Annotated in this window: 54 protein-coding genes and 3 pseudogenes (2 of these 57 only partly in view); 44 read left to right on the top strand and 13 right to left on the bottom strand. The window is 42.9% G+C overall.

Translation table 11 applies throughout. The features are described 5' to 3' along the window. On the bottom strand, window positions 1–592 hold the 5' portion of the coding sequence (locus tag NSQ29_RS15805; RefSeq protein ID WP_341125538.1) for a hypothetical protein. The gene continues 185 nt to the left of window position 1, outside the view; only the first 592 of its 777 coding nucleotides appear in the window; its start codon is at window positions 590–592; its stop codon lies beyond the left edge, outside the window. 198 nt (window positions 593–790) lie between these two features. On the opposite strand from NSQ29_RS15805, the gene NSQ29_RS15800 reads away from it, so the two are divergent. Next, the gene (locus NSQ29_RS15800; protein ID WP_341125537.1) at window positions 791–1648 is read left to right on the top strand and encodes an SDR family oxidoreductase; all 858 of its coding nucleotides are present in this window, start codon (window positions 791–793) and stop codon (window positions 1646–1648) included. A gap of 368 nt (window positions 1649–2016) precedes the next feature. Continuing rightward, window positions 2017–2412 carry a DUF4265 domain-containing protein gene (locus NSQ29_RS15795; RefSeq protein WP_042187136.1) on the top strand — a complete coding sequence of 132 codons (396 nt, stop codon included), beginning with the start codon at window positions 2017–2019 and terminating at the stop codon, window positions 2410–2412. A gap of 139 nt (window positions 2413–2551) precedes the next feature. Here NSQ29_RS15795 and NSQ29_RS15790 read toward each other — a convergent pair whose 3' ends face one another. Next, complete coding sequence (locus NSQ29_RS15790; RefSeq protein WP_341125536.1) at window positions 2552–3529, bottom strand: alpha/beta hydrolase; 978 nt, start codon at window positions 3527–3529, stop codon at window positions 2552–2554. Between the two features lie 169 nt (window positions 3530–3698). Between NSQ29_RS15790 and lepB the strand changes: the two genes are divergently transcribed. From lepB to NSQ29_RS15775, 3 genes are all read left to right on the top strand, one after another. Then, on the top strand, window positions 3699–4196 hold the full coding sequence (gene lepB / locus NSQ29_RS15785) for a signal peptidase I (protein ID WP_042187138.1): 498 nt from the start codon (window positions 3699–3701) through the stop codon (window positions 4194–4196). Between the two features lie 126 nt (window positions 4197–4322). Further along, window positions 4323–5360 carry an HD-GYP domain-containing protein gene (locus tag NSQ29_RS15780; protein WP_042187147.1) on the top strand — a complete coding sequence of 346 codons (1038 nt, stop codon included), beginning with the start codon at window positions 4323–4325 and terminating at the stop codon, window positions 5358–5360. A 263-nt stretch (window positions 5361–5623) separates the two neighbouring features. Further along, a complete protein-coding gene (locus NSQ29_RS15775) occupies window positions 5624–6484 on the top strand; it encodes an alpha/beta fold hydrolase (RefSeq protein WP_341125535.1) in 861 nt (286 codons plus the stop codon). A 73-nt stretch (window positions 6485–6557) separates the two neighbouring features. On the opposite strand, the gene NSQ29_RS15770 is transcribed toward NSQ29_RS15775, so the two are convergent. Next, window positions 6558–6875 carry a MazG nucleotide pyrophosphohydrolase domain-containing protein gene (locus NSQ29_RS15770; RefSeq protein ID WP_094870124.1) on the bottom strand — a complete coding sequence of 106 codons (318 nt, stop codon included), beginning with the start codon at window positions 6873–6875 and terminating at the stop codon, window positions 6558–6560. Window positions 6876–6972: 97 nt separating this feature from the next. Here NSQ29_RS15770 and NSQ29_RS15765 point away from each other — a divergent pair, with 97 nt between their 5' ends. The 6 genes from NSQ29_RS15765 to NSQ29_RS15740 all read left to right on the top strand — a co-directional run bounded on the left by NSQ29_RS15765 (window position 6973) and on the right by NSQ29_RS15740 (window position 12282). Next, a complete protein-coding gene (locus tag NSQ29_RS15765) occupies window positions 6973–7551 on the top strand; it encodes an LOG family protein (RefSeq protein ID WP_339247212.1) in 579 nt (192 codons plus the stop codon). A 103-nt stretch (window positions 7552–7654) separates the two neighbouring features. After that, window positions 7655–8038, top strand: coding sequence for a hypothetical protein (locus tag NSQ29_RS15760; RefSeq protein WP_341125534.1), 384 nt, complete (start codon window positions 7655–7657; stop codon window positions 8036–8038). 86 nt (window positions 8039–8124) lie between these two features. Then, on the top strand, window positions 8125–8874 hold the full coding sequence (locus NSQ29_RS15755) for a GTP pyrophosphokinase (RefSeq protein WP_042187155.1): 750 nt from the start codon (window positions 8125–8127) through the stop codon (window positions 8872–8874). Between the two features lie 154 nt (window positions 8875–9028). Next, on the top strand, window positions 9029–10654 hold the full coding sequence (locus NSQ29_RS15750) for a glycoside hydrolase family 9 protein (protein WP_341125533.1): 1626 nt from the start codon (window positions 9029–9031) through the stop codon (window positions 10652–10654). Between the two features lie 123 nt (window positions 10655–10777). Then, window positions 10778–11527, top strand: a complete 750-nt coding sequence (locus NSQ29_RS15745) for an ABC transporter ATP-binding protein (RefSeq protein ID WP_339802734.1) — start codon at window positions 10778–10780, stop codon at window positions 11525–11527. Beyond that, window positions 11524–12282: an ABC transporter permease gene (locus NSQ29_RS15740; protein WP_341125532.1), complete on the top strand. Its 759-nt coding sequence runs from the start codon at window positions 11524–11526 to the stop codon at window positions 12280–12282. The genes NSQ29_RS15745 and NSQ29_RS15740 overlap by 4 nt, the downstream gene beginning before the upstream one ends. 7 nt (window positions 12283–12289) lie before the next feature. Here the strand turns inward: NSQ29_RS15740 and NSQ29_RS31550 are convergent. Then, a pseudogene (locus NSQ29_RS31550) lies at window positions 12290–12337 on the bottom strand (excalibur calcium-binding domain-containing protein); the annotation flags it as partial. An 82-nt stretch (window positions 12338–12419) separates the two neighbouring features. Here NSQ29_RS31550 and NSQ29_RS15735 point away from each other — a divergent pair. Continuing rightward, window positions 12420–12914 (top strand): hypothetical protein, encoded by a 495-nt coding sequence (locus tag NSQ29_RS15735; protein WP_341125531.1) that lies wholly within the window; start codon window positions 12420–12422, stop codon window positions 12912–12914. 100 nt (window positions 12915–13014) lie between these two features. Here NSQ29_RS15735 and NSQ29_RS15730 read toward each other — a convergent pair whose 3' ends face one another. Then, window positions 13015–13872 (bottom strand): alpha/beta hydrolase, encoded by an 858-nt coding sequence (locus NSQ29_RS15730; protein WP_341125530.1) that lies wholly within the window; start codon window positions 13870–13872, stop codon window positions 13015–13017. 172 nt (window positions 13873–14044) lie between these two features. Between NSQ29_RS15730 and NSQ29_RS15725 the strand changes: the two are divergent. After that, a pseudogene (locus NSQ29_RS15725) lies at window positions 14045–14632 on the top strand (cupin domain-containing protein); the annotation flags it as partial. Between the two features lie 283 nt (window positions 14633–14915). Here the strand turns inward: NSQ29_RS15725 and NSQ29_RS15720 are convergent. After that, window positions 14916–15911, bottom strand: a complete 996-nt coding sequence (locus NSQ29_RS15720) for an acrylyl-CoA reductase family protein (protein WP_341125528.1) — start codon at window positions 15909–15911, stop codon at window positions 14916–14918. 225 nt (window positions 15912–16136) lie between these two features. On the opposite strand from NSQ29_RS15720, the gene NSQ29_RS15715 reads away from it, so the two are divergent. From NSQ29_RS15715 to NSQ29_RS15690, 6 genes are all read left to right on the top strand, one after another. Further along, entirely contained in the window at window positions 16137–16637 is a 501-nt protein-coding gene (locus tag NSQ29_RS15715) for a GNAT family N-acetyltransferase (RefSeq protein WP_076283019.1), read from the top strand. An 84-nt stretch (window positions 16638–16721) separates the two neighbouring features. Next, entirely contained in the window at window positions 16722–18140 is a 1419-nt protein-coding gene (locus tag NSQ29_RS15710) for an NAD-dependent malic enzyme (protein WP_076298432.1), read from the top strand. A gap of 396 nt (window positions 18141–18536) precedes the next feature. Next, the gene (locus NSQ29_RS15705) at window positions 18537–19619 is read left to right on the top strand and encodes a HAMP domain-containing sensor histidine kinase (RefSeq protein WP_341126776.1); all 1083 of its coding nucleotides are present in this window, start codon (window positions 18537–18539) and stop codon (window positions 19617–19619) included. Next, window positions 19612–20058: a hypothetical protein gene (locus tag NSQ29_RS15700; protein ID WP_339270481.1), complete on the top strand. Its 447-nt coding sequence runs from the start codon at window positions 19612–19614 to the stop codon at window positions 20056–20058. The genes NSQ29_RS15705 and NSQ29_RS15700 overlap by 8 nt, the downstream gene beginning before the upstream one ends. A 51-nt stretch (window positions 20059–20109) precedes the next feature. Beyond that, the gene (locus NSQ29_RS15695; RefSeq protein ID WP_042187171.1) at window positions 20110–20553 is read left to right on the top strand and encodes a GNAT family N-acetyltransferase; all 444 of its coding nucleotides are present in this window, start codon (window positions 20110–20112) and stop codon (window positions 20551–20553) included. Between the two features lie 14 nt (window positions 20554–20567). Next, complete coding sequence (locus NSQ29_RS15690; RefSeq protein WP_341126775.1) at window positions 20568–21038, top strand: DinB family protein; 471 nt, start codon at window positions 20568–20570, stop codon at window positions 21036–21038. 28 nt (window positions 21039–21066) lie between these two features. Here NSQ29_RS15690 and NSQ29_RS15685 read toward each other — a convergent pair whose 3' ends face one another. Then, window positions 21067–22761, bottom strand: coding sequence for an ABC transporter substrate-binding protein (locus tag NSQ29_RS15685; protein ID WP_341125527.1), 1695 nt, complete (start codon window positions 22759–22761; stop codon window positions 21067–21069). A gap of 112 nt (window positions 22762–22873) precedes the next feature. Between NSQ29_RS15685 and NSQ29_RS15680 the strand changes: the two genes are divergently transcribed. The 10 genes from NSQ29_RS15680 to NSQ29_RS15635 all read left to right on the top strand — a co-directional run bounded on the left by NSQ29_RS15680 (window position 22874) and on the right by NSQ29_RS15635 (window position 36415). Beyond that, window positions 22874–24373 (top strand): DUF4153 domain-containing protein, encoded by a 1500-nt coding sequence (locus tag NSQ29_RS15680; RefSeq protein WP_341125526.1) that lies wholly within the window; start codon window positions 22874–22876, stop codon window positions 24371–24373. Between the two features lie 24 nt (window positions 24374–24397). Continuing rightward, window positions 24398–24922, top strand: a complete 525-nt coding sequence (locus NSQ29_RS15675) for a hypothetical protein (RefSeq protein ID WP_341125525.1) — start codon at window positions 24398–24400, stop codon at window positions 24920–24922. A gap of 198 nt (window positions 24923–25120) precedes the next feature. Beyond that, window positions 25121–25819 carry a Crp/Fnr family transcriptional regulator gene (locus tag NSQ29_RS15670; RefSeq protein ID WP_341060467.1) on the top strand — a complete coding sequence of 233 codons (699 nt, stop codon included), beginning with the start codon at window positions 25121–25123 and terminating at the stop codon, window positions 25817–25819. Window positions 25820–25983: 164 nt separating this feature from the next. Then, window positions 25984–27678, top strand: coding sequence for a methyl-accepting chemotaxis protein (locus tag NSQ29_RS15665; RefSeq protein WP_341125524.1), 1695 nt, complete (start codon window positions 25984–25986; stop codon window positions 27676–27678). A gap of 361 nt (window positions 27679–28039) precedes the next feature. Next, a complete protein-coding gene (locus tag NSQ29_RS15660; RefSeq protein ID WP_341125523.1) occupies window positions 28040–31936 on the top strand; it encodes a discoidin domain-containing protein in 3897 nt (1298 codons plus the stop codon). A 154-nt stretch (window positions 31937–32090) separates the two neighbouring features. Beyond that, the gene (gene cysK / locus NSQ29_RS15655) at window positions 32091–33011 is read left to right on the top strand and encodes a cysteine synthase A (RefSeq protein WP_339270495.1); all 921 of its coding nucleotides are present in this window, start codon (window positions 32091–32093) and stop codon (window positions 33009–33011) included. Window positions 33012–33031: 20 nt separating this feature from the next. Further along, complete coding sequence (locus NSQ29_RS15650) at window positions 33032–33991, top strand: hypothetical protein (protein WP_341125522.1); 960 nt, start codon at window positions 33032–33034, stop codon at window positions 33989–33991. A 245-nt stretch (window positions 33992–34236) separates the two neighbouring features. Continuing rightward, window positions 34237–35055, top strand: a complete 819-nt coding sequence (locus tag NSQ29_RS15645; protein WP_341125521.1) for a sensor histidine kinase — start codon at window positions 34237–34239, stop codon at window positions 35053–35055. Then, on the top strand, window positions 35052–35717 hold the full coding sequence (locus NSQ29_RS15640) for a response regulator (RefSeq protein ID WP_042187189.1): 666 nt from the start codon (window positions 35052–35054) through the stop codon (window positions 35715–35717). Before NSQ29_RS15645 ends, NSQ29_RS15640 begins: the two co-directional genes overlap by 4 nt. Before the next feature lie 50 nt (window positions 35718–35767). Continuing rightward, the gene (locus tag NSQ29_RS15635) at window positions 35768–36415 is read left to right on the top strand and encodes a DUF1775 domain-containing protein (protein ID WP_341125520.1); all 648 of its coding nucleotides are present in this window, start codon (window positions 35768–35770) and stop codon (window positions 36413–36415) included. Window positions 36416–36631: 216 nt separating this feature from the next. Here NSQ29_RS15635 and NSQ29_RS15630 read toward each other — a convergent pair whose 3' ends face one another. Genes NSQ29_RS15630 through NSQ29_RS15620 form a run of 3 tightly spaced genes read right to left on the bottom strand, consistent with a single transcriptional unit; the run spans window position 36632 to window position 40034 of the window. After that, window positions 36632–38560, bottom strand: a complete 1929-nt coding sequence (locus tag NSQ29_RS15630; protein WP_341125519.1) for a CotH kinase family protein — start codon at window positions 38558–38560, stop codon at window positions 36632–36634. Window positions 38561–38589: 29 nt separating this feature from the next. Next, window positions 38590–39297 (bottom strand): DUF4956 domain-containing protein, encoded by a 708-nt coding sequence (locus NSQ29_RS15625; protein ID WP_341126774.1) that lies wholly within the window; start codon window positions 39295–39297, stop codon window positions 38590–38592. Window positions 39298–39320: 23 nt separating this feature from the next. Then, entirely contained in the window at window positions 39321–40034 is a 714-nt protein-coding gene (locus tag NSQ29_RS15620; RefSeq protein ID WP_341125518.1) for a polyphosphate polymerase domain-containing protein, read from the bottom strand. 231 nt (window positions 40035–40265) lie between these two features. Here NSQ29_RS15620 and NSQ29_RS15615 point away from each other — a divergent pair, with 231 nt between their 5' ends. The 3 genes and pseudogenes from NSQ29_RS15615 to NSQ29_RS15605 all read left to right on the top strand — a co-directional run bounded on the left by NSQ29_RS15615 (window position 40266) and on the right by NSQ29_RS15605 (window position 45781). Further along, a complete protein-coding gene (locus NSQ29_RS15615) occupies window positions 40266–41507 on the top strand; it encodes a purple acid phosphatase family protein (protein ID WP_341125517.1) in 1242 nt (413 codons plus the stop codon). A 365-nt stretch (window positions 41508–41872) separates the two neighbouring features. After that, window positions 41873–45025: pseudogene (locus tag NSQ29_RS15610) on the top strand (X2-like carbohydrate binding domain-containing protein); the annotation flags it as partial. Next, window positions 45005–45781 (top strand): X2-like carbohydrate binding domain-containing protein, encoded by a 777-nt coding sequence (locus NSQ29_RS15605; RefSeq protein WP_341126773.1) that lies wholly within the window; start codon window positions 45005–45007, stop codon window positions 45779–45781. The pseudogene NSQ29_RS15610 and the gene NSQ29_RS15605, both read left to right, overlap by 21 nt. Window positions 45782–46124: 343 nt before the next feature. Here the strand turns inward: NSQ29_RS15605 and NSQ29_RS15600 are convergent, their stop codons facing one another. After that, a complete protein-coding gene (locus NSQ29_RS15600; protein WP_341125516.1) occupies window positions 46125–46865 on the bottom strand; it encodes an SDR family NAD(P)-dependent oxidoreductase in 741 nt (246 codons plus the stop codon). Window positions 46866–46996: 131 nt separating this feature from the next. Here NSQ29_RS15600 and NSQ29_RS15595 point away from each other — a divergent pair, with 131 nt between their 5' ends. Genes NSQ29_RS15595 through NSQ29_RS15585 form a run of 3 tightly spaced genes read left to right on the top strand, consistent with a single transcriptional unit; the run spans window position 46997 to window position 48987 of the window. Continuing rightward, window positions 46997–47890: a LysR family transcriptional regulator gene (locus tag NSQ29_RS15595; protein ID WP_341125515.1), complete on the top strand. Its 894-nt coding sequence runs from the start codon at window positions 46997–46999 to the stop codon at window positions 47888–47890. Window positions 47891–47940: 50 nt separating this feature from the next. After that, window positions 47941–48240 (top strand): hypothetical protein, encoded by a 300-nt coding sequence (locus NSQ29_RS15590; RefSeq protein ID WP_341125514.1) that lies wholly within the window; start codon window positions 47941–47943, stop codon window positions 48238–48240. Window positions 48241–48282: 42 nt separating this feature from the next. Continuing rightward, window positions 48283–48987 (top strand): SAM-dependent methyltransferase, encoded by a 705-nt coding sequence (locus NSQ29_RS15585; RefSeq protein WP_341125513.1) that lies wholly within the window; start codon window positions 48283–48285, stop codon window positions 48985–48987. Window positions 48988–49091: 104 nt separating this feature from the next. Here NSQ29_RS15585 and NSQ29_RS15580 read toward each other — a convergent pair whose 3' ends face one another. After that, complete coding sequence (locus NSQ29_RS15580) at window positions 49092–50306, bottom strand: MFS transporter (RefSeq protein WP_341125512.1); 1215 nt, start codon at window positions 50304–50306, stop codon at window positions 49092–49094. 173 nt (window positions 50307–50479) lie between these two features. On the opposite strand from NSQ29_RS15580, the gene NSQ29_RS15575 reads away from it, so the two are divergent. The 6 genes from NSQ29_RS15575 to NSQ29_RS15550 all read left to right on the top strand — a co-directional run bounded on the left by NSQ29_RS15575 (window position 50480) and on the right by NSQ29_RS15550 (window position 54787). After that, a complete protein-coding gene (locus NSQ29_RS15575; RefSeq protein WP_339270514.1) occupies window positions 50480–50926 on the top strand; it encodes a GyrI-like domain-containing protein in 447 nt (148 codons plus the stop codon). Next, on the top strand, window positions 50923–51885 hold the full coding sequence (locus tag NSQ29_RS15570) for a phosphotransferase enzyme family protein (protein WP_341125511.1): 963 nt from the start codon (window positions 50923–50925) through the stop codon (window positions 51883–51885). The genes NSQ29_RS15575 and NSQ29_RS15570 overlap by 4 nt, the downstream gene beginning before the upstream one ends. A 60-nt stretch (window positions 51886–51945) precedes the next feature. Continuing rightward, entirely contained in the window at window positions 51946–52431 is a 486-nt protein-coding gene (locus tag NSQ29_RS15565; RefSeq protein ID WP_341125510.1) for a DUF3888 domain-containing protein, read from the top strand. Window positions 52432–52610: 179 nt separating this feature from the next. Next, window positions 52611–52946 (top strand): hypothetical protein, encoded by a 336-nt coding sequence (locus NSQ29_RS15560; RefSeq protein ID WP_231573432.1) that lies wholly within the window; start codon window positions 52611–52613, stop codon window positions 52944–52946. A gap of 21 nt (window positions 52947–52967) precedes the next feature. After that, a complete protein-coding gene (gene dnaN / locus NSQ29_RS15555; RefSeq protein WP_339270522.1) occupies window positions 52968–54095 on the top strand; it encodes a DNA polymerase III subunit beta in 1128 nt (375 codons plus the stop codon). 71 nt (window positions 54096–54166) lie between these two features. Continuing rightward, window positions 54167–54787, top strand: coding sequence for a hypothetical protein (locus NSQ29_RS15550; RefSeq protein ID WP_341125509.1), 621 nt, complete (start codon window positions 54167–54169; stop codon window positions 54785–54787). A gap of 107 nt (window positions 54788–54894) precedes the next feature. Here NSQ29_RS15550 and NSQ29_RS15545 read toward each other — a convergent pair whose 3' ends face one another. Then, window positions 54895–55512, bottom strand: coding sequence for a nitroreductase family protein (locus tag NSQ29_RS15545; RefSeq protein ID WP_339270525.1), 618 nt, complete (start codon window positions 55510–55512; stop codon window positions 54895–54897). 262 nt (window positions 55513–55774) lie between these two features. On the opposite strand from NSQ29_RS15545, the gene NSQ29_RS15540 reads away from it, so the two are divergent. The 3 genes from NSQ29_RS15540 to NSQ29_RS15530 all read left to right on the top strand — a co-directional run. Then, window positions 55775–56617: a DUF2785 domain-containing protein gene (locus NSQ29_RS15540; RefSeq protein WP_445739194.1), complete on the top strand. Its 843-nt coding sequence runs from the start codon at window positions 55775–55777 to the stop codon at window positions 56615–56617. A 208-nt stretch (window positions 56618–56825) separates the two neighbouring features. Beyond that, window positions 56826–57269 (top strand): DUF1641 domain-containing protein, encoded by a 444-nt coding sequence (locus NSQ29_RS15535; RefSeq protein WP_042187214.1) that lies wholly within the window; start codon window positions 56826–56828, stop codon window positions 57267–57269. A gap of 39 nt (window positions 57270–57308) precedes the next feature. Continuing rightward, on the top strand, window positions 57309–57671 hold the beginning of the coding sequence (locus NSQ29_RS15530) for an NAD(P)/FAD-dependent oxidoreductase (protein WP_042187216.1). The gene runs 816 nt beyond the window's last position; 363 of the gene's 1179 nt are visible here — the first part of the coding sequence; it begins with the start codon at window positions 57309–57311; its stop codon lies beyond the right edge, outside the window.

Here is a 57671-nt window from a genome sequence, read left to right as displayed (position 1 = left end):
ATTTCTGTGCTACAGCGATATTCTTGTTCTCGGCGGTGATATGCTTCTTCAGAGCTGTGATTGGTGCCAGAGCATCTTTGATAGGCTTGATTTTGGCAGCTGTTTGCTTGCGGGCAGTTGCCAAAGCGTCTGTCTTGGCCTTAATTTCAGTTCGAGCGAGTGTTACCGCAGCTTTGAGCTTATTGCGTCTTAGATCCAGGAGAGTGGCTGTCTTAAAGTCCTTAGCTTTCTTGGCTGCGGTAGACTGCTTACTGAGTGTGCTGTATTGGTCCAGTAGAGGAGCATGTTTCTTTTGAGCCGACGTTGCTTCAGATGATAAACGACTCAGCAGAACCTTATCTGTTGACTCTATGACAGAGTGAATAGATTTCAGTGTTTCATTGTTCTGCTTACGTAGCATTTGAATTTTTGAGCTATCGGCCTTGAGGGCTACTTGAAGCGAGGTATAATTACCATGGAGACCGTTAATGTCATCTAAGGCTGAATCCCAGTCTGTGCCTGCAGAAGCTAATGTAAGGTTGATGTTGAGGAGAGCTACTACTAGGATTAATTGGACAAACCTCTTTAAATAACTAAAATTGTGAATAAACATTCATTTCAGCTCCTTAATTAGTCTATGTGCGCAAAAAAAAGCACCTCCAAGATAGGCATGAAAGCCTATCTTGCGAGGTGCTTCTCCCGCAGAAATATAAATGATACACTTACTATAACTTGAAATTAATGGATAGTCAATCCGAAAAAGAACATTTGTTTGCTTTTTTGAAATAATGAAACATAAGGAGAGTCAAAGATGAATTCACATCTAGATCGAATGCATGATCGAGTGGCCTTAATAACCGGAACCTCTAGTGGATTTGGACTGCTCACAGCCCTTAAACTAGCAGGACAGGGATTCAAAGTTGTAGCAACCATGCGCGATTTGAGTCGTAAAGGCGACCTTGAACAGCAGGCAGAGCAAACAGGACTCTTGAAGCAGCTTCATTTTATGACCATGGATGTTACCGATAGTGATTCTATACAGGCGACTATAACCTCAGTACGCGAAACATTCGGAAGAATTGATGTTTTGGTAAATAATGCAGGCTTTGCTATAGGCGGCTTCATAGAAGAGATATCTATGGAAGAATGGCGTCAGCAAATGGAGACGAATTTTTTCGGATTAGTCGCGGTGACAAAAGCTGTGCTGCCAGTTATGCGAGAACAGAAAAGTGGTACGATTATTAACGTGGGGAGTATAAGCGGGTTGTCCGGGTTTCCGGGGTATGCTCCATATGCAGCTTCCAAATTTGCAGTAGAAGGATTCAGTGAAAGTCTACGTCATGAAATGTCTCCTTATGGAATACGTGTAGTATTAATTGAACCTGGCTCCTTCCGTACTCCGATTTGGGGAAAAGGAATGGCACAAATTCGTCAAGTCGAGGATTCTCCTTATAGAGACCGTCTGGACGCTGTGCTACGATATTCCAAGCATACCGCTGAAACTGCACCTGATCCAAAGCAAGTGGCAGATCTCATCGGTCGTATTACTGAAATGAAGTCACCAAGGCTTCGGTATCCTATCGGCAAAGGCACCCGGATCTTGATCTTAGGCAAAACGCTGCTCCCGTGGAAATGGCTGGAGAGAATTATTGCGAAAGAATTGAGGTGATGGAATGGAGCAATCCATAAACTTAACAATCATTAAACTCATTGGATATGTATCCAGTTTGATGACCGTTTTTTTATGGTTTATATTTATATTCATTAATCCGTATGCTGAGGTTACGAATCAATCCAGTATTATAATAAGTATGGTAATGCTGGTGTTGCCTGCCGGATTACTTGCGATAGGTGTCTCTTTAAACAGAAGCCTTCTCATGCTTCTCGCCTTTATTTGGAGTTTTCCATACAGTTTATATATGTTTTTAACGCCGGGAATCTTCAGGTTGTTCGGGATTACAAGCTTAATGTATTTATTGTGTTTTGTGTTATTTAGAATCATCAAGATCAGATTTTGAATAGAATTGAGGTGTGCTGATGCTAGATTCGTCAGGACTACATATTTGCTTCGATCCAGCAGGCCGTGAAATTGAAATCCTTGATGTTACTCCAGTCGGTAAAGATAAATACCGCATCGAAGAGACGCCGATCTTTAATCCAAGTGTTACAATGGGTGATATTATACGGGTGAAAGAAGAGCTAGGGATCTATTACTATCAGGAAACTGTACAGAAATCTCATTTCAAAAGGTACGCTTGGCTCCTCAGTAAAGAGGCTGTTGATTCAGCAGCCATTTCTGCTTTTAAACAACGGATCACAGAGAATGATGGGAAATGTGAACAGATCTTTGGCGGTTTGTTGGTCATTCATATTCCTAAGAATACTTTGATGGACGTAGATGGGGAAATGAATCGCATTATTGAGCGGTTTTAAAAGTGTGGGTACGTAAATATTAACGAGTATGAATAAGAAAAAAATGCTGCGGCATGAAATGCAAGGAAGCTTGCACATGATGCAGCAGCATGGAGAATAGGTGAAACGGTTTAGACAATCTGAGCGATACAATCTATCCTTATTTTATTTCTTTCATAAATGTCTTAAAATTTTCGGCGATTTCTTTTGATTTGGTATGGTGCAGATAATGTCCTGCATCAAGTTTTACCAATTTTCCTTGTACGGAATTTTTGACTTGCTCTTCATGCAATGATATCCAATCTTTTAAGAGAGTATCATCCCCTTGAACAAAGAGCAAAAGGGGGAGATCCTTTGGAAAAGTTGAATTTAGAGCCCCTTTATAATTAGAAGACATATTTTCCACTTCATTTAAGTTAGTGTAATTATAAGTGTTTCTAAGCGTAAGCAATCTCAATTGTTCTTTAGTTTCATCATCAAACGGCAATTCAGCATAGGGATTTCCACTTGATTTAAATAACAATCTGCCCAAGCCTGATTCTCTAAGTAGTTTTAATTTTCCTGTTGGTATTTTAACACCTATTCTGTCTTCCGTTGCAATACTATTATCAATCCCGACAAATGCACTCACTTCGTTTGGATATTTGTTCACATAATTCAAACTGTACATACCGGAAATAGAGTGTGCCATTAGAATATAACGGTCAATATTAAGCTGCTTTACAGCTTCATGAATTTCACTCACAATGTTTTCTGTGGTTCGCTCTTTTTCAGTTCTATCACTTAATCCATAACCGAAAGGCTCAATCACAACAACTTTGTAAAATGGTGATAGTTCATCTATTAACAGCTTAAAATCAAGTCCCGGTGCCACCGTTCCATAACCAGGTAAGAGCACGACTGTCTCTTCACCATTTCCTTGAATCAAAACGTTCATATTTTTACCATCGACGCTTACAGACTGACCATAGGGTTTTATTTTAGCTTGGTCCGATTTATTGAGAAAAATATTAGCGACAAAAACAGTCACTAGAAAAAGCACTATTGCAGTAGCTAAAGCCCCTAAGGAAATAAGAATAATTTTAAGCGGTTTATTCATCCTTTTTTTTATAACCTCTTCTTCTGGTTTCACTTGCATCTTCTCCTGTTCTAATCGCTTTATTCTAGCTATCTTAACGAGTTGCTAAAGGAAGCTTACCCGATGAAGATGAACTATACATGACGACAATATGAACTGAATATGAACGAGCGAAAAAAGCTTCTGCACCGATCAAAGAGTTTATAAAATGAATATGAGGTGAGCAATTATGTTGAAATTTATCAAACAATATTTGCCTAGTGTTGCTATCGCAGTGGTCCTATCTTTGTTTGTAAGAACTTATGTTGCTGAAGCCATGAGGGTTCCTACTGGCTCTATGATTCCTACAATTGAAATTAATGACCGTCTAATCGTTGAAAAAATGTTATGGATGACGACACTCGATCATGGAGATATCGTCGTGTTTACGCCTCCGGTAGCAGGTGATGAGAATAAAAGATATGTAAAGCGGTTGATAGGGTTGCCAGGTGATACCATTGAAATTAAAGACGGAGCCCTTTACAGAAATGGAACGGAGATCAATGAACCCTATCTTAATGAGCGGATGAATTATACTTTTGGACCCGTTACGGTTCCGTCGGATCATTACTTTTTTCTCGGAGATAACCGGAATATAAGCTATGATGCTCATCTCTGGGCTACTCCTTTTGTAGCGAAGGATCAGTTGATTGGAAAAGTGATAGCGGACTTTAGTATTCCTTTTTAGGTGATGTTGCGGGGGTCTTTTGAACTAATTGAGAGTGTTAATGAGACTTTAACCATATTGTGACTTTGGAATAATTTAGCTATCCTTAAGGTAAAATATACCTATTGATAGGAAGGGTGCAGAATTTTGAAAGCTCATGTCACGGATCTCAAACATGGCGATTGTCTTATGTTGGACACTTTTAATAGTGTTGGTTTACACGTGCTCCCAAAAGGGACAATTGTTTACCAAGAAGAAATCACCCTCCTGATGAGACATCGTATCGATTATGTCGATATTGAACCTCGCAGCATTGCGATGGATAATGAGGGAACGAATCTGGAGCAAAGCCTAAATGGAAACTTTGATCTAGCGATCCAAAACTATGAATCTATTTTTCTAGAAGCACTCAGCAAGGGCAGTTTCACGCAGTCAGATGTTGATCTTACGTTGCAGCCCTTGCTGGAAAAAATGGATGAACATAAGGATGTAGTTTCCTTATTGCTGTTGCTTGAACGAGAAGACGTTGGTACATACAATCATTCATTACAGGTCGGACTGCTATCATTTTACATAGCGACTTGGTTAGGTTATACGAAAGAAGAACGCTACGAGATTAGCCGGGCAGGTTATTTACACGACATAGGAAAAAGTCAGATCGACCCATCTATCTTAAATAAGACGGGGATCTTAACCCCTGAGGAAACTGAAGAACTAAAGCGTCACACTTCGTATGGATACGATATTATTCTTAAATCTATGAATGACGAGAAGACCGCTCTGGTGGCGCTTCAGCATCATGAATTCGAGGATGGGACTGGTTATCCTAATATGCTTCGTAAAGCGGACCTGCACCCGTATACACTGATTGTGGCTGTTGCTAATGCCTATGTTGGGATGACCTCTGCAAGAGTGAATCAACCCAAACAAGGGCTGATTACCGTTCTGCGCAAGGTGCATGAGCTGGGCTTTGGCAAGCTGAATGGAAATGCGGTACAAGCTTTGATTGGACATTTACTGCCGAACTTCGTAGGTAAAAGTGTTCAGCTTAGTAACGGAGAGCAAGGTACGATTATTATGAACAACCCTTTGGATATTTTTAAACCGTTAGTGAAAGTAGATGAAACTACGTTTAGGGATTTATCCAAGGAGCGAAATTTGACCGTTGAGGAAGTATTTATTTAACGAATAGTTTTGTCTGGATAAATGGAAAGGCTATCTCCTGATTCAAAATCAGAGGATAGTCTTTTTATGTTATAATCGAAATTGGGTTAACAACCCATTAATATGAAGTAGGAGAGTGCTTATCGTGATTATCAAGTTCATTCGTTTGCGTTAATTCGAGGTACAATTCAATGATACCAACATCCATTTATTTCAAAATGTGACGGGTCTTATTTAAGTGTGCATCTTTGATTACCAAATTCGAATGAAATGAGGAATAAACAATGAGCGAAAAGTTATTTAAAGTAAACGGTATTGATATATGTTCGGATAGTTTTGGAGACCCCAGCAATCCTGCAGTATTACTAATTATGGGTGCCACTTGTTCAATGGTTTATTGGGATGAGGAGTTTTGTAAACGATTAGCAGATACAGGACGATATGTTATAAGGTATGATAACCGGGATGTGGGACGTTCTGTTGTATATGAGCCTGGGAGTTCTAATTATACGGTAATTGATATGGCCGATGATGCTGCTGGGTTACTTGACGCTTATAATATAGAACAGGCAAATATCGTTGGGATGTCCTTAGGTGGAATGATTGCACAAGTCCTTGCTATACGTCATCCCCAAAAAGTTCTAACCTTAACATTGATCGCATCTAGCATTTTTGAATCTGATGATAATGACCGGAACTTACCTCCAATGGATGAGAGGATCCTCGCTTTTCATGCCAATGGAGCTAGTCTGGATTGGTCAGATGAAGAAGCGGTCGCAGATTACTTGGTTTCCGGTTCCAGCATACTCTGTGGATCAAAACATAAATTCGATGAGAAAAGAGCGTATAAACAAGTTAGGATGGAAATAAAACGTGCTAACAACTTGCTCAGCATGTTTAATCATTCGCTTCTTACAGGAGTGGATGACTACGAAGGGAAGGCGAAAAATACCATGGTTTCTACCTTAGTTATCCACGGTACAGAAGACAGCGTACTTCCATTGGAGCATGGTCTGGCGCTTGCCGATGAAATTCCTAATGCGTCGCTACTAACCCTAGAAGGAACGGGTCACGAAGTTCACCCAGATGATTGGGAAACAATAATTAATGCTATTTCGAATCATACATTAGGCAGTAATAGTTAACGAGGCTTAAATAGTTAGATAAAGAAGGGTTACAATACGGTGATGCCGATTGTAGCCCTTTTTCTACTTCTCCTTAGGAATTAAAGCGTTTAACTAATTTTTCCTTATGTGCAGTAAATGCCTCTTCTAAAGTGATACCATACAAATCGGCTAACAAGGCTATATTGCCTAGCACATCACCAATTTCCTCAATCAAGTCGTGTTTCAGTTGCTCTGGTGGAGGGGTAGATTCATCTGGCCGATCTCTTCCGATTTCATAGGATCGTACTGCCCGTGCAACCTCACCTGTCTCTTCCATAAGAAATCCAACCCGTATAAAAGGACCATAATCGGTCCAGCCTCTTTGTCCATAATAACTTTTAATCCATTTCTGCACTTCATTGATCTCCATATTATGTAGCTCTCCTTAATCTTTTATATGATTTATTCTCCAACATATAGTATATTAGATGTCGGATATTATCAATATATAGTTTGGAGATGAGGATTTGAAATCAATTTGTGTTTTTGCAGGATCGAATTTAGGGGTGCATGAGGAATATAAAGTCAAAGCTGTTGAACTTGGAAACTACATGGCTATGAACGATTATCGCTTAATTTACGGGGGGTCAAAAATTGGATTAATGGGTGAAGTCGCCAATGCTGTTTTGAACGGTGGAGGTGAGGTGATCGGAGTTATGCCTAGGGGATTGTTTAATGGAGAGATGGTACATAGAGAATTAACGCAGCTGATAGAAGTGGACGATATGCATGGACGTAAAGCAAAAATGGGGGAGTTGGCGGATGGTTTTATTGCTTTACCCGGCGGTTTTGGGACTTATGAAGAGCTATTTGAGGTTTTGTGCTGGTCACAAATCGGTATACATAAGAAACCGGTAGGGGTTTTAAATATCAGGAATTATTTTGATCCTCTGATGAATCTAATTCAACACAGCATTAACGAGGGATTTTCTAACGCTTCGCATCTTAGTTTGTTAAATATAGATCAAGAACCCTTGGAACTATTAAAAAAATTAGAAAGCTATGTCCCTCAAACGTTGGAGCAAAAGTGGAAACAGCTTAACTAAAGAACAGTTACTGTAACAGATGAAAGGGCTGCCGAGAAGGAGCTCTTTTTCTGCTAATCATTGGTTGTAGTAGAATATGGGTATGCTTCAAGGAGGTGTGCGAATGAACGTAAAAAAGAATGTACTATTCATTTTGTGTTTAGTTGTAATTGTAGCTATTATTGGATGGATCACTATAGAAGTTGGGCATTCCAAATGGAATTTTGAACGTCAGTTAAATGCGGAACTACAGGGACTCCAAACCATAAATCAAGTAAATTATAATTCCGATGCTGATGCAGTGAAAGAAATAAGCCTAATGAAGCATCCTTTGAACATAAAGGTCCTTTCTACAACTCCTGAATTAGCACCAAGACCTGATTATTTTCGCGATGTAATGGTTGAAATTAATGATAAGCCTTTTAAAGTACGAATGGCTTGTTATACTAAACCCTTGTCTAATACCCCATTTGAAATATGGGATTTGAATCAAATTAACTTTGAATAACCTCACATTCGCTCGCTGAATTTGAATTTCACTAGTGGATTGGCTATGATAAATATAGAGAAAAGCTACAAGAGGAGAAATGGATAATGACCCCCGAGAATCAAATCGAACAATTTAAGAAGCTTAAGCACGAGATCACCCGATTTATGTTGATTTATAAATTTGCACTTGATGAGATGGAGACGAAGATTGAGATCCTCAAACAGGAGTTTCAGTCTCTTCACGATTACAGTCCTATTGAACATACCAAATCGAGAATCAAGTCTCCCGAAAGTATTATGAACAAAATGCTCCGCAAAAATGGAGAATTATCTCTAGATTCTGTGAGAAATTGTATTAAAGACATTGCAGGTCTACGAATTACCTGTTCTTTTATCTCAGATATTTATCATGTAAGTGAAATGCTTCAGAAGCAGGACGACTTAACGGTTCTTGAAGTGAAGGATTATATTAAGAATCCCAAGCCTAATGGTTATCAAAGTTTGCATTTGCTGATTCAGGTACCTGTATTTATGTCAGATCGTCAGGAGTTAGTGTGCGTTGAGGTACAAATTCGTACCATTGCTATGGATTTCTGGGCAAGTCTCGAACATAAAATTTTCTATAAATATAATAAGTCAGTACCAGAGAGTATGACGCGTGAATTGAAAAATGCAGCGGATGCCGCTCATGCACTTGATCTGCAAATGGAGCGACTGCATCGGGACATTAAGGAAATCAAAGACGACGATGAAGATGATGATCTTAGTTCCTTTGAGGAGCTTCGCCGTATAGTGATTCACAATCAGCAATTCACACTTCCAGCTAACTTTATTAAGCTGCTTGGAGACAAATAATCTGATTATATCACCTAGAGTTACCGTTTCTGGTTAACTCTAGGTTTTTTATTGTAGTAATCATTGCCACGTACAACTAGAATAGAGTATTCTCAACTTGAAAGAGAGACTTGTAATCATTGGCTTCATCAAATTGATATGAAGGAGAATGAAGATGAGTGAGCGTAGACTCCGAACCATTACTGTAAATCAAATCGGATATCCGGTGGGTGGAGAAAAGATTGCAGTGTTTACTGGTGCTGGACATGGCTTTCAGGTTGTTGATGTTGATCATGGAAATGTTGTATTCGAAGGGCAGACAGGTACTCCCAGATTTGATGAGGCAAGCGGAGTAACTGTACATACAGGTGATTTTTCTGAGGTTCATGCAGTGGGCAGATACCGGATTGAGCAAGGTGAGGGGATAGCTTCGGCATCATTTATAATCTCAGATAAACCTTATCACGAGCTTCAACAGGGCTTGCTGAAGGCCTTTTATTATTATCGTTGCGGGGTTGAGTTAACTGAAGAGTATGCTGGAGATTGGAAGCATAAGGCATGTCATACAGCAGAGGGAATTGTATATGGTGAAACGGAGCGTCGTCTAGATTGTTCTGGAGGCTGGCATGATGCAGGTGATTATGGTAAATATAGCGGCCCTGGAGCCAAGGCCATCGCTGATCTATTACTAGCCTATGAGTTATATCCATCTGCTTTTGTAAGCGCTATCCCGATTCCTGAAAGTGGGGGGATAACTCCAGATATACTGCTGGAATGCAAAGTGGAGCTGGATTGGTTATTCAAAATGCAAGACTATAGAACAGGTGGAGTGTATCATAAGCTGACTACGCTGAGCTTTCCAGATTTGGATGTGATGCCAGAGGCTGATACAGCAGATCTATATTTCTCACCGGTGTCAGCAACCGCCACTGGAGATTTTGCTGGAGTCATGGCCATGGCAGCGCGGATGTATGAGCCCTTTGACTCAGCCTATGCGAAGAAATGTCTGGATGCCGCAACACTAGCTTGGAAATGGCTTGTTCAACATCCAGATGCACCAGGGTTTATAAATCCGCCAGAAATTAGCACCGGTGAATATGGAGATGGGAACGACAAGGATGAGCGGTATTGGGCAGCTGCGGAGCTCTATCGTACGACGGGGAAAGAAGAATACCATCAAGCTGTTCTGCAACTGGTGCAGTTGTCTTTTTCAAAATACAGTCTAGGCTGGGCAGATATGGGGGGATACGGCACACTTGCATATCTGTTAAATGGTGAAGATCTAGCAGACCGTGCTTTGTATGCTTCCTTAAGAGAAGGACTTCTAGCTGAAGCGGAACGGTTAGTGGAACAGAGTCGTGAGGATGGTTATAGGATCTCCTTAAAAGAGGACGACTATATTTGGGGGAGCAATATGCTCGTAATGAACAATGCTATGTTGCTAGTTGTGGCTGAATATTTTAGTGGCGATACGAGCTTTGCGGACTGTGCGTTAGATCATTTACACTATCTGATGGGTCGCAACGTACTGGATATCAGTTATGTTACCGGATTTGGCGATCATCCCGTGATGCATCCGCATCATCGTCCATCTGTTGGTGACCATGTGGTTGATCCTGTGCCGGGTCTTGTATCTGGGGGGCCAGATCGTGGGCTTCATGATGAATATGTAGTAGAACATTTACAAGGAAAACCAGCCGCTCGGTGCTTTGCCGATCATGAACTTAGTTATTCTACGAATGAGGTAACGATCTACTGGAATTCACCTGCGGTGTTCGTTACAGCTCGTTTTAATCAATAAATTAATTAATATATGGGAAAGGCATGTCTCATGGGGGAGATGCCTTTCTCTTTTTTATGCAGCTAAAATGCTATAATACGAAATGGTATGATATTTTTTCGATTGGCAATAGGAGGTAAGGCATTGAGCAGTATTTTTGAAATTCAAAGACTTGCAAAATTGAACTGGAAAAGCAGCGAACAAGCTTCGAAATATCTATTCTCGGACATCTCCGCTGAAATATCTGAATCGGACCGAATCGCTCTGATCGGTGCCTCGGGTCAAGGTAAAAGCACACTACTTAGAATAATGGCTCTGCTGGATGCCCCAGATGAAGGGGATATGCTTGTCAAGGGCACTTCATTCAAAAATATGGATTCAAGGCTGTGGAGAATGAAAATCGGGTTCGTGGCTCAACAAGCGGTTATGTTGCCTGGCAGTGTGGAGGATAACCTAAGAACCGTCAGCAAGCTGCATGACAGACCATATGACCATAAATTAGTGCAGCGGCTATTGGAACAACTAGGGCTGGAACAATTGGATTTGAGTAAAAAAGCAGCAGATTGCTCTGGCGGTGAAAAGCAGCGGATATCCCTGATTCGGTCATTACTTCTGCGACCTAATGTTCTACTGCTCGATGAAATCACTGCATCACTAGACATTGACAGCACTCAAAGGGTAGAGGATCTACTAGAACAGTGGCATAAAGAAGAAGGGACTTCAATGATTTGGGTGACCCATGACCTTAAGCAGGCTAGCCGAATAAGCACTACTACATGGTTTATGGGGAATGGTAAGCTGGAACAACACTTGAGTGAATCTTTTTTTGCTGAGTCTGCGGAAGACTTGGCAAAAAGATTTATTCGACCGTTAGAAGGAGCGTCATTCTTATGAGTTATACTGCACTGAGTTTCACGCTTCTGTTTGTGTTAGGGACTATGTTGGTCTCGGTATGGCAAAAGCTCGGACTAGAAAAAGATATTATTGTAGGCACTATAAGGTCGGCGATTCAATTGCTTGCGGTTGGATATGTACTGCAATTTATTTTTAAAACCGATCAGATGATCTATGTTATTTTGATAATAATCTTCATGATAAGTGTAGCCGCATGGAATGCAGCGAAAAGAGGAAAAGGTCTACGTGGATTAGTCTGGAGAATTGGACTTGCGATCGCTACTATGGAGCTCCTTATGATGGGGATTCTGCTCGGCTTACATATTATTGAGGCGACCCCACAATATATCATTCCCATTAGTGGCATGACCATTGGTAGCGCTATGGTTGTCTCGGGTTTGTTAATTAACCATATCAAGCACGAAATACAGCAGAGCAAAGGGGAAATCGAGACCCTGTTGTCACTCGGTGCAACGGTTCCACAAGCGATCCATGAAGTTAGAAAAAGATCTGTGAAATTCAGCATGATCCCTACCATCGACGGAATGAAGACAGTAGGACTTGTCCAGCTTCCAGGTATGATGACGGGTATGATTATAGCAGGCGCTGATCCGGTAATCGCTGTTCGCTACCAGATTCTGATTGTGTTCTCATTCACCGCTTCTGCGGCCATAACAAGTATACTGCTAAGTGTACTGAGCTACCGACTCTTTTTCACGCCTGATCAACGGCTTAAACAATCGGTAGAACGATAATAGATTTCTATTTCTCACAAGCGATTCCGTTATTGTCACGGTCGCTTTTTTTGTTGGCATTTTGGTTACATAAAAGTTAGCGATAACGGGGAATAATTAGAATTCAATTCACATGAGGTGAAAAAGCTTTCTATGAGGTGATTCTGATTAGTAAAAAGAAATTGGCGGTTACCCTGATCGCAGGCGTATTGCTTCTGCCAGGAATCGCAATAGGTGCACCTGATAACGAAACGGTGATTCAGTCTAATGGAAAGCTGCTCTCAGCCATGCCTTTGCCAGCTCCCGAGTCTAAACGAATCATATTGCCTTCTGCGTTTCAAGCGGCTGAGCTATACGGGTTCGGTTTGCAGCACCGGAATGCTTCAATTCAATATTCGATTTTTTCCAAGGAACTTAAAAAGGTTATGTATCCGCAGTTTGTTGAACTGAACTGGGTAACTGGTGTATCCAGCCCATGGATCACAAAGTACGAGGTTACTAAAGAAACAGTAATTAACCAAAATTCAGAGGTCATAGAAATGCGCATAGATTCCGCGACTTCAAATGGTCCGGAACCACCCATGCTACTGACGATCTCACTTGTTAAAGATCATAATAGCTGGGTGATTACCGGAGTGAAGCCGAATCCTTAAATGACATGCGGAGAATTGTAAAAAGAGCAAGCGTAGTAGGGAACATTCCCGTACGCTTGCTCTTTTTTACTGACTGAATGAAATATCCGCTATTACGCGACTAATCTCTACCCGCCTTGACCATCAATTCCGCCATCATTTTTGGCTCGGTTCGGACAGTGGTCATATGATCACCTTTGCCCTCGATGAAGCGGAAAACGCCCAAATGACTGGATTGAGTCGGGTGAAACCCATATGGACCTTGTGGGATAGCCGTGTCTTCCGTCAGATAAAGATAACTTTTAGGGATTTGGAGACTGTAGAATTTCTTGAGATCCAGCTTTTCAAACAGTGGGGTAGCTGGTTCAGGTGGAGCTTGTTTATAAAAGGCTTGTGCTTGCGCAAGACTGGCAGTGTTGACGAAGGTATCCCGGAAGAGCGGGAAAGGGAGCGTGATGGTGTTATTACCGGAAGCGTCTCTTAGCTGTTCAAAGGATTTAAGTGACTCAGCAGGAAATTGATCTGCCACACTTTGCCCGTCAAGCGGCGCGAAGGCATCAAAGAACACGATCCGTTTGATCCGATCAGGTACTTGCTGGGAAACTGTTTGAATGACTGATCCGCCAAAGCTATGTCCGAGCAGAATAAAATCCTTCAAGTCTTTTTGTTTGATATAGTCGACAACGGACTTTGTGATTTGCTCATGTGTTACATTATTATTCTTATCCGTGCCATGTCCTGCATATTCCGGTGTGTAGACGGTGTGCCCTAACTTACGAAGCTCAGCGGCTGTTTCATCCCAAAAACCTGAAGTAGCCCAAGACCCATGAATCAGAACAAAGGTTAATGGAGTCTGTTTAGTAGAGGATTTGTGGTTAGCGGCTGCAACCGTGGAGTGTTGATTCAAAGGCTGAAACCCCATAATGGTGAAGATAGAGATACATAACGCTAATACTATTTTAATGTGAATCGATTTCATACTTTGCCTCCTGTATAGTGTGAGAATTTAACATTATAAAGGATGCCCCGATTGACAGAGAAAGATGAATTTTTATTGGAGTCAGTGAATCTCCGGCACCTAGGCATAGGCAAACGCATATGTTGTTCTAGGAAATCAAAAATTTACGGGAACAGAAGGGTAGGAATAAACAGTGACTTCATACATGGATTATACGTCCCCTAATACACAATTTACTTTTGATGTGAACACTAATACTCTCTTTAAAAAGGATGCCAACAACTACATTAATTTACTGTCGGTTAAGCAGTTGAACACACTGGAGAATACCTCACTCCTTGATATTTTTCTTAGCAAATCGAATGTGGTGGAGCCTCATTATCATCAAAATGCGGCAGAGCTTGTCTATTGTATCTGCGGTTCAGCAGTAGTGTCTATACTCAATCCGTTTACAAATGAACTTCTTCATTTCCCAATATGTCCAGGTCAAGTGGCGAATGTGCCGCAAGGCTGGTGGCATTATGAAGTAGCTACTGTCGATAATACACATCTGCTTGCCATTTTTGACGCACCTATTCCTGAGGTTATCTTAGGCTCGGATATTTTGAGCAAAACTCCGGCAAATGTATTGGCCCATACTTACTGTTTGAATGAAGCATTGGTAAAGGAAGCGTTAGCTCCTATTAAACCTGGCACCTTTATCGGCCCACCTGCCGACTGCTGTGAGGAAGATAAAGTAAAGGGAGTCAATAATATGGCCCCGAATATGGCTCCTAATATGAATATGCATGCAAATATGAAACCTAACATGCATCCAAACATGCAGCCATATGCTCATATACAAGCTCAGCCCATTCCTATATCTTCACAAATGCCTCCAGCGACGCAAGCATTTAATTATCAGCCTTACCCAATGCAAGGATACTACACTCAAGGCTATGAACAGCACTATCGCCAACAGCCTTATGTACAACAACAGCCGAATTATCAATATTCAAATAATCAAGAGTAACAACAAAAAACCTCCTGAGATTAAATCTCCCGGGAGGTTTTCTTGTTAGGGCTTAAGATAAACGGACAAGCACTCTGCCTCGTGTGTTTCCTTGCAGAATATCTTCCAATGCTTGTGGCAGTTCATTCAAGGTTACTTCACGATCTACAAGGTTCTCAAGCTGTGCAGGCTTCAAATCAGTCGCCATCCGTGTCCACACCTTTTCGCGTAGCTCAGCAGGACACTCTACGGAATCAATACCGAGCAGGTTAACCCCCCGAAGAATAAAGGGAAGGACGGTAGTTGGAACAGAAGTGCCACCGGTCAGGCCGCTTGCAGCAACAGAACCTCTGTAGGAGATTTTACTCAAAATCGACGCAAGTGAGTTTCCGCCAACGGAATCTACAGCACCTTGCCATAGTTGCTTTTCTAATGGTTTGCTAGATCCGCCCGTAACCTCTTCGCGTGAAATGACTTCTTCCGCGCCAAGAGTTTTCAAATATTCGTTAGCTTCTGTATTACCTGTGCTGGCCACTACGCTATAGCCTTTTGTGCTTAGCATAGCGATAGCCGATCCACCCACACCACCGGTCGCTCCCGTTACGAGTACTTTGCCTTTGTCTGGTGCTAAGTCATTGTCTTCCAGAGCTTGAATGGACAAGGCTGCAGTTAGTCCAGCTGTACCATAAATCATAGCTTCTCTTAGTGTAAGTCCTTCCGGAAGTGGGGTGATCCAAGCGGCAGGAATTCGTGTATATTCGCTATATCCTCCAAAGTGAGATACACCCATACCATACCCTGTAGCGATAACTTGTTGTCCTTCATGAAACCGCTCGTCTGTAGAAGACACCACAGTACCGGATAAGTCGATGCCTGGAATAAAAGGGTATGATCTTACAATTTTTCCGTTAGGGATACTGGCTAATCCATCTTTATAATTCACACTGGAGTATGCAACCTTAATTACAACTTCTCCTGCGGGTAGTTCTTCTAAGGCAACCGGCTTAACAGCGACGGAGAATAATGATTCTGTTTTGTCGACAACTAATGCTTGAAATGATTCTGTCATAAGTGTAAGCTCCTTCAACTACGTTATAGGTAAGACATGTATATAATATTTATTCTGATCAGTCAACTCGTCATTGTCTATGATATAACGCAAGTTAGACGTAGTGTAGGACTCTTTGGTTGTGTATTGTAACATTATAATCGAACTATCCATGTTATTTGTACAGTGGACGTGTTAAGTTCAGACTGCTGGTATACAACTTGTTTTTAAGGGAGAATTGTTGAAATGTCTATTATAAAGTTAATTCGTGAACATGAGATCGAACCGTATTTGGAACTCTTAGCTGAGGTTGAACATATCCATCTGGATAGAAACAATCCTAACCATGAGCAGTGGCTGAGACGTCGCATACAATCACATTTTCAGCGGGGGGCGTTGTTTTATGCCTATCATGAGAATGAACAAGACGATGCTTTTGGTATTGTTGCCGTTCTGCATGAGGAGGCACCGATTGGCATTCCCGCGCTTGGAGCAAGAGCCGAAGTCCTAGATATTGGAGTATGTAAAGATCATCGCAGAAAAGGAATAGGAGGTATTTTACTACAGCATGTAGAAGAAGTTGTTAAGAGCAGGGGAGCTTACTGTTTACTTATGCTGACCTATGCAGAAGATTATGATGTGATTGCTTTTTACGGTAAAAACGGCTTTGTGCCCGTCGCTACAATCCCTGATGTATTTGGTCCGGGTGCCGAAGGGAATACTATCTTAAGAAAAATACTAAGGTGATCTATTCAATAGGAAGAAAGTTTGTTTAAATGGTATAGTATAGTGTATTTGAAATCTTAGGGTTGAAGAAAGAGAGGCTAATTCATGGCTATTGCAACAACGATGATTGTCAGGCTCGAAATTCGGAAATCGGTTGCTTCTTTTGGTGATGTTGCTTCAGGAATTGCCACTGCAGGTGGAGATATCGTTGCTATTGACGTGATTCGTGCAGGTAAGGATGTAACAACTCGAGATATAACAATAAACGTGCAAGATGCCTCGAATGGAGAAATGATGTCTATACTATCGAAGATGCCAGGAGTCAAAGTAATTAATGTATCAGATCGAACTTTTCTAGCTCATCTTGGCGGAAAAATTGAAATCACACCTAAAATGCCTATCAAAAATCGGGAGGATTTATCGCTGGTGTATACACCGGGAGTTGCCCGAGTGTGTACGGCGATTGCCGAAGATCCGAACAAAGCCTATTCTTTGACGATGAAGCGGAATACAGTAGCCGTCGTTACAGACGGAACGGCTGTGCTTGGACTAGGGGATATTGGACCGGAAGCGGCTATGCCTGTTATGGAAGGTAAGGCTATGCTGTTTAAGCAATTAGCGAACATCGATGCTTTTCCACTATGCTTAAATACTAAAGATTCTGATGAAATCATTAATATCGTAAAAGCAGTATCTCCTGGATTTGGGGGAATCAACTTAGAAGATATCAGTTCTCCGCGCTGTTTTGAAATTGAACGTCGGCTTGCTGAAGAGCTGGATATTCCGGTATTTCATGATGATCAGCACGGTACATCTGTTGTAGTTTTGGCAGGTCTTTTGAATGCGCTTAAAGTAGTAAATAAATCTATCGAAGATGTTCGAATAGTCGTTGTGGGTATAGGTGCGGCTGGTGTGTCCATCTGTAATATGCTTCTGGCGGCAGGAGCTCGCAAAATCTACGCGGTAGATCGTGAAGGTGTTCTTAGAAAAGATCTTCAGTATGATAATCAGGAATGGCGGAAGCTTGCAGATGCAACTAACCCGGAAGGTATCGAAGGTGGACTGACGGAGGTTATGCAGGGAGCAGATGTCTTTATTGGGGTGTCACGTGGTGGGATTCTATCTGTTGATCATCTCAAGAGTATGGCCAGCGATAACATTGTGTTTGCGATGGCTAATCCGACACCGGAGATTGAGCCAGAATTAGCCGAGCCTTTTGTTCGCGTATTAGCGACAGGTAGAAGTGACTATCCGAATCAGATCAACAATGTGCTGTGTTTTCCGGGTATTTTCCGTGGCGCACTGGATTGCAGAGCAAAAACAGTGAATCTTGAAATGAAGCTAGCCGCGGCAAAAGCGATTGCTTCAGTCGTTCATCCGGATGAAGTTAATGAGCAATACGTAATCCCGAGTATTTTTAACGAAAAAGTGGTAGAGTTAGTGCGTCTGGCAGTGATCCATGCAGCTATTGCAACGGATGTAGCCCGCCGGATCCCTAAGGATATTGATAAGGATATGGAATAAAAGCGATACTATAAATGGACTGCTCTGCTTAGTGAGAGAGCAGTCTATTTTTTTATAGATTGACACATAACTGAGAGGCGTATCATAATTAGGGCTAAAAGTATTTATTCCCATTTTAGTAAAGTGGCTGATATAATTACAATAATGTATGAGATGTAGAAAGGGCATCCAAGTGGGTGCCCTTAAATTTTGCCTCTAGAGAGGGTAGTATCCAAAAAAGGGTTAAATTAATATAGAAGTGGTGAATTCATGAAAGAGTTTTACAGTCAGGTGAATCGAAAAATCTATTACATTGTAATGTTATTAAACATTACCCTTATGATATCTGGATTAATACTGTCTACAACAGAGTTGAAAGGGATTAATTTTGGATACATTGTACAATTTTTGTGCGTGATGATTCTATCCATTAGTTTATGGATCTATCCTAAGTATGAGACATATACCTTTAGAAAGATCATCATTCTTTTTGGATTTGCTTACTTCTATACGCTTTTCTTTTTATATCCTCAAACTTGGACCACCTATATTTTGATTTGCCTTATTCCTGCACTTTCTATTCTATTTTTTGATTTAAAATTGTTCTACTTTTCCTTTATTATAAATGGGATATTGATGGTAATTACTTTTAGTTATGTCATCTTTATTGATAAAGGTGAATTATATACTTATTTACATCATGACATTTTAGGCAACATTATAAATATAATAGCTGTTCAAGCACTATTGTTTTTCATTTTCCATTTATCATTTAAACGGATGAAAAAGCAGCAACTGTATTATGAACAATTACAGCAATCCGAGCGGTTAAAGATGGTAGGACAATTAACAGCTGCTGTTGCACATGAAATACGAAATCCTATAACCGTGGTTAGAGGTTTTTTGCAATTGTTCAAAGAGGACGATTCATTTGATGATTCTAAAAAAAGTAAGTTCAACTTAATGATTGATGAATTAAACACAGTAGAACAGATTATCTCTCAATTTCTAACCCTATCCAAACCAAATGGAGATCAAAGACTAGAGAAAGTGGATGTGAAGGATGTCCTTCAAAGTGTAACGGGTCTGCTTCATTCCTATGCCATGCTATCTGATAACCAAATCGATATAAAGGTAGAGGAAGATTGTTTTATTTCCATTAATAAAATTGAGTTTAAGCAGTTACTCATTAATATTATAAAAAATGCGCTGGAAGCCTCAGATGTAGGGAAATCCGTCTCAGTCATAGCAAATAGAAATAATAATTTTATCGAGATCATGATCACCGATGAAGGAAGTGGGATGTCCGAGGCTGAGGTTAAGTCGCTGGGCACGCCTTTTTATTCATTAAAAAGTAATGGAACCGGTTTAGGGTTAATGATTTGCTTTAATATTGTAGAAAAATATGGTGGGGAAATTTATTATAATAGCTCTGAAGGTAAGGGGACAACAGTTACTATTCGCTTTTTATCAGAATCGGGAGGGATCTATAATGATTAAGAAGCTATCCGCACTGATGCTGTCTGGAATAATCATAGTTCTTCTTGCTGCCTGCAATACAACTACCTATAAACACAATTACACATTTACAGGTGAAGGAAAAGTATGGTCGGCTGAGTATGTTCAAAAGGCAACAGAGAAGTTCATCGATAAAAAGGGTGAGAGACCAGATTATGAAACCTCGCAGCAATCTACATTTGAGCTTAAATATAAAGGTGAGCAAACGGATCTTGATAAGATTAATTCATTTAAATATAGCTTCAAGGGAACATCAGGTGGAGGAAGTAAAACCTTAGAAGATGTCGAGGGAGTAAGAAAAAGTGAGCTGAAGTCCGAAAGAGGTGGAAGCGGGGCGTTTGAACACGAGGACTCGATTATTAAGGTTGTTGTAGAGTGGGATGGGCAGAAGGATGAATTTGAACTGAAGGTTCGTAAATAGTGGAGCATGTGGAGAAAGATTCTTAAATTAAAGAAAGCAGGTTGAACATTTATGGTCGTTATTAAAGAAATAGAATTGGAGTCTCTCCATGAACTTGGTGATTTATATCAGGAGCTGATGGATCAACCATCGGATCTTAATAAACTAGAAGAAGTATTTAAAGTAATTAAGGCAGATCGTCGGTACATATTGTTGGGCGCTTTTGTGGACGGGGAGTTGATGGGGTCTTTGATGGGGATTGTCTGTCATGACCTGGTAGGAGATTGCAAACCGTTTATGGTAATTGAGAATGTAGTAGTTTCATCGCGGGCCCGTCGTCAAGGTGTGGGTAAAAAACTAATGCTTGCCATTGAAGAAATGGCTCACGAGAGAGACTGCTTTTATATCATTTTAGTCTCTGGAGAGAAGCGTAAGGAAGCGCATATTTTTTATGAATCGTTAGGGTATAGAGATGAGAAGGTGGAAGGGTACCGGAAACATCTAAGTTCCCATTAAAAGGAGGCCTTGATCTGCAAACATTCTTTCAATATAACTGGATAGTTCGTGAACAATGGTACGAGTGGTGTGAGAGTATTTCTGAAGAAGAGCTACTTGGGGCACGTACTGGTGGTGTAGGCAGCATATTGAAGACTCTGTTTCATATTGTTGATGTAGAGTGGAGCTGGATTCAAGTGTTGCAAGGTAAACCGGATTTTCAGGAGGATTTCGAACATTACAAGTCTTTGCAGCAGGTAAGAGAACTAGATGCGAAATTCCGGCCCGATGTAGAGCCCTTTGTACTTTCTTGGCATGCGGGTTTGGAGCGGAATATTTTTGAGGATCACCTGGCGGATGGCCGGATCGTGACGGATACTTGGGGTGAAGTGATGCGCCATGTGATCGCTCATGAAATTCATCATGTCGGACAGTTGTCCGTTTGGGCAAGGGAAATCGGGAAGGATCCAGTTTCTGCCAATTTGATTGGAAAAGGGCTCCGATGATTCGGGAATCGACTGGACATTGCTTATATCATGAAGTGCTGTCGCTGGAAAGCAGCGGCGGGAACCACAAATGACGAAGATCAACCCAGCCCTGACTATTGAAGCTAACTCCTCGAACCGAGGGGAGATAAGCAGTTTGGGTGGGTTTTTCATACAAGATGTGCAGATGATGTTCCTCAAGAAGACGGTTCTCGATCATACTAAAGCTCTCGGATCTAGCCTCAGGGTTAGGTTCTCGTGCAATGGTATAGAGCCAGCCTTCAATATCCGCACGAGTATGCGGTTCTATATGCTGGGAAAGCGTGAGATATAGATCAAATAAACGAAGCTGTTCATCCTCGTCACGAAATAATGAAAAAACAATCAGGTCGGCCTCCAGTCGAATCGGGCCCTTGAACTCCTCTGGAGACACGGAAACAACTGTACACGGATAACCTTGACGCTCTAGTTTAGCAGCAATACATTCAGCATCGTTAGCATATTGCGGAATGGTGGTTATTTGCAAGGTGACCTCATAGTCTTCCATCGACTTAAGCGTTACAGACGCTGACTCTTCTTTTAAACAGGATACGATCTTTGCCCGAATAAGGGGGTCGCTAAGCGGTCCTTTTTTTTGTGTGTTGCAGGTAACAAATTTACGGATGTAGGACTCTGAATGAATCCGACTCCAAGAAGAAGAATTGTTGGATGAAGGATTCTGAATCACATGAAAAGCCGAGCCAGTATCTGAGGAATCGGACGCAGTATCCCACGGAACATACATTATTTCGACTCGATCTAAATGAGCTCTTCCTAGAAAATAATAAGGAAAAACCTCCAGCACACAAGTGTCCTCATTCATGTCCACAACCTTAAATGGTCCTGTCCCCACAGGTCTGCGGCCAAAGCTAGGTTCGTCCATTCCTTCTAAATCACGCGGAACAATTGCCGCTCTACTCGTACACAAGAAAGGGAGGAATAGCTCATTGGGCTGTTTAAGTGTAATTTGAACGGTGGATGGGTTTAGTGCGGTAACTTGCTGGATTTCTTTGAAAATATAGCTATAGAGTGTCCGCTTTGAGGTTTGTATCAGCCGTCCCAAGGAATAGACTACATCTTTTGCCGTCAGTACTTTTCCATGATGGAACAGCACTTCTTTGCGAAGAAAAAAAGTCCAAATCGTACGGCTCTCATCCACTTCCCAGGCATGAGCTAGACTAGGCACAATCTTATCCCGTTCCCCGCTGCGTCTCACTAATCCGTCGAAGACATGACTGGAAACAAAAGACTCTGCCAATAGATTCATATGAAGCGGGTCGAAGGTATGTAGCTGCTGGGTGATGGGAAGCCGCAGGGTATCAATCTGTTTGTCACTACGGATTTCGGAATGATGACCAAAATAGGTCAGCAGCCAGCCTTGTAAAGTATCCTGCAGCGAGGAAGAGCTGGCATGGGTTTTGATGCCATCAATAGCTTTGTGAACATCTTTACGGCTGATAGCCTGCATCATGGATTGAAGCGCAATTTCTTCGGAAGGGACAAGGAACTGTAATAAGGAACGACTTCCACGTCCGCGCTTCGGCGTCCATTGGACCCATTCCAGCTGCATCATTTTATTCACAATATGCATGGCATTGCGGTGTGTACATCCGAAGGTCAAGGCTAGCTCATCCATCGTAACTGAGATTTCTGTGACTCCCCCAAACTGTGAGTGCAGCTTTAAATATTGGCTATGCAGCTTCATGGTTTAAGTCCCTTTCAGAAAATAGGAAATTATTAAAAAATTCTTTCTCTTTTTTTTCTTATTTTATCACTTAGAATAAGGATAAGAAAGTAAGAATATGGGGGTGTTTACCATGACCGATGAAACGGAGCTTAAGCTTAATCGATCACTTGCCGCTTTAATTGTTGCCTTCTTACTGGCGATTGTTCATCAGTTGTTGTTCTACGGAAAGTTGCCAGGTGTTTCTTATCCTATCTTCGTTTGTCTGTTTTATGTGTATATGCTTTATTACGCTAAGGCTAAAATGCGCAAACTGACCAAACTCAGTTATTTCTGGTTTGGAGCGATTTTTCTACTCTCGATGACCTATGTGTTGTTTCATAATCTTTTCTACTTTGGGTTGAACCTATTAGTAATCCCTGTGCTGATTTTATTACATATGACTTATTTGCTAAGTGATAAACGCCCCTCTTGGAGTCAATTCAGAATACTTTGGGATACACTAGAGCATTTGCTTCCCCAGAACTTTCGCCACTGGGGTACTGTGTTCAAGGACGTCAAAAGTAGCAGTGATAGTAAGGTGAAGGATGGACACAAGCAAGTGCTGGGGAAAGTGTTTACAGGACTTGCGATCTCTTTACCGATACTGCTTGTTGTGATTACCCTGCTGGCCTCGGCCGATGGTGTGTTTCATCATGTGCTAATATGGCTGCCAAATATGCTGGATCGAATTTCATTTGGTGAAATTATTGTGCGGACGTTATGGGTACTCCTGATAGGCATGGGATTGTTCGGCTTAGTATGGGGCTTTGTAGATTCGAAGGTCTATGACTGGAATGTGCAACCAAGGGAGTATGGACCTGTGCAGGCGCCTGTGACCTTTAAGGTTGATCCAGTAATTATGACGACAATTCTTATAGCTATTAACACGGTATATGTTCTATTCGTAATCGTCCAATTTTCTTACTTGTTTGGAGCTTGGGAAGGGATGTTACCAGAAGGTAGTTCCTATGCTGATTACGCACGTAGTGGATTCTTCGAGTTAATTATGGTGACCGCGATTAATTTCGTGATTCTAATGCTGGCATTGGGATCAGAAGGAAAGAGGGGCGGACTGCTCCAAAAAGTCATTAATATTATGCTGTATATCTTAGTTGGCTGTTCAACTGTCATGTTGTATTCTGCCTATACTAGACTAACCCTATATGAAGAGGCGTATGGATATACTACGATTCGTTTCCTAGTTCATGCATTTATGATACTTATGGGTTTGCTGTTGATTCTTGCAGCTGTACGGATTGTAGTGCCCCGTTTGCCGTTGGCTAAATGTTATATTGTGCTAGGTCTGACCTCTTATGTTGTTATGAACTATATAGGTATGGATGTCATTATAGCTAATAAGAATATGGAGCGTTATGAGGTGAGTGGTAAGCTGGATGCAGATTATTTGGTTGGTCTGTCACCGGAAGTCATCCCCTCTCTGATTAAGTTCAGTCGTAAGGAAGACGGGATGCTAGATCAATTTTTGAAAAACAAATGGTGGGACGGTGCTCAGCGAGAGCGGAAGTGGCAGTCCTTTAATTTCCCGGAATATCAGGCGCAGCGTGAGCTCGAGAAGTATTTTGCACAGTAAAGGTTAGAAGAAGGTGTGAGGAAAGTGAGAAAAAAGCCATTTAGTAACGGCTGGTTATTTATCATCATTTTTATTACGGTAGGTTTAAGTTATGGGATCTATCATATTTATTTATACAATGCCCCAAGACAAAGTCATTACTCTCGTGTATCCAGCAGCAATTTAGAGCAGGAACGTCTGGGAGACATCCAGCTGCTTCAGAGTCTCGAATCGCTCATCCAGGCACCTAAACCACGTGACGATATTGAACGGTATCAATATTATCATTTGGACAACGAAACAACAGTAGCCACAGCGCGTGGTGACGATAAAATCATTCTAATTAGCGTCTATTCCGATCTGAAGATAAGTACTGCCAGAGGTATTCACGTGGGGTCTTCTACAGATGATGTGATTGAAGCTTATGGCTCTTCTTATTATAAAAGAGGGGAACAAGGGGCTGATATTATCGGGTATGTGGATAAAATCAATCATCGGAATTTAGAATTTTGGTTACAAGATCAGAAAGTGAATATGATCCGATATAGTGTGGACTCTGTTGTGATGTAAGATGTTTTGGGATATCCTTACAAGCATAAACGCCTTCGGCTTCCTTATAAGGTCGGTAAGCGGTTAAGCGAGAAATATAAGAAATATAGTATTGTGTGAAACTTATACTTTCTTATATTATTAAAAAGGACATATGTCCTTTTTTTGTGGGTTATTCTAAATTACACTTATTTGAGTAAACAATAGAGGGGGCACCACATGCAAACGATAAATGACCGTGAAGCTGTCCGTGCCTTGGCAGTGAAGAACGGTCTGGACGGAATTTTTAGCCCGCTAGTCACGTATAAAATGGAATTGAGACGTTATACGGATGAAGAGAAGCTGTGTTTGGTTGGCGATCAGTTGGATGGGATGTTCATATTGGTTGAGGGCAAGCTCAAAATTCAGACACTGCTGCCGAACGGCAAATCTATGCTGGTGCGGTTTACAAATCCGATATCAGTGATTGGGGATGTGGAGCTGCTTCATCGCTTTCCTGTCAAGAATCAAGTGGAGTCTGTGGGTGAGAGCTTGATTCTTTTTGCCGGGAGAAGATTACTGCTGAGAGAGCTTGAGGAAAATACAGCTTTGTTACGTTTTCTCGTAGGGGAACTTAGTCACAAATTGCATACGCTCGGTCAAGCCTCCGCACTTAACCTGTTGTATCCGGTCGAGAATCGATTTGCCAGCTATTTGATGTCTTTATTCGCCGATAAAAACGGTGACCGACGTGTGGAGGAGATTCGGACCTCAAGCCTTATAGAGACAGCAGAGTTGCTAGGTACAAGTTATCGGCATCTTAACCGGATCGTGCGTCGTTTTATTGATGAAGGAATTATTGCAAGAAATCGTGGACGTTTAAGCGTACTGGATGAAGGGAAGCTGGCGGAGCTGGCAAACGGAAATTTATACGAATAAAAAGATCTCTAAAGACCATTAGTTCCAGCCTTGGGCCGGACGTAGAGGTCTTTTTGTTTTTTTAAGCGAACATTCAGTTCAATTTCAGAGAAGCTTAAGGGAACGATAGTAGGATAAAAGTACCAAATCGGGACCTACTATACATATAGAGATGAGGAACAACGATGTTCAGAAATATCCGTGGGAAAATTGTATTGGGATTTACTGCTGTGATTGTAGTTTTTCTAGTGGCTATAGCAGGAAACACATGGTTTCAGGGAAAGGCTACGATGCTGACGGATCAGGTCAATCGCAACTGGAACAAGCTGTCGCTTGTTCAGGGATTAACGGATAAAATTCGTACGGCAGATGAGCTCGGGGCTCGTTATGTGATGAGCAACACAGATGCTGAGCGAAAATCATATCTTTCTAAGTACGAAGAGACGCTCCCATTGATTGAGAATGCCATCAAGGAGCTGGAGAGTGTTAGATTAAGTGAAGAAGAACTAAAGGGTGTAACGGAGCTGAAGGGGAAATGGAATGATTATTTGATCGTTTTGAAGGAAGCCTTCGCCTTAGCTAAGGACGGGAACTTCCCGGAAGCGCAGAAGAAGTTTACCAATTTATCTTTAGATGCAATGATTGAATCTCAGATTGTATTCCAGAGCATGCTCATGGAGGAAATACAGAATGGGCAGAGTCAAGCAGAAGCCCATCGTAATAACGCTATGATTACTAGCTTTGGTGTGACCGGATTATCGGTTGTTCTTGCCCTAATTCTTGCACTATTAATATCTGGACGAATTATTAAACCACTTCATGATGTGAACACACAGCTGAAGGAGATTGCAGATGGAGATGCCGATCTTACTCGCAAGCTAAACGTCCGGTCAAAAGATGAGATTGGTGAACTGGCGTTTAATTTTAATAAAATGACAGAAAATTTGGGCTCGATGATTGAACAAGTGAAGTTATCGGCGAATAGTCTCGCGAATTCCTCTACAAATCTTACCTCGGATAGTGGAGTGACAGCAGGTGCGACAGAACGAATATCGGATATTATGGGTGAAGTAGCTTCGGGAACTGCTAAACAGATGAATGATCTACAGACCAATACAATATCATTCTCAGAAATATCGATAGGAATCGGTCAAATTGCCTCCAGTGTTCAGGATATTTCTGAAGCCTCGCATCGTTCTGCGTCGTTTGCTATTGCCGGAGATGAATCACTTCTGGCGGCTGGTCAGCAGATGGAATCCATTAATCGATCTATACATTCTTTGTCACAGCAAGTCCAAGGCTTTGTGAATCGATCACAGGAAATTGGCGGTGTTGTAGGAGTTATAAAAGGGATCGCTTCGCAAACGAATATGCTAGCGTTAAATGCGACTATTGAGGCAGCCCGCGCGGGTGAGCAAGGGAGAGGCTTCGCTGTAGTTGCCGACCAGGTTCGTAAGCTGGCAGAGCAATCCGCAGAATCCGCTAATCAAATTGCGGAAATGGCGAGCGGGATTCAAAGTGAAGCAGATAATGCGATGAAAGTTATGATGAGTAGTATGAGTGAAGTAAGGGGAGGCACGGAGATTATTCAGCAGGCTGGACGTTCCTTTGGTGAGATTCGGTTATCTATAGATTCACTAGCCGAGCAGGTTCAGGAAGTATCCGGAGCTGTGGAAGAGATCACAGCGGCTACGGAAGAGATTGTGGAATCGCTTCGAAGTGTTACGACAATTGCAGAAACGACTGCAGCGAGTACACAACATGTGTCGGCAGCCTCACAAGAGCAAAGGGCTTCGGTGGAACAAATTGCTTCCTCTGCAAGTGAATTAAACTTAATGGCTCATGGACTACAGGGGCTGGTAGCTAGATTTAATGTATAAGGCGAGCTTCGGAGAGTTGAGGGGGAATCCCAGTGCTCTCTGGAGCTTTCTTTTTTTATTTGGTTGAACGTAATATCCCACATACTAAGCATAGAAATTGCCATCGACGTCCACCTTCCTATAACTTATATTATTACCATTATTAGTTAGTTTGTGGTCAACCTCTGGGTATAGATCAGTGACTTATTGAAGTCAGAGTCAAGGATACGGGAGGACAGGCAGCTAATAATAAAACGATTGTTAAGTCTCGTTGAAAACTATCAGGTCCATTTTAGGAGGCGAATGTCTATAACAATACTATTTTGAAAGCGTATTCTTATTGGCTGCATAGCTTCACAAAACTTTGGGAGGTGGTTCTCTAATGATAGCAGCTTCTAAAAAAATTACGGGTAAGTCGGCAGTAATGTATTTTTTGATTGTAATATTGTTTGTAGGTCAATTAGCGTTGTACCCCTCGGTGAGTTTAGCTGCGGGGAATTTAGCCCAAGGTAAAAGCATTACTTCAAGCTCATTTGGCGATGTTTATGTAGCAACTAATGCCAATGACAGCAATCAAGGAACGTATTGGGAGAGTGTAAGTAACGCATTCCCGCAATGGATCAAAGTGGACTTAGGCGACGTAAGCAGTGTCAATCAGGTTGTTCTAAAACTGCCGACGAACTGGGAAACAAGAACCCAAACGTTGTCGGTGGAGGGAAGCTCTGATGATTCTACTTACACTAATTTAGCAGCCTCTGCCAATTACACCTTTAATCCAGCAAGCGGATCTAATACTGTGACCATTAATTTTACAGCTGCGAGTGCTAGATATGTTAAATTGAATTTCACGGCAAATACAGGATGGCCAGCAGCACAGTTATCGGAATTTGAGATTTATGGCAGCACAACGACACTTCCAACAACAGGATATGAAGCGGAGAATGCTGCTTTATCCGGTGGAGCAAAAGTCAATACAGATCATACCGGTTATACCGGAACCGGATTTGTAGATGGCTATTTGACACAAGGAGCAACGACTGCCTTTAGTGTTAATGTTGCCTCTGCTGGAAACTATGATGCCGCATTAAAATATGCAAATGCTTCAGGCAGCACAAAAACGGTAAGTATTTATGTAAATGGGACGAAATTAAAGCAATCTTCTCTTTTAAATCTGGCCAACTGGAATACATGGTCCACAAAGGTTGAAACGCTAGCCTTGAGTGCTGGTGCTAATACGATTACTTATAAATATGATGCAGGTGATACTGGAAACGTGAATCTGGACAACCTGATCCTTACTCCATCTTCAGCACCGACAGCAACACCATCACCAACGGCAACGCCAACGCCAACGGCCACACCGACACCAACGCCAACACCGACAGTAACCCCAACACCAACGGCAACGCCGACACCAACCCCAACACCGACAGTAACACCGACACCAACGGTAACCCCAACAGTAACCCCAACACCTGGGACGGGTTCAAATTTGGCTTTGAACAAAAGTATAACTGCGTCGTCCTCAGTCTTTACCTTTGTGCAGACGAATGCGAATGACGGTGATGTAACTACTTATTGGGAGGGGGCAGGGGGAAGTTATCCGAACACATTAACTGTTAATTTGGGCAGTAATGCTGATGTTACATCGGTTGTTCTCAAGCTGAATCCTGCATCGGCGTGGTCCACACGTACTCAGACCATTCAAGTGCTTGGGCATAATCAGAATACAACGGCTTTTACGAGTCTTGTACCTGCGACCGTGTATACCTTTAATCCGGCAACCGGTAATACAGTGACGATTCCGGTCACGGCTACGGCTAGTGAATTGCAGCTAAAGATCACTACCAACTCTGGTTCAAGTGCTGGTCAAATTGCTGAATTTCAGGTAATTGGTACACCATCTTCGAATCCAGATTTGACGGTGACTGCTCTTACATGGACTCCAACCTCTCCAATTGAGACGGATGCCATTACACTTAATGCAACAGTTAAGAATATAGGATCTCTAGCATCTGCTGCAACTAATGTGAATTTTTATTTGGGCACTACCCTTGTAGGTACTAGTCCAGTAGGTACTCTAGCTGCTGGCGCATCAACGAGCGTATCTCTTAACCTGGGCGCAAAAGATGCAGCAACCTACTCATTAAGTGCAAAGGTCGATGAGAATAATACAGTAATTGAATCAAATGAAGGGAATAATAGTTTTACGAGTCCGGCTTCCCTTATTATTGCTCCAGTGTCCAGTTCTGATCTGGTTGCTTCCTCCGTCAGTTGGACACCTGGCAATCCAGCAGGCGGCAACACTGTAAGCTTCTCAGTTGCCATTAAGAATCAAGGTACAGCAGCTTCCGCGAGTGGTGCGCATAACATAACTCTGACGGTTTTAGATGCTACTACGAATGCGGTGGTTAAGACTCTAACAGGCTCCTATAACGGCGTGATCGCAAGTGGGGTGACCACAGCGCCTGTAGCTCTTGGTAATTGGACTGCAGGAAATGGCAAATATACTGTGAAGAGTGAAATTGCAGTAGATGCTAATGAGCTGCCTGTAAAACGGGCTAATAATATTCAGACGCAGTCACTGTTCATCGGTCGAGGTGCGAACATGCCTTACGACATGTATGAGGCTGAGGATGGAGTTATTGGCGGTGGGGCCGTGAAGCTTTCAGCCAACCGGACCATCGGCGATCCTGCAGGTGAGGCTTCAGGCAGAAGAGCAGTCACTCTGAACACCACAGGTAGCTATGTTGAATTCACGACAAAAGCCAGCACGAACACTCTGGTTACTCGTTTCTCGATTCCAGATTCAGCGAGTGGTGACGGCACAAATGCTACGCTTAACATTTATGTTAATGGTGTCTTTAGCAAAGCTATTAACTTAACCTCTAAATATGCATGGTTGTACGGTTCTGAGACAAGTCCTGGAAATTCGCCAAGCGCAGGTTCTCCACGGCATATTTATGATGAAGCTAACATTATGTTTGATAGTACCATTCCGGCAGGAAGTACGATCCGTTTACAAAAGGACACCGCTAACACTTCTCAATACGCCATCGACTTCATCAGTCTGGAGCAGGTTTCACCGATTGCTAATCCAGATCCGGCTAAATACACTGTTCCTGCAGGCTTTACGCATCAGGATGTTCAAAATGCGCTTGATAAAGTGCGGATGGACACCACAGGAAATCTCGTAGGTGTATATTTGCCACCAGGAAACTATCAGACCTCTAACAAGTTTCAGGTCTACGGCAAGGCAGTGAAGGTTATCGGTGCGGGTCCTTGGTATACAAGGTTCATTGCTCCAACTAACCAAGAGAATACCGATGTCGGATTCCGAGCCAGTGATACTGCGAATGGATCTACCTTTGCGAATTTCGCTTATTTCGGAAACTATACTTCTCGTATCGACGGTCCTGGTAAAGTATTTGATTTCTCCAATGTGGCGAACATTACGATCGACAACATCTGGACTGAACATCAGGTCTGTATGTACTGGGGAGCCAATACCGATAACATGGTGATTAAAAACTCCCGTATCCGTAACACCTTCGCTGACGGCATCAATATGACTAATGGAAGCACGAATAACCTGGTGTCTAATATTGAAGCACGGGCAACAGGTGATGATAGCTTTGCATTGTTCTCGGCGATTGATTCTGGTGGTGCAGATATGAAGGATAACATCTATGAGAACCTCACTTCAATCTTGACTTGGCGTGCTGCTGGTGTAGCTGTCTATGGTGGATACGCAAATACCTTCCGTAATATTTATATTGCGGATACACTTTGCTACTCCGGGATTACAATCAGCTCTTTAGACTTTGGATATCCGATGAATGGCTTCGGAGCTTCACCGACTACGAATTTTGAGAATATTTCTATTGTTCGTGCAGGTGGGCATTTCTGGGGCGCGCAGACTTTCCCGGCGATCTGGGTATTCTCGGCCTCCAAGGTCTTTCAAGGTATCCGAGTCAATGATGTGGATATCATTGATCCGACCTATCATGGCATCATGTTCCAGACCAACTATGTAGGTTCCACTCCACAATTCCCTGTAACAGATACCATCTTTAATAATGTTACAATTACCGGTGCGCAAAAGAGCGGCGATGCTTTTGATAGTAAATCCGGAGTGGGTATCTGGGTGAATGAAGCTGCTGAGGCTGGTCAAGGTCCAGCCAGAGGCTCAGCAACCTTTAACAATCTGAAGATTACGAACACGGTAACAAATATTAAGAATAATACATCTACTTTTACCATTAACGTAAATCCGTAAATTGTAGATCAGTAGTCAGTTATAATGAAGCCGCCTACCCATAAATTTGGGAGGCGGCTTTTTAACTTAGGGAGCTTGCAAGCTCCAGAATCGACAGGAGGTGCCACTCAAGTTACAATGAAGGGTATGTAAAGTAATGAAGGAGGCGCTATATATGACACCACTAGTTGTTAACAATATAACTGAGCTGATTGGGAATACACCGGTTGTGCGACTAAATCGGTTGACCACCCCCCAAGATGCAGAACTATATGTAAAGCTGGAACGCTTCAATCCCAGTGGCAGTGTAAAGGATAGAGCAGCTTATAATCTGATCCTGCAAGCAGAACTAGCCGGGCTGCTGAAGCCCGGAGGGACCATTATAGAGCCGACAAGCGGAAATACAGGCATTGGATTGGCTATGAATGCCGCTGCAAAAGGCTATAAAGCGATTCTTGTCATGCCTGACAATATGACGAAGGAACGAATCAACATTCTAAAGGCTTATGGCGCTGAAGTTGTTCTGACTCCTGCAGCGGAGCGGATGCCGGGAGCTATAACAAAAGCAATCGAGCTGGGGAAAGAAGTGGCAAACAGCTTTATTCCACAGCAATTTGAGAACAAAGCGAACCCTGACATTCACCGTACTACGACAGCTCTTGAAATTATGGAGCAAATGGAAGGGAAGCTGGACGTGTTCGTTGCTTCTTCGGGAACAGGTGGTACGATAACTGGAACTGGGGAAGTGTTGCGTGAGCAGCTTCCAGATATTCGTATTCTAGTTGTTGAGCCGCAGGGCTCACCAGTATTATCCGGTGGAAAGCCTGGACCGCATAAGCTGGTTGGAACCAGTCCGGGCTTTATACCCGCCATTCTGAATACAAAGGTCTACGATGAAATTGTTCAAGTTTCGGATGAAGATGCACTGAATACCGTGAGAATGCTGGCAGCACAGGAAGGAATTCTGCTTGGCCCATCAGGTGGAGCCGCAGTATGGACAGCATTGCAGGAAGCACGGCGCCTCGGGGCCGGCAAGCGAGTGCTATGTATTGCACCTGATGCGGGGGAACGTTACCTGAGCATGGGAATATTCTAACTTCGTTTGGAGGAAAAAGAATGAATAAGCTTATGGCAAGTTTCTTTATTGTTCTTATGTTGGTGGGTTGTTCCAGCAACAACTCTTTGACCAGTGATGGCGATCATGTTGAGTCTACACCGGAAAAAAGTGCGGAAACTGTACTGCCTTCACCAACGCTTCCTCCAAGCGCAGAGCCATTACCAACTCCAAGCAAGCAGAAGACTGAAGCATATCTAGATACTGAGAAGCTGAAGACGAATTTTGGCTTTGCGGATGCAGAGGGGCGGAATATTCTAGTCACTGGGCATGACAAAGGGCTTGATCAGGAGATGGCACAATTAAATGGGGCTATTGGTGATCAGGGGAATGTGTTAAAGGTTAAATTTAATAAATGGCAGGATGGAACAGAGAACAGCAATGGCCGGGAGATGGCACATAATTTTGTAAATCTGGCGGGTTATCTTTTTACGGTGGAAGAAGCAAGTGCGACCCCGGATGAAACCTACTATTTGACGGATCAAACAGACTTTAAGGTTGATGCGCTTTTGCATATTGAATCTCTAGAGGGTCAAGAAGCTTTATCTACTGTGGAGGAAAGTGTTCGACAGCGTATTGTAGATACGAAAAAACGTGAAATTCAGAAAATATGGAAGCTGGCAGACTTATCTACAGATCGGCAGCTGTATCTCGTTCAATTCGTAAGGCTGGATCAGGATATGTTATTTAGTCTCGTTTGGAAAGAAAAAGATGAATTTACCTTCATGGACTATCCAGCGGTGATTCAAGGAGATGAATATTCGGTCTGGCGGGTGGATGATGGCGGAGAGGTTATGCCTGAAATGTTCTCCATCCTTTTTGCTGCTGATACCTCAGAGGGCCCATTACTCGGCCTGAATTGGTGGGGCTCAGAGGGAGTAAATACGTTTTTTCTGAAAAAGGAGGGAGATTCGTTTAAAGAAATGGATATCCAATATGGACGTTATACTTCACCACTTTAGGTAGGATTTCGCAGTAAAAGTAGAAATGATTGGGTGCATCGTGAGATGTATCTTTTTTTTGCTACAATATAAGAAAGCCTGCTTATGATATTATAAATGTCAGCAATCACCTTTTAAAATACTTAAATTTGTAACATTAATGGGTCTATATAGCCCGATCGAGTCATGTCGCTTAGATGAGACGGTGATATTGTTAAGCATAAGATGTGCAGGAGGGGACGGCAACGTATAAACAAATAAAGTATATGATCCTGTTATTGCCAACGCTAATGGTGGGGATCTGGGAGATTGTGCGTCACCAGTTTCTAATGCCTTATATTTCTATGGATTTGGGGAACTATTTGACGCCAGTCCTGGTGTTTTTAGTCAGTCTTGTGTTGCTCGTCCCTTTGTTCTCTCTTATGGAGCGGAATCAGCGGGAGCTGGAGCAGGAACGTGCGCTTAAAGATGCAATGAAGGCTCGGGAAGGACTTGCCAAAGAACTGCATGATGGAATGGCGCAATCTTTATTTCTCTTATCTGTCAAAATCGACCGGCTAGAAGCAAGCCGCAAGAATGGTGAGGTCAGTGAGGAAAATGTGGATCAGATCAAAAAGACGGTCCATGAGGTGAACCGTTATGTGCGGCAGGCCATTGCCAATCTGAAGATTCCGGTCTCAGAGCAGAGTTCTTTTTCATTGGAACAGTCGGTAAAAGATCAGCTAGCCCAGATGGCGAACGAGATTATGATCGAAGCCTCTCTCGATTGGAGCCTGCAAGATGATGCGCTCTCCCCTTCGGAAAAATCAGAATTGTTATCCTGTATTCGCGAAGCGATCATTAATGTTCGTAAGCATACACGAGCTGGACTGGTTTCAATTACTGGCGATGGCGATGAGAAGAATTGGAGGGTAGTTGTTACAGACAATGGAGAAGGATTTCAGTATGATCCATTTGAAGTGAGTGGCAGCTACGGACTTCAGATCATGAAGGAACGTGTCGAGGGGATGGGCTGGAAGCTTAGGCTGACTTCTGGTGACACAGGCACCCAGGTTGAAATTACGAAAGGGGAAGTCAGTCCATGAGCCGATACCGGGTTTTAGTTGTAGATGACCATGCACATGCACGTGAGGCGATGTGCGAGATTTTGTCCATGGATGATAGTTTTGAGGTCATTGGAGTAGTGGAGAGTGGTGCTGAAGCGATCGCTTTCACAGCCCAGTGGATGCCTGATCTCATCCTAATCGATATTCAGATGCCGGAAATGGACGGGCTGGAGACGACTCGCCGGATCAAGCAGGAATATCCTTATGTCAAAATCGTTATCGTTACCGTATCGGACGAAATTTCCCACCTCCTCGAAGCGCTAAAGCAAGGAGCACAGGGGTATTTGCTAAAGAATCTGGCACCTTCCACCTGGATTCAATATTTGCAGGCCATTGTTAATGAAGAAGCACCGCTTAGTCGGGAGCTGGCTTTTCAAATCTTGAAGGAGTTCACCGTACCCTCTGTTACGGATGAAGGGGAGTCGTTGACGGCTAGAGAGAAAGAAATTTTAAGCTGTGTATCTTCTGGATCAAAAAACAAGGAGATTGCAGTGAGCTTGGGGATTTCGGAGCATACCGTAAAAAACCATTTGAAGAACATCCTCCAAAAGCTGCAACTCCAAAACCGAACGCAGCTGACGCGTTATGCCTTGGAGCAAGGGCTTGCTTCGCGTAAACGAGATTTTTCGAAAGATGTATAGCAGGAAGTTAAGGACGAAGATATATAATTATTGATGAGAAGAGGCTAACTATGAACAGATTATCTCGCAAAATAATGACGTTATTCGCACCAGCTGCAGCAACACTGTTATTGTTCGCAGCAGTGGCTAGCGCGCACGTAACCGTGGCACCAGCACAATCTAGCACGGGGGCATGGGAGACTTATACATTAAAGGTTCCTTCGGAAAAAGACGTGGCAACTGTACAAGTTGATCTACGAGTTCCAGCAGGTGCCGAGTTTAAACAATATGAGGCTACACCCGGATGGGATGTTACCATTGAGGGGAATAAGGTTAGCTGGATAGCTAATGGTGAGGGCATTCAGAAGGGGCAATTCCAACGCTTCTACTTTACGGCCAAGAACCCTGATGCCGCTGGCGACATTGCATGGGATGCTTATCAGCACTATGCCGATGGAAGCTTGGTGCAATGGTCCGGTGAGACTGGAACAGAGAATCCGCATTCCATTACTACAATTGTACAAGCTTCCGGTGGGGATGAACATTCTCACGGTTCCAATGTGAAGAGCGATTCCATGAGCATGGAAGAGCATAATGCTATTATGAAAGATGAGGAAAAATCAAACAGTGTCAATCCAATGGTCTACATCGCAGTCGGGATATCTTTACTTGCCTTTTTAATAGCGGCTATAAGTATATTGCGCGGGCGGAAAGAGTAATAGGGGAGCATTTTATTCCTTGATCTGAGTTGGATACTTGATAAGAAAAAAGTTTGAATTTATAACTGTGAACAGTCTCGAGTGAAGTTTGAGACTGTTCACAGTTTTTTTGTGGAGATTTGGGCAATATGATCTTTAGGACATGACAGAAGCCCCAGCCGATAAACGACTGAAGCTTCTTTTATGTTTTTTTTGTTGTGAATTACTTTTACTTGTCTACAGCCGTTTCCGCTTATAGAAGGTCACAAAGACTGCAGTCAGCAGTAAGAGAAGTATCGCGACCCCAGTAGTGATGGCTTCACTCGTGCTGCCTTTTTGCTGCATAGCGCCAGCACCGCCGCCAAAGTTACCACCCATGCCACCAGGCATGCCGCCACCCATACCGCCAGGGCCATTTCCGCCTTCAGGGATAGCTGGTCCACCCATGGCACCCGGTGCACCGCCAGGCCCGCCGGTGAATCCACCTTGAGCGGCTTGCCCATCGGTGTTGGTCTGCGCACCCTGAGCGGCTTGCCCGTCGGTGTTGGTTTGACCACCTTGAGCAACTTGCCCGCCAGCTGTTGCTTGCGTGTTACTGCCGGGACCCGCGCCGGCATCAGGGATAGCCGGTCCGCCCATGACACCGGGCTCACCGCCTGCACCGCCCTGAGGAGCCTGTCCATCCGTGGCAGCTTGCCCGCTTTCGGCGTTCGGTGCAGCACCGCCCGCGCTCTGATCCGCCCCCGCGCCAGTCTGCTCGTTACCCGCGCCGTTCGTACCTTGTTTAGCACCAGTGGCCCCTGCAGCTGCGCCATTCCTAGCGCCACCACCAAAGCCGCCGCCGCCCATGCCACCACCCATACCACCACCCATACCGCTTCCCGATCCGTCACCGGAGGAAGGGATGGTTCCGTCGAGCTGCTGCTGGATATTTTTAGCCATGTTCGACATGAAGGTCTTAACAGATTTAATCCCTTCTTCATATTGCTCGAAGGTGTAGAAAGCAGAAGGATCCGCTTTGACATAGCTGGAAATCATCATATCCAGCTGATCCACCCGAGTTTGGAACATGTCGTTCGCTAGATAGCCATTAATCATTTCGCTGACGATCTCGTGATATTTCGCTTTGTATTCGTCGTTAGCAAGTAGCTTCGCAATCAGAGGACGTTCAGCCAACGCGCCTTGTGTAGGCTCGTCAATCAGTACGTCTGCGCTGCCCATGCCGCCAAAAGCCATATTATAATCCCACGGCAGGATCGAGAAGACGCCTTCGTCTTCATATAAGTAATAATTTTGTTTATTACCACCTAAATAACTGTCCATATTTGCCGTGACCGCATTTAGAGCGATATACTTCAGCGATTCCTCTACGTCGATGTATTTTTCATAATCGGTGCCGTTATTTAGCTCATTCAGCATGTCGACAAGAATATCATCGTTGGACTTATCGGATTTCATTTCTAGTCCAGTATAGAGGGATGGATCATCGCCAAGCCAAGTCAAATCACTGCCCTGACCGGTCATTACACCTTTATAAAGTGCACCATAAGTATTGCCGAAATTGCGTTCCAGATAAGCATCACCGATCTGTTCTACCGCGAGGTAGAAGCCCTTTAGCTCATCGTTGACGTATACATTGACGAAGGAATATTTCGGCGTCGGAAGTCCGACACTTTCAGCGAGCTCGTAGGTCAGAAATTCACGCATATAAGAAGCATCGCTGTAATTGTTATTCAGGTTGATCTTAGTGATGCCAAATAAGTTCTGGTTCACATATTCATCAAAAGAAATTTTAAAGCTGTACCGATCAGAGTCTGTCATCTGTACTACACTTCTGAGACTAAGATTTCCTTTGGTCCGCACGGCAACGTTATCGAATTTAACGCCGTTGTACTCAACCGATGCGGTTTTATATTCTTCCGCGCTGGCATTATCCAGCATATCCTGAAAATCATCCGGGTCCAAAGTGATTTTGACATCGACGACCTTATCTTTTGGAAAGACCTGCTCGTCTAGATTTTTCTCGTCGCTCGAGACTACCTTATCCTTAGAATCTGTTGCAGTTTCGTTTGTTGCCGATGGACTTGCGTTCTGGCACCCAGCTACAGCGATGACCAGCAGCAGGCAACAAAGACTCAGCAGGATAGATTTACCTCTTGCTTTCATCTGGGGCACCGCCTTTCATCTTATTATGTTTAGGATACATAGTCACCGCTGTAGCTGATCAGAAGTGCATTTTTTACACCTTTAAGGTCGGAAACTTTGTTGACAAAGCCACCTACTTTATCATCCAGACGAAGCTCTAGTGTTAATTCGATATTGTTTGCAGATACTGTTTTTTGCTTCACGTTGAAGCGTTTCACGGATTTGGTGATATGGCTGTGGACTTCACGTTCACTCTCGTCGCTATCACAGTTAATGACTAGCAAGTATGGTGTTTCGATAGAAGAATGTTTTATGAAGAGGAACAGAATTAGACCTATGATGATTGAACCCACAATAGCCAAAGTGAAGAAGCCTGCGCCAGTTACAATCCCTGCGACTGCTGCCCAGAATAAGAAGATCAGATCAGTTGGATCTTTGATCGGCGTTCTGAAACGAACGATGGACAATGCGCCGACCATACCGAGGGACAGAACCAGGTTAGAGTTGATGGCGATAATGACAGTGGCTGTAATCATGGTCATGCCCATTAGCGAGACGTTGAAGCTTTTGGAGTATAACACTCCGCTAAATACACGTTTATAGAGCAGATAAATAAAGTATCCGATCAGAAAGGCCACGCCTAAGGTGATTAGCATTTTCGAGATGCTTATATCGGAGACAAAGTTGTCTATCACCGAGTTTTTAATGATATCTGAAAAAGTATTTGTGGTTGTATCTGTTGTTGCGGTTGCTGCCATTGTTGCTAGTGATGCATTCATAATCAATAATCCTCCCAAGTGTTGGTTTTTAAGAATTTGCGGCAGATCACATATTTTGAAGCGGACTGTCTGTTCAGCCCCTCTAACTGCAGCGCAATTTTAATGTATTCCGGAATGTACTCATCGAATTTCACTTCAAAAATAATAAAGTTCTCATCCATCGCCCGAATCGGATGCAAATCCTTATCAAAAATATCCGTCGAATGCAGACCGGTACGTAATTCTTTATCGAACGTGATCCGCACGTTGCCGTTGTGGCAAACATAGGGCTCGCGAACATAATCCACGATGACCTTCGGCCGAAGAAGGTTATGACGCATCTGATTGTATAATTCCATGAACAGTGGACTGTCCGGGACATTCAGGACCTCATAGTTACCTGCCATGATCTCGTCGTACATTTGACGGGTCAGCGGCTCTTTAATTTTGGCGATATAATCGTCCATTTTGATTTTTTTCTCAAAGTGAATGATGTTGTCTTGAATGTTGTAGATACGAATACGATATTTGGCGCGTTCTCTGAGACCTCCGAGTTTGTCGGCAAGCGCTGAGTTGTTGATGTCGTCAAAATACAAACTGCGGATATGATATTCGCCACTCTCATTGGTGTGCTGGTCTGTATCAATCAAGCTCTGTAATCGCTGACGCAATATAAGGTATTGATGATAGTTAATGAAGAATTTTAGTTCATGCCGGAATTGAAGCTTGTTACTCATTTTCCCACCTCGTTTCTATTTCTATCTCTATCTCTGTCTCTGTCGTTGGCTAACCTTCTTGCACAACTAATTCTAGGAGACAGACCTTATGCTTAACTTAAAATAGACTGAATGTTAGCTGAATGTTTTACACTGCGTTAACAAAAGTATAGATCTATAGATTTGACTTCTGACTTTCTGGAAGGCTATCTTAGTTAGAAGACTAGAGAGAAAAATGAAGGAGGAGCCGTGATGAAAGACTATAAATTCGCCATCATCCTAGGGATAGTAGTGATTGTTCTGATCTTGGTGGCTGTTGGGATGGAGTGGTCCAAATCCGGGAGCTCCAAGAAATCATCAGCCCCGTATGATCTTGTTACCACCTTTAAGGGAGATGCGGGAACGAGTCGTGCGTTTACTTGGTATACTAGCGATTCCAATGCCGCAGGAGTTCTGGAGTTAGTAAAGGGACAGATGTCCTCTTTTGTAGAATCGGATGTACTAAGGATAGAAGCAAATAGTAGCGCCATAAAAACGGACCATGGTCCCAGAGGTGTTCACAAAGCGGAGGTTACAGGACTTGAACCTGGGACGTTATATTCTTACAGAGTGGGCAGCGGGCTTGAGGGAGGATGGAGTTCAGTTGCGGAATTTACCACGGAAGAGGTTGGACTAGATAGTGTTACGTTTATCAACGTCGCGGATTCTCAAGGGGAGAGGGCGGATGATTTTAAACTATGGGGGAAGACATTGAGCAAGGCCATTCAGACCTTTCCAGAGGCCAAGTTTATTGTGCATAATGGTGACTTAACGGAGGATCCGGAGGATTCGGCGGGCTGGGATCAATTTTTTGGTAACGTGCAAGGCTTGCTTTCGGGGACACCCTTAATGCCTGTTACGGGAAATCATGATCAGGTTGATGACGATGCGACGGACTTTACTTCTCATTTCAACCTGCCAGATAACGGGGCAAAAGGTTCTATTGCGGGCACCTCGTATTCCTTCGATTACGGTCCTGTACATGTGTCTGTATTGAATACGGAGAGCAATTTGAAAAAGCAAGCTGAGTGGCTGAAGCAAGATTTGAAGAGCACGGATAAGGAATGGAAGATTGTTGCGATGCACCGTCCGGCATACGGGGGCAATTCATATAAGAAGGTTGAAGATTGGACGGATATTTTTGATGCATATGAGGTCGATCTGGTGCTGCAGGGTCATAATCATGAGTACTCCAGATCCTACCCTTTGCGGGCTGGAAAAATCGTTCCTGAAGGTGAGAATCCGGTAGGTGCTAAAAAAGGTACGGTATATGTGGTGACCAATGCTTCCGGAGGGAAATTTAACGAGAAAAAAGAGGATCAGTTCTATCATGCGGTGCATTTTCAAAACTACAAGCAAATGTTCGCAGGGATTAGTGTTACCAAGGATAGTTTGACTTATCAGGCTTATGATGTGGATGGTAAGATGCTGGATGAATTTGTGCTTACGCATTAACCAGTAGTAGCTTTCTTCACCGTTAGGGTGGAGAGGGCTTTTTTGGGATTCTTCTGGATTTTTGATTTGACACTCCTCTTAGGGGAGGGATTTATGCTTGTGAAATGTAATCTAAGGTGTGAAAATGGTACGATTTTTAGAGACAAACTTCATGAAAATACAACCATTTTCTATCGATTATGAAAAACATTACCATTATAATGAAAGCGTTATCAGAAAAATTCAAATAGTCATTTAGGGGGGAGGGAAGAAGCAGGGATACAGAGTAGGAGGAAAGCAAAAGCAAACCAATAAAATTGTAGGAGGCGTAAAACGTGATTCGTAATCGTATCCGAAAAACTGGATTGTTAATCCTGCTTGGCGCGATGATAGGCTCTTTATTCTCTGCATTCCCAGCTACTACTCATGCGGCCGCAAGTGAACCTTACAATTGGAAGAGTGTTGTAACGGGAGCCGGCGGTGGTTTTGTACCCGGAATTATTTTTAATCAGTCCGAACCCAATTTAATTTATGCCAGAACAGATATCGGGGGTGCGTATCGATGGAATCAGGCTACCTCTAGTTGGACTTCGATTAGTGACTCCGTAGGCTGGGTCGATTGGAATAAGAATGGTGTAGATGCCCTTGCTACAGATCCTATTGATCCGAACAAAGTCTATATGGCAACAGGTACTTATACTAACTCCTGGGATAATAACGGTCAGATCATGCGCTCTAGTGACCGGGGAAACACCTGGCAAACCACTCCGCTGCCTTTTAAGGTAGGTGGCAATATGCCGGGCCGCTCTGCGGGTGAACGCCTTGTCATTGACCCGAATAAGAATAATATTTTATTCTTCGGAGCCAGAAGTGGCAATGGGCTCTGGAAAAGTACGGACTCCGGTGTTACTTGGTCGAAGGTAACCTCTTTTACGAATGTAGGAACATATATTCAGAATCCGACACTGGATTACGGAAATGATCTCGTTGGCTTATCCTGGATTACGTTCGATAAGAGCACAGGAACACTTGGCAATGCGACTCAAACGATATATGTAGGGGTTGCCGATACAGCAAGCAGCGTATATCGAAGTACAGATGGAGGCGTAACTTGGACAGCTCTGGCAGGACAACCTTCAGGCTACTTGCCACATCATGGCGTGCTTTCATCTACAGGCGATCTGTATATTACTTATAGCAATGGTGTAGGTCCTTATGACGGAAGTAAAGGTGAGGTTTGGAAATACAATAAAACAAGCGGTGCATGGACGAACATCAGTCCTTCAACCGGAACGGATAATTGGTATGGCTTCGGTGGTTTAGCTGTGGATGCACAGAATCCTAACACAGTTATGGTATCCAGTTTAAACGCTTGGTGGCCTGATGAAGTGATTTTCCGCAGTACTAACGGTGGTGCAACATGGAGCCGAATTTGGGACTGGGGCAATTATCCAGAACGAACTTATAAGTTCAGTATGGATATCACAGCAGCACCTTGGCTCGATCACGGAACGACTTCGACCTCTCTTGATCCTTCACCAAAACTGGGCTGGATGATGGGCGATCTGGAAATTGATCCTTTCAACTCTAACCGGATGATGTATGGGACGGGGGCTACCATTTATGGCTCAAACAATTTGACCTTATGGGATACAGGAGGCAAGGTGAATATCTCTGTTATGGCAAAAGGTGTGGAGGAAACTGCAGTATTAGGGTTGATAAGCCCGCCAACGGGAACCTCCCATTTGATCACTGCACTTGGTGACGTTTCTGGTTTCCGTCATGAGGATTTGTCGGTAGCTCCAACTAAATTCCAGACTAGTCCTTCATGGGCAACAACAATGAGTATTGATTATGCAGAGTTGAGTCCATCATATATGGTACGGGTAGGCAGTGCAGATAAAGAGAAGACACCAAGTATGAAATCCATTGGTATCTCTAACGATGGTGGAGTGAACTGGAACATGCCAAATTCCGAACCGTCAAATGGCACCAAAACAACAGTAGGGCATGGACAAGTAGCTGTGTCTGCAAGTGGGAACTCTATTTTGTGGAGCACCTCGGATATTGGTGTGTACTACTCCAAATCAACAGGTAACTCTTGGATAGCAAGCGCCGGATTACCTGCAGGAGCAAAAGTAGCATCTGACCGAGTGAATGCTAACAAGTTTTATGGATTTTTTGCTGGGGTCTTCTATGTTAGTGTGGATGGCGGAGCTACATTTACTGCCACTTCAGCTTCAGGTTTCCCAACCAATAATGTAGCTGGATTACAGCCGAACGAAGCTCAGATCAGCATGAAAGCAGTACCAGGTATTGAAGGTGACATCTGGTTTGCAGGAGGAAATACGACTGAGAATAAGTATGGTTTGTGGCACTCCACGAACTCTGGTGCGAGCTTCACGAAGTTAACCAACGTACAAGAAGCTGATCTCATCGGTTATGGAAAAGCTGCGCCGGGTCAAACTTACATGGCACTGTACACGGTAGCGAAGATTGATGGCGTGCGGGGTGTCTTCCGTTCCGATGATGTTGGCGCAACTTGGGTTCGTATTAATGACGATGCCCACCAATACGCCAAGATTAATATGGCGATTACTGGTGACCCAAGAATTTACGGACGTGTATATCTCGGAACGAATGGCCGAGGCACATTGTATGCTGATCCTGTCAATCTACCAGCAACAGGCTCAACCATTACTCCAACAACTGCAAGCTTTGATAAGAAAACAGCGAATCAGGCCGACGTCGCAGTAACGCTGACACTGAATGGAAATACGCTCAGCACGATCAAGAACGGAACGGCGACATTGGTTACTGGTACAGATTATACGGTCAGTGGATCTACTGTGACCATTAAAAAAACGTATCTAGCGACGCAAGCGGTAGGAACGACCACGCTGACGTTTAGCTTTAGCGCAGGGGCTAATCAATCATTGGCGGTTGCGGTGACGGATACGACAACACCAGTAACTAACTCCACGATAACACCAACAACCGCAAGCTTTGATAAGAAAACAGCGAATCAGGCCGACGTCGCAGTAACCATGACGCTGAACGGAAACACGCTCAGCACGATCAAGAACGGAACGGCGACATTGGTTACTGGTACAGATTATACGGTCAGTGGATCTACTGTGACCATTAAAAAAGCATATCTAGCGACGCAAGCGGTAGGAACAACCACGCTGACGTTCAGCTTTAGCGCAGGAGCAACGCAGTCCTTAGCGATTGCGGTAACGGATACGACAACACCTATATCCAATTCAACGATAACACCAACAACCGCAAGCTTTGATAAGAAAACAGCGAATCAAGCCGACGTCGCAGTAACCATGACGCTGAACGGAAACACGCTCAGCACGATCAAGAACGGAACGGCAACATTGGTTGCAGGGACAGATTACACGGTCAGCGGATCAACAGTAACCATTAAAAAGGCGTATCTAGCGACGCAAGCGGTAGGAACGACCACGCTGACGTTCAGCTTTAGCGCAGGAGCAACGCAGTCCTTAGCGATTGCGGTAACGGATACGACAACACCTATATCCAATTCAACGATTACTCCAACAACAGCAAGCTTTGATAAGAAAACAGCGAATCAAGCAGACGTAGCAGTAACGCTGATACTGAATGGAAATATGCTCAGCACGATCAAAAACGGAACAGCCACCCTCATAGCAAGCACAGATTATACAGTGAGTGGTTCTACAGTAACGATCAAGAAAGAGTATCTGGCAACACAAGCAGTGGGATCAACAACGCTTACCTTTGAGTTTAGTGCAGGGACCACGCAATCTTTGGTTGTCACAATTTCGGATACGACAGTAGCTCCTACTGCAGCATTGAAAGTGCAGATGTATAACGGAACATTGTCTGCTTCCGGAAATACGTTGAATCCAAAGTTCAAGCTGGTGAATACGAGCACAAGTGCTGTGACACTCTCCGATGTGAAATTAAGATACTATTACACGATTGATGGAGAGAAGCCACAAAGCTTCTTCTGCGATTGGTCACAGGTGGGAAGCGCGAATGTAACAGGAACATTTGTAAAATTGCCAACAGCTAAAGCAAATGCGGATTATTATCTGGAGGTTGGTTTCTCAAGTGCAGCGGGTTCACTTGCTGCGGGTGCGAGCATCGACATCCAGGTGCGGGTGGTTAAAGAGGATTGGACGAATTATACTCAAACCGGAGATTTTTCTTTTAATGCGGTGGATACTAATTATGTGGACTGGAGCAAAACACCAGCATACGTGTCAGGAAACTTGATTTGGGGTAGTGAACCTAACTAAAGACATCACCAATATTTATGCAATAGAGGCTGTCCTAGAAGTAGGGAATTCTACTTTTGGGGCAGCTTCTATCTTTATAAAATAGACCAAACGACGATCGTGTGAGCTAGAGAGGAATTAGGGAATAACTCCCTGAAAATAGCCGATTTTAGCCTTAAATGAACGAAAACAGGGAATTCCTCCCTAAAAATCAGGGGAATTTCTTTATTTTCTAGCAAATCAGCTAAATTATAGGGAGGTTTTCCGTAATTACTATTTGGATGAGTAGATATATCAGAATTATAGGGAGAAATCCCCTAATTATTCAATCGGCGCTTCAATTGATATGCCATTTGTTTTGTTGTTACAACGTTTGTCCACTATCTACCGTAATGATCTGTCCGGTCATTGCTTCCTGTTCGAGTGTCGCGCAGACGAATTGAGCGATATCCTCAGTGGATGATAGACGCTGGAGCAGCAGATTAGGTGCTAATTTATGCATCTGTTCTTCTCGACCAGACCACCATCTAGTAGCAACAGCTCCCGGTGCGACACAGTTCACTCTAATAGTTGGAGCTAGCGCATGGGCGAGAGATTTCGTGAGGCCATGAACAGCAGCTTTGGAGACCGCATAAGGAAGGGAAGAGCCTAAGCCAGTTTGTCCGGCGATGCTGCCGAGATTGACGATGGTGCCTGAACCGCTCAGGTTCATATACGGAGCAACTGCTCTGGCGCAGAAAAACATTCCTTTCACATTCACATCATAGAGTTCATCCCAGACTTCCTCTGTTGCTTTTTCCAGATCACCCAGCGCAATATGTTTAGTAATACTGGCGTTATTCACCAGCAGATCTACCGTCCCAAAATGCTGAATAATCGAATGGACCATACTTCGCACTTCCTGATCCTTAGAAACATCGGCTTGTACTGCTATCGCTTGCCCACCTTGATTTATAATCGTATTCACGGTTTCATTAGCTTCTGCCTCGGATCTAGAATAGTTCACTGCAACAAGGGCTCCGCGTCGGGCTAATTCCAGACTTACAGCCTTGCCAATTCCAGTACCTCCACCAGTTACTAAGGCTACTTTATTGTTAAGATCCATCCTTATTCACTCCTTTGGTTGGCGTATGTTGTTGATATAGAGTATTCTATAGTGATTATTGGATTTCGTATAATTGAATTAATTGAAGGTTTGGTTCAATTTATTTGAATTAAGTAGTGGAGGGCTCAGGAATGGATCTAAAAACAATAAAAACCTTTCAAACCATTGTGAGTTCAGGAAGCTTTAACCGTGCAGCAGAGGAATTGAATTATGCCCAATCCACGGTCACGATGCAAATGCAGAGGCTTGAATCCGACTTAGGATGTCAACTGCTTGAGCGGGGAAAACAAATCTGCTTAACAGAAGCTGGTAGATTGTTTTATGAAGAGAGCTTACATATTGTTAAGGATATGGAGCGGTTGCAGAGCCGTTTGGTCGATTTGAAGATAGGCGAGGCTGGCAACCTCCGCATAGGGGTAACGGATCCGACGGCGAGCTTTCGTTTGCCGCAGCTGTTAAGCAGCTTTATGACGCAGTTTCCGAAAGTGAAAGTCTCCGTGGAGATCGCGGGAACCGCTGCACTCAGTGAACTGCTTTTGCGAGGCGAAATTGATATGGCTGTATGTTCAGCGCCAGAGCTGGGTAAGGAGCTTTATTTTGAACCCTTATTTACGGAGGAATTTGTGTTACTTATGCCAGAAGAGCATAGGCTAGCTTCCAAGGAGAATATCACGCCAGAGGATTTACAGGATCATCGGTTACTTATTACGGCAGCAAACTGTCCTTATCGCAAAAAATTAGAAAGTGTGCTACAGGAATCAGGTGGTGCACCGTTCGATACTATGGAGATTGGAAGCATGTCGGCTCTAAAATATTTTGTAGAAAGTGGCTTAGGCGTCGCTCTTGTCCCTGAGATAGTCTTGAATCCGGCCCCTGCAGGAACGATAGTGCGAAAACTGGAGGGAAAGGTTATCGATATGACCTGCGGTATCCTATGTAAACTTTCGGATTATCCCTTGAAGCTGGCGAGCTCCAGATTGTATCATTTTTTAAAGCAGGAGCTATCCGCGACAAGGATATTTTGAATTTTAAACGAATTGTATGTATTAGGAAAAAAAAGAGAGGGCGGTGCTTGATGTTTTTAAGGAGAAAATTCAGTTTCTGGTTTTCGATTATTAGTATCATCATCTGTCTGGGTGATTATTTGGGGATTGAGATCGCAAACATCATTCTTGTACGACTTAATCCAATTATAGATACGCTGATTTTCATGAAGCCCTTTGCAAACTGGATGGTTGATGTTAATAATACGGAATGGGCTGCAAGCAGTATATTAATCAGCGTCAGATTACCCACGTATGTAATTCATTTTGGGTCGTTCCTGATTCTAGGACTTCTTATAGATTATCTTATACATATATTTAAACAGAAGTAAAAAGCGAGCAGTATTAGCCGAGATGAGGAAAGGTGAGATGAGATGAGCGGAGTAGAGGGAAAGCTTGAGTTGGAGAGGATTGTTTTTATAGGAAGGACCTTTGAGGAATATTTACAGATGTTCAAATTGAAAGAAGCGGATCTTGTAGGCAGGCGGATTTTGGATTGTCCTGCAGGTGCCTGCTCTTTTACAGCGATATCGAATCAGTTAGGGAGTGACGTGACTGCTGCGGATATCGCTTATTATTACTCTGCGGATGAGCTTGAAGATAAAGGTGTTCAAGATATTGAGCATGCTATGTCTGAACTGGTTAAGGTACAGGGCAATTTTGTATGGGACTACTTTAAGTCTATAGAGGATTTGACACAAGCGAGGAGTAGGGCTTTAAACGATAACATCAGGGATCAGAGACAAACCCCGGAGCGATATGTTCCTGTGATTTTACCTAATCTGCCGTTCAATGATGAGGATTTTGATCTGACATTGTCTGCGCATTTCCTATTTATGTATAGTGATCGGCTGGATTATGATTTTCATCTAAGGACTGTTAATGAACTTATGCGGGTGACTAGCGGAGAGCTTCGTATTTTCCCTTTAGTTGATCTGTCTTGCAAAAGATATGAGCATCTAGATCGCCTTATAGATGAGATGGTTCAACAAGGTTTCGCTGTGGAGGAGATGGAGGTTCCTTATGAATTTCAAAAAGGGGCAAATCAGATGCTGAGCATTAGAAGAATGAAGCCATAAGATAGTAGATAGCTATAGTTTGTAAAATGAAACACGAGGGTGTCCCTAAGCTATTTTCATCGCTTTGGAGACACCCTCGTTTTTAAATATAACCCTATAAAAAATTACGCCACTTTCTCTTTGCGTTCTGCTACATAACAAGCAATCCCCAGTACCAGACCGAGTCCTACTAGAACGGCACCGACCCATGGCAGGGAAGTAATCGCAAGATGAGAAATGACCCATCCGCCGATGAAGGCACCTGTTGCGTTTCCGAGATTACCTGCAGAATGACTGGTTGTAGAAGCGAGGGCAGGAGCGGCCTGAGCCAGACTCATGATCCGTATTTGTAGTCCTGGCATGACCGCAAAGGATACCAAACCCCAGAAGAATATTGTGATGACCGCAGCTACTGGACTATGCATTGTGAAGGAAAAGATCGTAAGAATGACACTAACCGCGAAATAAAGTCCCACGATAGAAGGCATCAGCTTCCAATCTGCAAGCTTCCCGCCAACGATATTCCCGATGGTTACACCACAGCCGAAGAGAACTAGAATCCATGTCACACTATGCTCGGCAAAGCCGGTAACTTCCATTAGCAGTGGCGCTATATAAGTGAACACTGTGAACAAGCTGGCGTTACCAAGCGCACCGATCAGTAAGAATAGAAGCAGTTTAGGATTAGCTAGCGCAGAAATTTGCTGGATTACACTAGCAGGTTTGTCTTGTTTAATCTTTGGAATGAAAATAAGAATGCCGATTAGTGCAGCGACGCCCATGACTGCTATCGCAGCAAATGAGGCGCGCCAGCCCATGTTTTGCCCAATAAATGTTCCTAGAGGAACACCAACGATATTAGCAATCGTTAGACCAGCCATCATAATGGATACGGCTCCGGCCCGCCTATTGGGCTTGACCAGATTAGAAGCGATCACTGCACCAACACCAAAGAAAGTCCCGTGTGTTAAAGCTGTGATGATACGAGCTACCATAAGAACGGCATAGTTTGGAGCAAATACAGAGATTCCGTTGCCTAGAATAAATAATACCATGAGCAGGCATAACAGTTTCTTTTGCGGAATTCGTTGTGTAAGGATGGTTAGAATAGGAGCACCGACGGCTACCCCAAGGGCATACATCGTGATGAGCTGACCTGCAGTAGAAATACTAACCTGTAAATCTTTGGCGACATTTGGTAAAATACCCATGATGACAAATTCAGTCATTCCAATGGCAAAAGCGCCTACCGTAAGCGATAGAATAGAGATGGGGAAAGGTTCTTTGCGTGTTTTTTCCACACGGGTTGGTTCCTTGTTGAGGTTTGGAATTGCGTTCATGGTGCCGATGTTCAACCTTTCTTCTGTCTGTAATGAAGCTCCACCCTTATTAAGATGATAGATCCGACATGTAGTACTGCTTTATATTATTTAGTTTTCTGAAATTATTTTCAAGAGAAATATTTATTTCAGATATTTTCATTTTAAATAATCATAGAAGGGATGAATTATTCATGATGGATGAAGGTGTAGTCCAAGTGCTCGAATTACCGGAGATGAAGCTAATAGGCTTGAGTATTACTTCTTCCTTTGTAGGGCACGAGACGGAAAGAGTAGAGGCGATGAAGCGAGAATTTAATAGTAGAAAAGATGAAATTAGCAATATTATTCACCCTGAACGATACCTTAGTCCACATTTTACTTCGGAGAATTTATTTACCTATATGATCTGTATGGAAGTGGAGGAACTCACGAATGTTCCTGAAGGTATGCTTGGTTTTACGATCCCGGCTCATCGGTATGTCCAGGTGAAATCCAAAGGCGATCCTTATGAGATTCTTCATACTTATGTGAGAGAAAATGGTTTGCAGAGTAATGATCGTGCATTGGCTATTGAAGTTTATCAGTTTGCTAATCCTACGTGGCCTGATGAGGTTGATGTGTACATTCCATTGCGATGAGAAATAATTATAAGCAAGCAGCTTTAATGGCGCTCCGGCACTTTGACCTCGATTGGACACAGATTCGTTTTATCCAACGATCGGACACCTGCAGTTTTGTAATAGAGACTAATAAAGAGGGGACTTTTTTGCTGCGTCTTCATTCGGGGAGATCTAAAGAAGAAATTAACTCCGAAATCGCATGGCTGGAGCTTTTGAAGAGGAAAATTGATGTCCCCCTGCCGAAAGGCGTTCATGATCGAACGGGTTCTGTTACGTTCAAAGTGGAGCAAGGTAATGAGGATGGTATATATGCATCGTTAATGCGCTGGGTTGAAGGCGAACATGCGAACGAAAGACTTACCGAAGATCAAATTTACAAAGAAGGCGTTCTATTAGCCAAGCTACATAAAGCGACACAGGAGCTTGAGTTACCTCCAGGCTTTAATCGTCCTGTGTGGGATGAACATAGCTTTAGAAAAGCAATGCTCCGATTAAAGCTGCACTACCATAGTTTTCTTTCGGATGATGAGTTCGTGCTGTATCAGTCTGCGGCAGAGAAATTATACGGCTGGTTAAGCAAGCAGCATAAAAATAAGAACAGAAGGACTTATGGGGTTATCCATGGTGATTTACATCAAGGGAACATCATATTTAAAGAGGGTGAACCTCGACCGATTGATTTCGGAAGATGTGGCTGGGGATATTATCTTTATGATGTGGCACATACCATTCTAGGGTTGTATCCTTTACAAAGAGAACTGGTCATTAAGGGTTACGAAAGTGTGGCCAAGCTTGATGGGGAGTGGTTTCAGACTTTAGAGAATTTTACGGTCATGGTTATGATCGAAAATTATTGCCATCACGCACCCGACCCTAGAGAAACCGAGGGACTGAAAGCAGAACAGCCTTATGCGCAAGCGATTCTAAGGAATTATCTTAGGGGAGATCCCTTTCTTTTTAACACAATTGAGATTTAGCGTATAAAAATAGGGCCTCATTGGGGAATTTATAAAAAGTTCCCTAAGGAGGCTATTTTGATGAAAAAAAGCTGGATTGCTCCTCTTCTTATCGCAGTTATGTTCTTGCTGGGGCAACAACCTTGCTCCGCTAATGGCTTAGTTCAACCGCAATCTGAGGCTCCGCTTAGATCTGAATCGGAACCGAAGCTTCCAGATCAGGATTCCCGCGAGCTCATGTACAAAGACACACTAATGCTCTTCCTTTTACCCCATATTGAGAAAAAAATGGCTGAGATTTATGCGCCACTTCTGACGATAACTCCGACAGTGTATCCTTATTTAGTAGATGTTACAGATATAAAGCGAGTGAATGGATTTCGTCGGTTTGATTTCTTAATTACACTCAATATACACCCTACAGTGGGTCCACATCTTTCCGTTGGAGAGGATACTATGACTTTTAGAATCACTCCTGGTCCTAAGGTGAAGTTAGAATCATTCAAGCATTTGAGAGACCCACGAAAGTCTGACCTTACACCAAATTACCAAAATATCTTGAGATAGTGTGGTAATTAACTCTTACAATCACAATTTCGAACGCTTACCCAGCTAACCACACACTCCGATCTATGGGGTGTTTTTTTTGTGTCTAGAATGGTGGTGGATTATTGGCATGTATGGTATTATGAAAATAGTGGATTTAATGATTTTAGTTACTAAATTCAAATTATGAGGTATGAGGATTGAGTGATCATAAATTCGAAGACGAACACAGAGATGAAATTTTAAGTGAATTCAATTCTAAAATCACAAGCGATATCACAAGCAGCTCTAAGGATAAAGTTAAGGTAGGCGTAGCTACTAAAGACGGGCAGTTAGGGTTTCTTTTTACGAGGGGAGGTCTTCGGGAAGGGGCTGGCAGAAAAAGCACCGGTATAACTAAAAAGGTATCTTTGACGTTACCAGAAAACATCTGGCAGGAGATAGAGCAGGCCTGTGAGGAACAGAACGTATCTCGCTCCCAGGTATTTCGGAACATTATTGAGGCACATTTTGCAAAGGAATCTAAGGAGAGTTAGGTGAGGTCTTTGCTAATCCATGTGTCAAAAGATTCTCTTAGCACAGCACTACAAGCAGTCTTAAAAGCTATATCCGCGAATAGTTCCTCCCGTGTTCTTTCCGGAATACATATTCAGGCGCAAGCGGAGGGTCTGACTTTAACAGCCAGCAATATAAGAATGACCATTGAATATAAGCTTCCTGTGAAGATGGATTCGATGATTGTACACAAACCAGGTGAGATCGTAGTGCCCGCACGTTATTTTTATGAGATCATCCGCAAGCTTGACCCTGGATTAATTAGGCTGGAAATCGCAGAGACATTGATTCTAAATATCCAATCGGGCAATACTCAGTTTCGTTTATGCGGGATGGACACTGCAGAATTTCCGAGAATCCATTACGTGGATCATCCAAACACCCAAAAGATACGCATGAAGAACACACTTTTGAAGCAAATATTTAAACATGTGGTTTTTGCGGTCTCTTCGTTGGAAACAAGACCTGTGCTCACAGGTGTTTCACTTCAAATAGATAATCAAAATATTCGCGTAGTCGCCACTGATGGCATCCGCCTCGCTCAGCATGTTGTTGAAAACGTAGAAGATTACGGAGCAAGTCCTTTAAATGTTATTATACCGGGCAGCACCCTTGAGGATCTTTTAAAAATAATAAACGATGATGAGGGCAGCAGCATCCAAATCGAGATAGGTCAAAAACAAATCAGATTTATTTCTGATGGCTTGAGGGTTCAGTCTGCGCTACTTGAGGGCACTTATCCCTATGTCGATAATTTAATTCCACAAGTATATATATCCGAAGTGATCGTTAAGACAGAGCGTTTGTTGCGTGTGGTTGAACGTATTGCTATATTGGCTGGTGAAAGTGTAACGCTCGGTGTATATCCCTCCGGTATACTTCATTTAATATCCAGGACCGCCGACGTAGGTGAGGCAAAAGAGGAGATTCCATTGGAGTATCTAGAAGGTGAATATTTTCGAGTAGCTTTTAACGGAAAATATTTCAGAGACATCCTTCGGGCGATCGATAGTGAGACGCTTAGAATAAGGTTTGCTGGAAAAGAAAGACCACTGGTGATACAGCCTGTAGACATGACTTCGTCCACACTTTTTTTAATTACACCAATGAGGACGCAGGATGGAGGATAGACATATGAGCTTGCTAAGTAGAGTTCTCTTTGCTGAAAAAATATTATATTAATTACTTGGAGGAATGATCTATGAATCTGTTTCAGATGGGATCAAAACCGCTTGGGACCGAACGAATCACTGCATTTTTAGAGGATAATTATGTGAGTATCGGATATCCCGGAATAGGGGATTTGGAGAACATCAGTAAAGTGGAGCTCCGTGATCGGATGATTCATACATACCAATACAGTGAGTTGGAGCTTACAAAACATATACAAGCCATTCAACTCTTCGTACATACGATGCAGGATGGCGATTATGTGCTGGTGTGTGATGGCGATTGGGTACATCTAGGAGATCTAGGCGATTATTTTTACAATGAATTATTTGACGCGCCAGACATCGGTACATGCCATCGACGTGGTGTAACTTGGCTGAAAAGTCTTTCTATAACCGATCTAAACGCAGGGATAAAAGAGTTTCTTAACAATAGTGGAGTGGTTAAACAGTATAAGGGGCCGATGCCTAGTGCTCGTGTGGATCTGTGGATTACAGGTTCTTCTGATTCAGAGCAAGCGGTGAATAATCGAGTGTATGTGGATGAAGAGACATTATCAATGGCGCTCGATATTTTGAAGGAAGCTCTTGTTAGTGAGAACGCCGATCGACGGGAACGAGCAGCAATTGCAATTCTTCAGTATGCTAAGTAGTGAAGAAAGATTTAAGCTCCACATCCTTAGTAAAAAAGCGTTCCATCCGAACTTCAAATATCGGATGAAACGCTTTTGTTATATCTATCGATATCTTCCAATAACCCTCAGATAAATTCAACGAATTCATTGACCGGTTTACGATAGCCACGTGGTCTGATTTTATGTTTCTTGTCTTTTCCGATAGTGATCAGCATTACCGGTACCATATGATCGGGTAGATTTAAAGTGGATTGAATCGCTTCCGGATCAAAGCCGATCATCGGGCAGGTATCCCAGCCTTTATCTTTGGCAATCAGCATGAAGTGCATGGCAGACAGAGAAGCATTCCGAATAGCCTCATCTCTTTGGAAAGCATCATTTCCTTTGTATGCATTGTTAATCGTTTCTATCTCTGCATCATAATCCTCTTGACTCATAGCCCCTAAAGCTTTAAGTCCTCCGAAGATTTCTGGGGCTTTCAGATAAGCATTCTTATCCCCGAGTACCACTATTACCGCTGAGGCGGAGTGGATTTTATATTGACCGTAAGCGGCTTTACGAATCTCTTCTTTTAAATTCTCATCAGAAACCACTTTATAATTGGCATGTTGAAGATTATATGCAGATGGAGCCAATCTGGCGTAAGAGAACATTTCCTCAAGTTCATTCTGAGGGATCTTCACCCCTTCAACAAAATTCATAGCAGACCTGCGGGATTCAATCAAATCTGTAAAAGCGCTCATGAGTTATTCCTCCATATGTTATGTATTTGCTTGTTAATTATAAATAAGTGATATTTATAAATGAACTAACTATTAGTTACTAACTCAAAATAGCACAGTTAATTATATTCGTCAATGATTAAATTCACTTCATTTACATTCAGCTCTCTAAGTACTTTGGAATGTCGAAGAATAATTACTATGTTGTAAAATATTGGGATGTAAATTAGGATATTAGGATACGAAAAATTTAATTGCTTTTATTAATGAAAGGGTGGGAATGTTGAACGATACTAGAGAGCAGTTGATAATTGACTTGCAAAGAATTGAAGAGAACGATTACGAGCTTAGAAGTGGGGAGCAATTAAGGGATTATGTGAAATTGATGCTTGAGTACATAGGAGATCCACAGCCGAAGCTACGAGATGACTTGATCTATTCCACCTTCTACAAATGGGTTAACGAGAAACAATGGTTTAGTGATGCGGAGCTTCGTGAACTACTTTTGATTCTCCTTGACGAGCAGCATTTGTTCTATCACATTGGCAGCAAAGAAGATCAGGCTGTGTTCACAAGAACGTTTTCGGTATTGATCGTTGCGCTGATTCTTCAGCGGCATAGGGAACAGGCTTTTTTAGCTAGCGCAGAGTTTATAAATGTGAAGGAAGCGCTTATTAGATATTATGAGGAAGAACAGGATTTACGAGGATTTATGCCTGAAGAAGGTTGGGCTCATGCTGCAGCCCATGGCGCAGATGCCTTGGATGAACTGGTACTCTGCTCGGAGAGTGATGCTGCAATAAGGGAAGAGGTTTTGGCAGTCATCCAAAGGATGCTTTACAACGATCAGCACATATTTAGCGACGAAGAAGATGAACGGATCGCTACGATTGTAGCTACAATGATAGATCATCATTTACTTCCACAACAATCTATTGTCGACTGGATTCGCAACTTGGAGCAATGTGGGGGGTGGCCGAGAAGCCGCGGCCAGTACGTTGCTCGTGTGAACACCAAAAATTTCGTTCGTTCTCTGTATTTTAGATTGCTACCATTAAAGAACAATCCGGCAATGGTCGAGGTTTTATTGAAAGCGGAGATGAATTTGAATGAATTTACACAATAAGCATTTAATCATCTATGCATGTATAAATAATATCGAAAATTATGACTAATTTATTTTAATGTAATAAAAATCACAAAACTTTAGAAAAAATCAAAAACTTTGTGACATTTATAACTTGATAAGTGCTATAATAGAAATATGGCGTTATAAGTTTTTATTTTTTTATTACTATTAAGCAGCAAAGCTTATTTGCAGAGGAGATTCGGATATGTCAGAAACAATCACTCAAACACAACCTGAGCAAGAATCACCAAAATTAGCTGTCACTCAAGAACAAATGAATGTTCTAGAGCAGCTATTGAAGCCTGAAGTTCAGGAGTCGTTAACTGTCTTAGTGGAACAGTTGCCAAAATTAACAGAGCTTGTCGGCGTGCTCACAAAGTCATATGACTTTGTTCAAACTGTTGCTGCGGATGAAGTCTTGAAAAGTGATACGGTAAGTGCAATTAAAGAACTTGCTGAACCAGTGGTGCATTCGGCGAAGAATATGGCAGCTACAGTGATCGAAGCGCAAGATCGTGCGAATGAAAATAGCGATGTGATCGGTGTATTTGGTCTTATGAAGATGATGAAAGATCCACAAGCACAGAAGCTTTTCCGTTTCGTAAATGCTTATCTTCAAGTTGCCGGCGAACGCAGTCAACAGAAATAATATTTTTTATATCTCATTCGTAAGGACGGAGGAAACATCATGTCTAAACATATTGTCATTCTAGGAGCAGGTTATGGTGGTCTACTAAGCGCCTTAACTGTACGCAAGTACCTGAAGAAGGACGAAGCTAAAATTACAGTCGTTAATCAATATCCTACACATCAAATTATTACAGAATTGCATCGTCTTGCAGCGGGTAGTGTTGCAGAAGGTGCTGTTGCTATGCCATTAGCTAAGCTTTTTGCAGGTAAAGATATCGACCTGAAAATTGCAAAGGTGAATTCTTTTTCTGTTGAAAATAAACAAATTACACTATCTGATGGTGTGACATTGTCCTACGATGCTTTAGTTGTGGGTCTTGGAAGCACTACGGCTTATTTTGGCATTCCAGGTCTTGAGCAA

Origin of the sequence: Paenibacillus sp. FSL F4-0236 (assembly GCF_038000135.1) — a bacterium.
Classification (GTDB): domain Bacteria; phylum Bacillota; class Bacilli; order Paenibacillales; family Paenibacillaceae; genus Paenibacillus_AQ.
The sequence above is the reverse complement of the archived record's forward strand: the minus strand, read 5'-3'. Positions and strand labels throughout refer to the sequence as shown.

Coding starts and splice junctions, on each gene's coding strand:
- NSQ29_RS15685 (WP_341125527.1), bottom strand. CDS start 22,761: ATGAAGCTGCATAGCCAATATTTAAAGCTGCACTCACAGTTTGGGGGA.
- NSQ29_RS15545 (WP_339270525.1), bottom strand. CDS start 55,512: ATGAGCGCTTTTACAGATTTGATTGAATCCCGCAGGTCTGCTATGAAT.
- NSQ29_RS15760 (WP_341125534.1), top strand. CDS start 7,655: ATGAACGTAAAAAAGAATGTACTATTCATTTTGTGTTTAGTTGTAATT.
- NSQ29_RS15715 (WP_076283019.1), top strand. CDS start 16,137: ATGTCTATTATAAAGTTAATTCGTGAACATGAGATCGAACCGTATTTG.
- NSQ29_RS15740 (WP_341125532.1), top strand. CDS start 11,524: ATGAGTTATACTGCACTGAGTTTCACGCTTCTGTTTGTGTTAGGGACT.
- NSQ29_RS15635 (WP_341125520.1), top strand. CDS start 35,768: ATGAACAGATTATCTCGCAAAATAATGACGTTATTCGCACCAGCTGCA.
- NSQ29_RS15575 (WP_339270514.1), top strand. CDS start 50,480: ATGATGGATGAAGGTGTAGTCCAAGTGCTCGAATTACCGGAGATGAAG.
- NSQ29_RS15570 (WP_341125511.1), top strand. CDS start 50,923: ATGAGAAATAATTATAAGCAAGCAGCTTTAATGGCGCTCCGGCACTTT.
- NSQ29_RS15755 (WP_042187155.1), top strand. CDS start 8,125: ATGACCCCCGAGAATCAAATCGAACAATTTAAGAAGCTTAAGCACGAG.
- NSQ29_RS15770 (WP_094870124.1), bottom strand. CDS start 6,875: ATGGAGATCAATGAAGTGCAGAAATGGATTAAAAGTTATTATGGACAA.
- NSQ29_RS15680 (WP_341125526.1), top strand. CDS start 22,874: ATGACCGATGAAACGGAGCTTAAGCTTAATCGATCACTTGCCGCTTTA.
- NSQ29_RS15720 (WP_341125528.1), bottom strand. CDS start 15,911: ATGACAGAATCATTTCAAGCATTAGTTGTCGACAAAACAGAATCATTA.
- NSQ29_RS15775 (WP_341125535.1), top strand. CDS start 5,624: ATGAGCGAAAAGTTATTTAAAGTAAACGGTATTGATATATGTTCGGAT.
- NSQ29_RS15800 (WP_341125537.1), top strand. CDS start 791: ATGAATTCACATCTAGATCGAATGCATGATCGAGTGGCCTTAATAACC.
- NSQ29_RS15535 (WP_042187214.1), top strand. CDS start 56,826: ATGTCAGAAACAATCACTCAAACACAACCTGAGCAAGAATCACCAAAA.
- lepB (WP_042187138.1), top strand. CDS start 3,699: ATGTTGAAATTTATCAAACAATATTTGCCTAGTGTTGCTATCGCAGTG.
- NSQ29_RS15580 (WP_341125512.1), bottom strand. CDS start 50,306: ATGAACGCAATTCCAAACCTCAACAAGGAACCAACCCGTGTGGAAAAA.
- NSQ29_RS15660 (WP_341125523.1), top strand. CDS start 28,040: ATGATAGCAGCTTCTAAAAAAATTACGGGTAAGTCGGCAGTAATGTAT.
- NSQ29_RS15700 (WP_339270481.1), top strand. CDS start 19,612: ATGATTAAGAAGCTATCCGCACTGATGCTGTCTGGAATAATCATAGTT.
- NSQ29_RS15670 (WP_341060467.1), top strand. CDS start 25,121: ATGCAAACGATAAATGACCGTGAAGCTGTCCGTGCCTTGGCAGTGAAG.
- NSQ29_RS15705 (WP_341126776.1), top strand. CDS start 18,537: ATGATTCTATCCATTAGTTTATGGATCTATCCTAAGTATGAGACATAT.
- NSQ29_RS15750 (WP_341125533.1), top strand. CDS start 9,029: ATGAGTGAGCGTAGACTCCGAACCATTACTGTAAATCAAATCGGATAT.
- NSQ29_RS15565 (WP_341125510.1), top strand. CDS start 51,946: ATGAAAAAAAGCTGGATTGCTCCTCTTCTTATCGCAGTTATGTTCTTG.
- NSQ29_RS15665 (WP_341125524.1), top strand. CDS start 25,984: ATGTTCAGAAATATCCGTGGGAAAATTGTATTGGGATTTACTGCTGTG.
- NSQ29_RS15630 (WP_341125519.1), bottom strand. CDS start 38,560: ATGAAAGCAAGAGGTAAATCTATCCTGCTGAGTCTTTGTTGCCTGCTG.
- NSQ29_RS15600 (WP_341125516.1), bottom strand. CDS start 46,865: ATGGATCTTAACAATAAAGTAGCCTTAGTAACTGGTGGAGGTACTGGA.
- NSQ29_RS15695 (WP_042187171.1), top strand. CDS start 20,110: ATGGTCGTTATTAAAGAAATAGAATTGGAGTCTCTCCATGAACTTGGT.
- NSQ29_RS15790 (WP_341125536.1), bottom strand. CDS start 3,529: ATGCAAGTGAAACCAGAAGAAGAGGTTATAAAAAAAAGGATGAATAAA.
- NSQ29_RS15645 (WP_341125521.1), top strand. CDS start 34,237: ATGATCCTGTTATTGCCAACGCTAATGGTGGGGATCTGGGAGATTGTG.
- NSQ29_RS15595 (WP_341125515.1), top strand. CDS start 46,997: ATGGATCTAAAAACAATAAAAACCTTTCAAACCATTGTGAGTTCAGGA.
- NSQ29_RS15615 (WP_341125517.1), top strand. CDS start 40,266: ATGAAAGACTATAAATTCGCCATCATCCTAGGGATAGTAGTGATTGTT.
- NSQ29_RS15620 (WP_341125518.1), bottom strand. CDS start 40,034: ATGAGTAACAAGCTTCAATTCCGGCATGAACTAAAATTCTTCATTAAC.
- NSQ29_RS15640 (WP_042187189.1), top strand. CDS start 35,052: ATGAGCCGATACCGGGTTTTAGTTGTAGATGACCATGCACATGCACGT.
- NSQ29_RS15795 (WP_042187136.1), top strand. CDS start 2,017: ATGCTAGATTCGTCAGGACTACATATTTGCTTCGATCCAGCAGGCCGT.
- NSQ29_RS15730 (WP_341125530.1), bottom strand. CDS start 13,872: ATGAAATCGATTCACATTAAAATAGTATTAGCGTTATGTATCTCTATC.
- NSQ29_RS15710 (WP_076298432.1), top strand. CDS start 16,722: ATGGCTATTGCAACAACGATGATTGTCAGGCTCGAAATTCGGAAATCG.
- NSQ29_RS15550 (WP_341125509.1), top strand. CDS start 54,167: ATGAATCTGTTTCAGATGGGATCAAAACCGCTTGGGACCGAACGAATC.
- cysK (WP_339270495.1), top strand. CDS start 32,091: ATGACACCACTAGTTGTTAACAATATAACTGAGCTGATTGGGAATACA.
- NSQ29_RS15590 (WP_341125514.1), top strand. CDS start 47,941: ATGTTTTTAAGGAGAAAATTCAGTTTCTGGTTTTCGATTATTAGTATC.
- NSQ29_RS15650 (WP_341125522.1), top strand. CDS start 33,032: ATGAATAAGCTTATGGCAAGTTTCTTTATTGTTCTTATGTTGGTGGGT.
- NSQ29_RS15625 (WP_341126774.1), bottom strand. CDS start 39,297: ATGGCAGCAACCGCAACAACAGATACAACCACAAATACTTTTTCAGAT.
- NSQ29_RS15585 (WP_341125513.1), top strand. CDS start 48,283: ATGAGCGGAGTAGAGGGAAAGCTTGAGTTGGAGAGGATTGTTTTTATA.